The 55,238-nt window shown below is 70.8% G+C and carries 52 protein-coding genes, 1 pseudogene and 1 riboswitch; of the genes and pseudogenes, 26 read left to right on the top strand and 27 right to left on the bottom strand.

Features of this window, described 5'->3' with window-relative positions; translation table 11 throughout:
- Nucleotides 1-219: SAV_6107 family HEPN domain-containing protein (locus tag AC1DU4_RS13790; RefSeq protein WP_477840681.1), on the bottom strand; the 219-nt coding region annotated here is incomplete at its 3' end.
- Between the two features lie 304 nt (nt 220-523).
- Here AC1DU4_RS13790 and AC1DU4_RS13795 point away from each other — a divergent pair.
- The 3 genes from AC1DU4_RS13795 to AC1DU4_RS13805 all read left to right on the top strand — a co-directional run bounded on the left by AC1DU4_RS13795 (nt 524) and on the right by AC1DU4_RS13805 (nt 3,526).
- The gene (locus tag AC1DU4_RS13795; protein WP_477840682.1) at nt 524-1,120 is read left to right on the top strand and encodes a GNAT family N-acetyltransferase; all 597 of its coding nucleotides are present in this window, start codon (nt 524-526) and stop codon (nt 1,118-1,120) included.
- Nucleotides 1,121-1,139: 19 nt separating this feature from the next.
- Nucleotides 1,140-2,717: a phytoene desaturase family protein gene (locus AC1DU4_RS13800; protein ID WP_477840684.1), complete on the top strand. Its 1,578-nt coding sequence runs from the start codon at nt 1,140-1,142 to the stop codon at nt 2,715-2,717.
- A gap of 140 nt (nt 2,718-2,857) precedes the next feature.
- Nucleotides 2,858-3,526, top strand: a complete 669-nt coding sequence (locus AC1DU4_RS13805) for an LppM family (lipo)protein (protein WP_083577480.1) — start codon at nt 2,858-2,860, stop codon at nt 3,524-3,526.
- Nucleotides 3,527-3,591: 65 nt separating this feature from the next.
- Here AC1DU4_RS13805 and metF read toward each other — a convergent pair whose 3' ends face one another.
- On the bottom strand, nt 3,592-4,545 hold the full coding sequence (gene metF / locus AC1DU4_RS13810) for a methylenetetrahydrofolate reductase [NAD(P)H] (RefSeq protein ID WP_477840686.1): 954 nt from the start codon (nt 4,543-4,545) through the stop codon (nt 3,592-3,594).
- A 181-nt stretch (nt 4,546-4,726) separates the two neighbouring features.
- On the opposite strand from metF, the gene AC1DU4_RS13815 reads away from it, so the two are divergent.
- The 4 genes from AC1DU4_RS13815 to AC1DU4_RS13830 all read left to right on the top strand — a co-directional run bounded on the left by AC1DU4_RS13815 (nt 4,727) and on the right by AC1DU4_RS13830 (nt 10,059).
- Nucleotides 4,727-5,845, top strand: a complete 1,119-nt coding sequence (locus tag AC1DU4_RS13815; RefSeq protein ID WP_477840765.1) for a polyprenyl synthetase family protein — start codon at nt 4,727-4,729, stop codon at nt 5,843-5,845.
- On the top strand, nt 5,845-7,410 hold the full coding sequence (crtI, locus tag AC1DU4_RS13820) for a phytoene desaturase family protein (RefSeq protein WP_477840687.1): 1,566 nt from the start codon (nt 5,845-5,847) through the stop codon (nt 7,408-7,410). Before AC1DU4_RS13815 ends, crtI begins: the two co-directional genes overlap by 1 nt.
- Nucleotides 7,411-7,492: 82 nt before the next feature.
- Nucleotides 7,493-9,094 carry an alpha-(1->6)-mannopyranosyltransferase A gene (locus AC1DU4_RS13825; RefSeq protein WP_477840689.1) on the top strand — a complete coding sequence of 534 codons (1,602 nt, stop codon included), beginning with the start codon at nt 7,493-7,495 and terminating at the stop codon, nt 9,092-9,094.
- Complete coding sequence (locus AC1DU4_RS13830; protein ID WP_477840691.1) at nt 9,091-10,059, top strand: phytoene/squalene synthase family protein; 969 nt, start codon at nt 9,091-9,093, stop codon at nt 10,057-10,059. The genes AC1DU4_RS13825 and AC1DU4_RS13830 overlap by 4 nt, the downstream gene beginning before the upstream one ends.
- A 41-nt stretch (nt 10,060-10,100) precedes the next feature.
- On the opposite strand, the gene AC1DU4_RS13835 is transcribed toward AC1DU4_RS13830, so the two are convergent.
- Nucleotides 10,101-10,469, bottom strand: a complete 369-nt coding sequence (locus AC1DU4_RS13835; RefSeq protein ID WP_477840693.1) for an Rv2175c family DNA-binding protein — start codon at nt 10,467-10,469, stop codon at nt 10,101-10,103.
- A 151-nt stretch (nt 10,470-10,620) separates the two neighbouring features.
- Between AC1DU4_RS13835 and pknB the strand changes: the two genes are divergently transcribed.
- Both pknB and AC1DU4_RS13845 read left to right on the top strand, forming a co-directional pair.
- Nucleotides 10,621-12,672 carry a Stk1 family PASTA domain-containing Ser/Thr kinase gene (gene pknB, locus AC1DU4_RS13840; protein WP_477840695.1) on the top strand — a complete coding sequence of 684 codons (2,052 nt, stop codon included), beginning with the start codon at nt 10,621-10,623 and terminating at the stop codon, nt 12,670-12,672.
- Nucleotides 12,673-12,797: 125 nt separating this feature from the next.
- Nucleotides 12,798-13,691 (top strand): annotated as a pseudogene (locus AC1DU4_RS13845) (esterase/lipase family protein).
- 132 nt (nt 13,692-13,823) lie between these two features.
- Here AC1DU4_RS13845 and AC1DU4_RS13850 read toward each other — a convergent pair.
- Entirely contained in the window at nt 13,824-14,582 is a 759-nt protein-coding gene (locus AC1DU4_RS13850) for a VOC family protein (RefSeq protein ID WP_477840697.1), read from the bottom strand.
- Nucleotides 14,583-14,928: 346 nt separating this feature from the next.
- Nucleotides 14,929-15,474 (bottom strand): TetR family transcriptional regulator, encoded by a 546-nt coding sequence (locus tag AC1DU4_RS13855; protein ID WP_477840699.1) that lies wholly within the window; start codon nt 15,472-15,474, stop codon nt 14,929-14,931.
- 131 nt (nt 15,475-15,605) lie between these two features.
- On the opposite strand from AC1DU4_RS13855, the gene AC1DU4_RS13860 reads away from it, so the two are divergent.
- Entirely contained in the window at nt 15,606-16,538 is a 933-nt protein-coding gene (locus AC1DU4_RS13860) for an aldo/keto reductase (RefSeq protein ID WP_477840701.1), read from the top strand.
- Between the two features lie 160 nt (nt 16,539-16,698).
- Here AC1DU4_RS13860 and AC1DU4_RS13865 read toward each other — a convergent pair whose 3' ends face one another.
- Nucleotides 16,699-18,084: a class II 3-deoxy-7-phosphoheptulonate synthase gene (locus AC1DU4_RS13865; protein ID WP_477840703.1), complete on the bottom strand. Its 1,386-nt coding sequence runs from the start codon at nt 18,082-18,084 to the stop codon at nt 16,699-16,701.
- A gap of 66 nt (nt 18,085-18,150) precedes the next feature.
- The gene (locus AC1DU4_RS13870) at nt 18,151-18,642 is read right to left on the bottom strand and encodes a polyadenylate-specific 3'-exoribonuclease AS (RefSeq protein WP_477840705.1); all 492 of its coding nucleotides are present in this window, start codon (nt 18,640-18,642) and stop codon (nt 18,151-18,153) included.
- Nucleotides 18,643-18,704: 62 nt separating this feature from the next.
- Between AC1DU4_RS13870 and AC1DU4_RS13875 the strand changes: the two genes are divergently transcribed.
- Nucleotides 18,705-20,096, top strand: a complete 1,392-nt coding sequence (locus tag AC1DU4_RS13875; RefSeq protein WP_477840707.1) for a glycosyltransferase 87 family protein — start codon at nt 18,705-18,707, stop codon at nt 20,094-20,096.
- Nucleotides 20,097-20,132: 36 nt separating this feature from the next.
- Here the strand turns inward: AC1DU4_RS13875 and AC1DU4_RS13880 are convergent, their stop codons facing one another.
- The 6 genes from AC1DU4_RS13880 to AC1DU4_RS13905 all read right to left on the bottom strand — a co-directional run bounded on the left by AC1DU4_RS13880 (nt 20,133) and on the right by AC1DU4_RS13905 (nt 24,654).
- Entirely contained in the window at nt 20,133-20,864 is a 732-nt protein-coding gene (locus tag AC1DU4_RS13880; protein WP_477840709.1) for a lysophospholipid acyltransferase family protein, read from the bottom strand.
- Nucleotides 20,865-20,993: 129 nt separating this feature from the next.
- The gene (locus tag AC1DU4_RS13885; RefSeq protein WP_477840711.1) at nt 20,994-21,959 is read right to left on the bottom strand and encodes an ROK family protein; all 966 of its coding nucleotides are present in this window, start codon (nt 21,957-21,959) and stop codon (nt 20,994-20,996) included.
- 2 nt (nt 21,960-21,961) lie between these two features.
- A complete protein-coding gene (locus AC1DU4_RS13890) occupies nt 21,962-22,417 on the bottom strand; it encodes a hypothetical protein (RefSeq protein WP_477840713.1) in 456 nt (151 codons plus the stop codon).
- Nucleotides 22,414-23,661, bottom strand: a complete 1,248-nt coding sequence (locus tag AC1DU4_RS13895) for an ArsA family ATPase (protein ID WP_477840715.1) — start codon at nt 23,659-23,661, stop codon at nt 22,414-22,416. Before AC1DU4_RS13895 ends, AC1DU4_RS13890 begins: the two co-directional genes overlap by 4 nt.
- Nucleotides 23,662-23,678: 17 nt before the next feature.
- Nucleotides 23,679-24,116, bottom strand: a complete 438-nt coding sequence (locus tag AC1DU4_RS13900) for an SRPBCC family protein (protein ID WP_072846292.1) — start codon at nt 24,114-24,116, stop codon at nt 23,679-23,681.
- A gap of 130 nt (nt 24,117-24,246) precedes the next feature.
- The gene (locus AC1DU4_RS13905; RefSeq protein WP_477840718.1) at nt 24,247-24,654 is read right to left on the bottom strand and encodes a polyketide cyclase / dehydrase and lipid transport; all 408 of its coding nucleotides are present in this window, start codon (nt 24,652-24,654) and stop codon (nt 24,247-24,249) included.
- Nucleotides 24,655-24,781: 127 nt separating this feature from the next.
- Between AC1DU4_RS13905 and AC1DU4_RS13910 the strand changes: the two genes are divergently transcribed.
- Complete coding sequence (locus AC1DU4_RS13910) at nt 24,782-26,590, top strand: AMP-dependent synthetase/ligase (RefSeq protein WP_477840720.1); 1,809 nt, start codon at nt 24,782-24,784, stop codon at nt 26,588-26,590.
- Nucleotides 26,591-26,656: 66 nt separating this feature from the next.
- On the opposite strand, the gene AC1DU4_RS13915 is transcribed toward AC1DU4_RS13910, so the two are convergent.
- The 4 genes from AC1DU4_RS13915 to AC1DU4_RS13930 all read right to left on the bottom strand — a co-directional run bounded on the left by AC1DU4_RS13915 (nt 26,657) and on the right by AC1DU4_RS13930 (nt 31,231).
- On the bottom strand, nt 26,657-27,784 hold the full coding sequence (locus tag AC1DU4_RS13915; RefSeq protein ID WP_477840722.1) for a glycosyltransferase family 4 protein: 1,128 nt from the start codon (nt 27,782-27,784) through the stop codon (nt 26,657-26,659).
- Nucleotides 27,785-27,800: 16 nt separating this feature from the next.
- Nucleotides 27,801-29,279: a hypothetical protein gene (locus AC1DU4_RS13920; RefSeq protein ID WP_477840724.1), complete on the bottom strand. Its 1,479-nt coding sequence runs from the start codon at nt 29,277-29,279 to the stop codon at nt 27,801-27,803.
- Nucleotides 29,280-29,287: 8 nt separating this feature from the next.
- Nucleotides 29,288-30,298 (bottom strand): C40 family peptidase, encoded by a 1,011-nt coding sequence (locus AC1DU4_RS13925; protein ID WP_477840726.1) that lies wholly within the window; start codon nt 30,296-30,298, stop codon nt 29,288-29,290.
- Between the two features lie 366 nt (nt 30,299-30,664).
- Entirely contained in the window at nt 30,665-31,231 is a 567-nt protein-coding gene (locus tag AC1DU4_RS13930; RefSeq protein ID WP_477840728.1) for an NlpC/P60 family protein, read from the bottom strand.
- 16 nt (nt 31,232-31,247) lie between these two features.
- Nucleotides 31,248-31,413: riboswitch (cyclic di-AMP (ydaO/yuaA leader) on the bottom strand.
- 536 nt (nt 31,414-31,949) lie between these two features.
- Here AC1DU4_RS13930 and AC1DU4_RS13935 point away from each other — a divergent pair.
- Together AC1DU4_RS13935 and AC1DU4_RS13940 are read left to right on the top strand one after the other, a co-directional pair.
- Nucleotides 31,950-33,662, top strand: a complete 1,713-nt coding sequence (locus AC1DU4_RS13935) for a DEDD exonuclease domain-containing protein (protein WP_477840730.1) — start codon at nt 31,950-31,952, stop codon at nt 33,660-33,662.
- A 102-nt stretch (nt 33,663-33,764) separates the two neighbouring features.
- Nucleotides 33,765-34,040 carry an Lrp/AsnC family transcriptional regulator gene (locus AC1DU4_RS13940; RefSeq protein ID WP_072847395.1) on the top strand — a complete coding sequence of 92 codons (276 nt, stop codon included), beginning with the start codon at nt 33,765-33,767 and terminating at the stop codon, nt 34,038-34,040.
- 91 nt (nt 34,041-34,131) lie between these two features.
- Here AC1DU4_RS13940 and trpD read toward each other — a convergent pair whose 3' ends face one another.
- Both trpD and AC1DU4_RS13950 read right to left on the bottom strand, forming a co-directional pair.
- Nucleotides 34,132-35,166 (bottom strand): anthranilate phosphoribosyltransferase, encoded by a 1,035-nt coding sequence (gene trpD / locus AC1DU4_RS13945; protein WP_072847394.1) that lies wholly within the window; start codon nt 35,164-35,166, stop codon nt 34,132-34,134.
- A 42-nt stretch (nt 35,167-35,208) separates the two neighbouring features.
- Nucleotides 35,209-35,670, bottom strand: coding sequence for a hypothetical protein (locus AC1DU4_RS13950; protein ID WP_477840732.1), 462 nt, complete (start codon nt 35,668-35,670; stop codon nt 35,209-35,211).
- 126 nt (nt 35,671-35,796) lie between these two features.
- On the opposite strand from AC1DU4_RS13950, the gene ctaE reads away from it, so the two are divergent.
- From ctaE to qcrB, 4 genes are all read left to right on the top strand, one after another.
- Nucleotides 35,797-36,408, top strand: a complete 612-nt coding sequence (gene ctaE, locus AC1DU4_RS13955; protein WP_072847392.1) for an aa3-type cytochrome oxidase subunit III — start codon at nt 35,797-35,799, stop codon at nt 36,406-36,408.
- A gap of 63 nt (nt 36,409-36,471) precedes the next feature.
- Nucleotides 36,472-37,323 (top strand): cytochrome bc1 complex diheme cytochrome c subunit, encoded by an 852-nt coding sequence (qcrC, locus tag AC1DU4_RS13960; RefSeq protein WP_477840735.1) that lies wholly within the window; start codon nt 36,472-36,474, stop codon nt 37,321-37,323.
- Nucleotides 37,320-38,456 carry a cytochrome bc1 complex Rieske iron-sulfur subunit gene (qcrA, locus tag AC1DU4_RS13965; protein ID WP_477840737.1) on the top strand — a complete coding sequence of 379 codons (1,137 nt, stop codon included), beginning with the start codon at nt 37,320-37,322 and terminating at the stop codon, nt 38,454-38,456. The genes qcrC and qcrA overlap by 4 nt, the downstream gene beginning before the upstream one ends.
- Complete coding sequence (gene qcrB / locus AC1DU4_RS13970) at nt 38,453-40,114, top strand: cytochrome bc1 complex cytochrome b subunit (protein ID WP_477840739.1); 1,662 nt, start codon at nt 38,453-38,455, stop codon at nt 40,112-40,114. The genes qcrA and qcrB overlap by 4 nt, the downstream gene beginning before the upstream one ends.
- A 157-nt stretch (nt 40,115-40,271) precedes the next feature.
- Here qcrB and AC1DU4_RS13975 read toward each other — a convergent pair whose 3' ends face one another.
- The gene (locus AC1DU4_RS13975) at nt 40,272-40,538 is read right to left on the bottom strand and encodes a hypothetical protein (RefSeq protein ID WP_477840740.1); all 267 of its coding nucleotides are present in this window, start codon (nt 40,536-40,538) and stop codon (nt 40,272-40,274) included.
- 54 nt (nt 40,539-40,592) lie between these two features.
- Here AC1DU4_RS13975 and AC1DU4_RS13980 point away from each other — a divergent pair, with 54 nt between their 5' ends.
- Nucleotides 40,593-41,339, top strand: a complete 747-nt coding sequence (locus AC1DU4_RS13980; protein ID WP_477840742.1) for a MerR family transcriptional regulator — start codon at nt 40,593-40,595, stop codon at nt 41,337-41,339.
- Between the two features lie 129 nt (nt 41,340-41,468).
- Here the strand turns inward: AC1DU4_RS13980 and AC1DU4_RS13985 are convergent, their stop codons facing one another.
- Entirely contained in the window at nt 41,469-41,885 is a 417-nt protein-coding gene (locus tag AC1DU4_RS13985; protein WP_072847389.1) for a cytochrome c oxidase subunit 4, read from the bottom strand.
- Between the two features lie 46 nt (nt 41,886-41,931).
- Entirely contained in the window at nt 41,932-43,002 is a 1,071-nt protein-coding gene (ctaC, locus tag AC1DU4_RS13990) for an aa3-type cytochrome oxidase subunit II (protein ID WP_477840744.1), read from the bottom strand.
- A gap of 204 nt (nt 43,003-43,206) precedes the next feature.
- On the opposite strand from ctaC, the gene asnB reads away from it, so the two are divergent.
- Nucleotides 43,207-45,132, top strand: a complete 1,926-nt coding sequence (gene asnB, locus AC1DU4_RS13995) for an asparagine synthase (glutamine-hydrolyzing) (RefSeq protein ID WP_477840746.1) — start codon at nt 43,207-43,209, stop codon at nt 45,130-45,132.
- Nucleotides 45,133-45,201: 69 nt separating this feature from the next.
- Here asnB and AC1DU4_RS14000 read toward each other — a convergent pair whose 3' ends face one another.
- Together AC1DU4_RS14000 and AC1DU4_RS14005 are read right to left on the bottom strand one after the other, a co-directional pair.
- Entirely contained in the window at nt 45,202-46,167 is a 966-nt protein-coding gene (locus AC1DU4_RS14000; RefSeq protein WP_477840748.1) for a carbohydrate kinase family protein, read from the bottom strand.
- Nucleotides 46,168-46,386: 219 nt separating this feature from the next.
- The gene (locus AC1DU4_RS14005; protein ID WP_072847385.1) at nt 46,387-46,737 is read right to left on the bottom strand and encodes an iron-sulfur cluster assembly accessory protein; all 351 of its coding nucleotides are present in this window, start codon (nt 46,735-46,737) and stop codon (nt 46,387-46,389) included.
- A 197-nt stretch (nt 46,738-46,934) separates the two neighbouring features.
- Between AC1DU4_RS14005 and AC1DU4_RS14010 the strand changes: the two genes are divergently transcribed.
- The 4 genes from AC1DU4_RS14010 (at nt 46,935) to AC1DU4_RS14025 (ending at nt 50,243) form a co-directional block, all read left to right on the top strand.
- Nucleotides 46,935-47,591, top strand: coding sequence for a DUF3043 domain-containing protein (locus tag AC1DU4_RS14010; RefSeq protein ID WP_072847384.1), 657 nt, complete (start codon nt 46,935-46,937; stop codon nt 47,589-47,591).
- Between the two features lie 54 nt (nt 47,592-47,645).
- Nucleotides 47,646-48,230: a bifunctional adenosylcobinamide kinase/adenosylcobinamide-phosphate guanylyltransferase gene (locus AC1DU4_RS14015; protein WP_477840751.1), complete on the top strand. Its 585-nt coding sequence runs from the start codon at nt 47,646-47,648 to the stop codon at nt 48,228-48,230.
- A gap of 73 nt (nt 48,231-48,303) precedes the next feature.
- Nucleotides 48,304-49,470: a nicotinate-nucleotide--dimethylbenzimidazole phosphoribosyltransferase gene (gene cobT, locus AC1DU4_RS14020; protein ID WP_477840753.1), complete on the top strand. Its 1,167-nt coding sequence runs from the start codon at nt 48,304-48,306 to the stop codon at nt 49,468-49,470.
- 2 nt (nt 49,471-49,472) lie between these two features.
- The gene (locus tag AC1DU4_RS14025; RefSeq protein ID WP_477840755.1) at nt 49,473-50,243 is read left to right on the top strand and encodes an adenosylcobinamide-GDP ribazoletransferase; all 771 of its coding nucleotides are present in this window, start codon (nt 49,473-49,475) and stop codon (nt 50,241-50,243) included.
- Between the two features lie 111 nt (nt 50,244-50,354).
- Here AC1DU4_RS14025 and AC1DU4_RS14030 read toward each other — a convergent pair whose 3' ends face one another.
- Both AC1DU4_RS14030 and gcvT read right to left on the bottom strand, forming a co-directional pair.
- Nucleotides 50,355-51,458: a branched-chain amino acid aminotransferase gene (locus AC1DU4_RS14030; protein WP_477840757.1), complete on the bottom strand. Its 1,104-nt coding sequence runs from the start codon at nt 51,456-51,458 to the stop codon at nt 50,355-50,357.
- A 64-nt stretch (nt 51,459-51,522) separates the two neighbouring features.
- Nucleotides 51,523-52,623, bottom strand: coding sequence for a glycine cleavage system aminomethyltransferase GcvT (gene gcvT / locus AC1DU4_RS14035; RefSeq protein WP_477840759.1), 1,101 nt, complete (start codon nt 52,621-52,623; stop codon nt 51,523-51,525).
- Nucleotides 52,624-52,732: 109 nt separating this feature from the next.
- Between gcvT and AC1DU4_RS14040 the strand changes: the two genes are divergently transcribed.
- On the top strand, nt 52,733-54,253 hold the full coding sequence (locus AC1DU4_RS14040) for a leucyl aminopeptidase (protein ID WP_477840761.1): 1,521 nt from the start codon (nt 52,733-52,735) through the stop codon (nt 54,251-54,253).
- A gap of 62 nt (nt 54,254-54,315) precedes the next feature.
- Here AC1DU4_RS14040 and AC1DU4_RS14045 read toward each other — a convergent pair whose 3' ends face one another.
- Nucleotides 54,316-54,654 (bottom strand): oxidoreductase, encoded by a 339-nt coding sequence (locus AC1DU4_RS14045; protein WP_072847378.1) that lies wholly within the window; start codon nt 54,652-54,654, stop codon nt 54,316-54,318.
- A 279-nt stretch (nt 54,655-54,933) separates the two neighbouring features.
- On the opposite strand from AC1DU4_RS14045, the gene AC1DU4_RS14050 reads away from it, so the two are divergent.
- Nucleotides 54,934-55,238 (top strand): biotin/lipoyl-containing protein (locus AC1DU4_RS14050; RefSeq protein WP_477840763.1); only part of this gene is annotated, 305 nt, incomplete at its 3' end.

Genomic DNA, 55,238 nt, shown 5'->3' on the forward strand with positions numbered 1-55,238 from the left:
ACGCGAGCCCGGTCGGCGCCGAACCGCGTCGTCCCGCCGGCCACCGAGCGCCGCCGCCGCGCCCCGCAGCGCGGCCAGGTACGCCGTGCGGAACCGGTCCGCGGCGTCGCGGGCGCCCGCCGCCTCGGCCAGCAGGCCGTCCGCCCGGTCCAGCAGGGTGCGCGCCTGCGGCGAGAGCGACGGCGGGCGCAGGCTCGCCGCGCCGCCCCTCGCCGGCACACCACCCGCACCGGCGCCAGTCGAGCCGGAAACCTCGGGAACGGGGACACTCGAACCAGGGAAACTTGGACCTGGCACACCGCCGGCACGGGCCGCCTCACGTCGACCGTCCATCTGCCGCACACCTCCCGCGTCACTGCGCCGCACCGGAGGGGTTCGGCACCGCCGTCACCACCGGATATGGCCTCGGGGCCGGGATCCGGCGAAGCCCGCTTCCCTCGTGCTTCGCCGGATCGTCGGCATCGAACACTCGTTCGACGTATTCAATATAGCTGCACCCACCGACATGTCGTCAAGAGAGAGGGTGAGTCCGGTCGGCACCAACACCACCCCCCACATCGTCGAGCTGTCCGCACCGCAGCTGCGCAGCCGTCTCGACGAGGCCCTCGCCGTCTACATCAAGGCGATGGGCTACCCGGACGGCACCGAACGGCACCGAGCGCCGATGTGGACCGAACACACCGCGCGCCCCGGCTGGCGTGGCGTCGCCGCACTGCTCCCCGAGGAGACCTCCCCCGACCGCGACGTCCTGGTCGGCATCTCCTACGGCTACCGCGGCGGACCGCACCAGTGGTGGCACCAACAGGTACGCCAGGGACTGCGCCGGTCCGGGGCCACCGAGGAACAGGTGCACGCGATCCTCGACGACTACTTCGAACTCACCGAGCTGCACGTCTCGCCACTGGCCCAGGGCCACCGCACCGGCGAGGCGCTGCTGCGCCGGCTGCTCGACGGCCGCCCCGAGTCCACCGTCCTGCTGTCCACCCCCGAAGTGCACGGGGAGGACAACCGCGCCTGGCGGCTCTACCGCCGACTCGGATTCACCGACGTGGTGCGGCATTTCACCTTCGCCGGCGACAGCAGGCCGTTCGCGGTGCTGGGCCGCCGGCTTCCGCTGTGACCGGCGATAGCCTGTCCACATGATCGACGCGGTGGTAGTGGGTTCCGGACACAATGCGCTCGTCTCGGCGTGCTACCTGGCCCGGGCCGGGTGGTCCGTCGAGGTACTCGAGCGCGACACCGTGCTCGGCGGCGCGGTCTCCACGGTCGAGCGGTTCCCCGGCCACCAGGTGGACCGCGGGTCGTCCGCGCACATCATGATCCGGCACACCGGCATCATCGAGGAGCTCGAGCTCGCCGACCACGGGCTGCGGTACCTCGACTGCGACCCCTGGGCCTTCGCCCCCGCTCCCCCGGCCTCCGGGCTGCCCGGCATCGTCTTCCACCGCGACCTCGACGCCACCTGCGCGTCGATCGCCGCCGCCTGCGGGGCCACCGACGCCCGGGCGTACCGGCGCTTCGTCGAGACCTGGGGTCCGCGGACGGCCAGCGTCATGCGTGCCTTCTCTGCCCCGCCGACCGGTGGCCGGTTGGCCCGCTCGTTCTGGGGGCTCGACACCGGCGACGGCGCCGCGGCACTCTCCCGGGAGTTCCTGCAGTCCGGGGACGCGCTCCTGGACCACTACTTCGACGACGAGCGACTCAAGGCCGCCCTCGCCTGGTTCGGCGCCCAGTCCGGGCCGCCGATGTCCGAGCCCGGCACCGCGCCGATGGTCGGCTTCGCGGCCCTGATGCACACCCTGCCGCCGGGCCGGGCGGTCGGCGGCAGCGGCGCACTCACCCGCGCCCTCGCCTCCCGGCTGACCGCCGACGGCGGCACCGTCCGCCTCGGCGACGCGGTGACCGAGCTGCGTCGCGGCCCCGACGGCTGGACCACCCGCACCGAACAGGGCCGGGAGGTGCGTTCGCGGGTGGTCGTCGCCGGCTGCCACATCCTGGCGACGCTGGACCTGCTCGAGCGCGGCGGCCACGACCCCGCGCAGCTGGCGGACTGGCGGCGCCGGATCCGGGTGGGGCCCGGCATCGGCATGGTGCTGCGGCTCGGCACCGACGCGCTGCCGCAGTACCCCAGCGCGCCCGACGACGCCGCCGTCACCTCCGGCCTGCAACTGCTGGTCTCCGACCGCGCACAGCTGCGACTGGCCCACGGCGCGGCGCTGGCCGGCGAGCTGCCGCCCACCCCCGCGGTGCTGGCGATGAGCTTCAGCGGGATCGACCCGAGCCTGTCGCCTGCCGGCGAGCACCAGGTGACGCTGTGGTCGCAGTGGCACCCGTACGCGCTGAGCGGGGGCCGCGCCTGGTCCGACCTGGCGGAGTCGGAGGGCGACCGGATCGTCGCCGAGATCGACCGCCTGGCCCCGGGGTTCACCGGCTCGGTGCGACACCGGTTGGTCCAGACGCCCGCGGACCTCGAGTCCGAGATGGGACTGATCGGCGGGAACGTGATGCATGTGGAGATGTCGCTGGACCAGATGTTCATGTGGCGGCCACTCCCCGAGCTCTCCGGCCAGCGGGTGCCCGACGCAACCGGGCTGTACCTGACCGGGGCCTCGACTCACCCCGGCGGCGGCGTGTCCGGGTCGAGTGGGCGCAGCGCCGCCCGGATCGCACTCTCCGACGCCCGATTCGGGCGGTTGCGCAGGCTCGCACGCCGGTGAGCACACCACTCGCGCGGCGCGGCGCGGACCTACCGCCTGACACCCAAGGTGCGGGCTGGCACCATGTCGATGTGCCGCTGCCCTCTGCTGTGTCGTTGCCCCTCGCTCCCGCCCGTGCCGGACGTCCGTCCCGCGCACGCCTGTTCGCCGTGTCCGCACTCCTACTGATCTGCGTCCCGCTTCTCAGCGGTTGCCTGCGGGTTCAGGTTTCGATGGGAGTCTCCCCCGACGACCGGGTGTCCGGGCAGATCGTCGTGGCGACGGTCCCCGCCGACAGCAAGGACGTCGGACCGCAACTCACCCCGTCGGACTCGTTGGAGAGCAAGGTCCGGGTGCAGGAGTACCGCCAGGACGGCTTCGTCGGCAGCCAGGCGTTCTTCAGCAACCTCACCTTCGGCGAGGTCCAGCAGCTGGGCTCGATGTCCAGCCGGACCGGCAATGCGCTCCAGCTGAACTTCCAGCGAGCGGGTGATGTCGTGACGCTCGACGGCAAGGCCGACCTCAAGGCCGTGCCCGACGGCAGCGACATCCAGTTCAGCATCGCGTTCCCGGCTCGGGTGGCGACCACCAACGGAACCCGCGACGGCGATTCGATCGTCACCTGGAAGCTGACGCCCGGCGAGGTCAACACCATGCGGGCCGAGGTTCGGTACGCCGACCCGAGCACCCGCGGATTCGCCGGCTGGGCCGGCATCGTCGCCGGCGTCACGCTCGGCGTGGCGCTGATCATCGGCGCGATGGGCTACCTGGCGCGCGACCGCTCGCCGCGCTTCTCGGACGACCGGGCCGAGGACAAGACCAGCGCCTGACCCGTCCCCCGGCCGGTTGCCCCGGCCGGGGATCGTGCCTGTCAGCGGTTCAGCAGTTCAGCGGTTCAGCGAGCGCCGGCGGATGCCACCGGGGACTCGGCAGACGCCGATGCCAGCCCGAGTCGGGTGAGCACCTCGCGGGTGGCCCGCGCGAAGTTCAGCGTGATGAAGTGCAGGCACGGCGCACCCTCCGCGATCAGCCGCTCGCCGAGCTCCGTGGCCACCGAGATGCCGATCTCCCGCACCGCGGCCCGGTCCTCCTCCGGCCCGTTGCCCGCCGCCCGGTCCAGCCGCTCCTCGAGGGAACGCGGCAGCCGGGACCCGGAGAGTTCCACCATCCGCTTGACCGACCGCAGCGAGGTGATCGGCATGATCTCCGGGATGATCGGCTTCGCGCCCTGCTCGGGGTCCAGGCGCGCGACCCGGTCCCGCAGCCGCAGGTAGTCGTCGACGTCGAAGAACATCTGGGTGATCGAGTACTCGGCCCCGGCCCGCAGCTTCGAGACCAGGTACCGGGTGTCGTGGTCGAGGTCCGGCGCCCGGTGGTGCCCCTCCGGGAACGACGCCACGCCGACGTGGAAGTCGCCGAGGTCGCGGACCAGCCGGACCAGTTCCTCCGCGTACTCGACGCCGTCGGGATGCTTGTGCCACTCGCCGAGCGGATCGCCCGGCGGGTCGCCGCGCAGCACCAGGATGTTGCTGATCCCGCGGTCCGCGTACGCGCCGACCATGGCCCGCAACTCGTCGACGCTGTGGCCCACCGCGGTCAGGTGCGCGACCGGCAACAGGGTGGTCTGCTCGGCCAGGTCGCCGGTGATCCGCACCGTCCGGTCCCGCGTCGACCCGCCCGCGCCGTAGGTCATCGACACGAATGCCGGCCCCAGCCCCTCGAACGTGCGGACGGCACGCCACAGGCGCGCCTCGGCATCGGCATCGCGCGGCGGCGAGAACTCCACAGAGAACGGGATCCGGCCCGACGAGGAGCCGATCCGGTCCACGATCGACGGTGTCCGCGTCACCCAACCGTCGCTGGACCGCCCCCTGACTGCATCAAATGTCACCGCCCAAGCATAGTGGCGGCAGTTCGAGACAATGCGCGGCGACCACTAAGGTGGGCGTCACGAGCACGTTCGGTGGGCGTATCCCCCCGGCAGCTACCGCCCCGGGGCGCCGCCCCGGACCTCTACTCAGGAGCGCACCCTGTCCGCCGGAGCCGCCTCTCCCCAGGCCCACATCCCTGACCTCGCCCGCCCCGACTCCATCCCCGCCGCCGTCGAGGCCGCGCTGAGCGAGTTCTTCGTGTCCCGTCGGCCCCTCACCGACGCCGTCGGCGGCACCTTCACCTCCGCGGTGGCCGCGCTGGAGGCGTTCGTGCTGCGCGGCGGCAAGCGGGTGCGGCCCGCCTTCGCGTGGACCGGCTGGCTCGGCGCGGGCGGCGACCCCGCAGGCCCGGACGCGGCGGCCGTGCTGCGCGCGTGCTCGGCACTCGAACTGGTGCAGGCCTGCGCCCTGGTGCACGACGACATCATCGACTCCTCGCGCACCCGGCGCGGCCATCCGACGCTGCACGTGGAGTTCGCGGCCCAGCACCGCGCCGGCGACTGGTCCGGCGAGCCGGCGAAGTTCGGCGAGTCGGTCGCGATCCTGCTCGGCGACCTCGCGCTGTCCTGGGCCGACGACATGATCCGCGAGTCCGGGGTGGACGCCGCCGGCCAGGTCCGGCTCGGCCCCGTCTGGTCCGCCATGCGCACCGAGGTGCTCGGCGGCCAGTACCTGGACGTGAGCACCGAGGTCACCGCCGACGAGTCGGTGGCCGCGGCCCTGCGGATCAACCGCTACAAGACCGCCGCGTACACGATCGAACGACCGCTGCACCTCGGCGCGGCGCTGGCCGGGGCCGACGCCGACCTGGTCGACGCCTACCGGGAGTTCGGCACCGACATCGGCATCGCGTTCCAGCTGCGCGACGACCTGCTCGGCGTGTTCGGCGACCCGGCCGTCACCGGCAAGCCGTCCGGCGACGACCTGCGCGAGGGCAAGCGGACCGTGCTGTTCGCGGAGGCGCTCCTGCGCGCCGACGCCACCGACCCCGCGGCCGCCGAACTGCTGCGCCGCAGCATCGGCGCCGATCTCGGAGAGGACCAGGTGGAGCGGCTGCGCGGCCTGATCACCGACCTCGGCGCCGTCGACGAGGTGGAGCGCCGCATCGCCGAGCTCACCGCCAGCGGGCTGCGGGCCCTCGACGACAGCTCCGCCGTCCCGGCCGCCAAGGCCGGCCTGCGGGAGATGGCACTCGCGGCGACTCGCCGGAGCGCGTAGTGGCGCGCCGCGTCCCCGGCCCCACCGACCGGGTCGTGGTGGTCGGCGGTGGGCTCGCAGGGCTGTCCGCCGGGCTGCACCTGCTCGGCGCCGGCCGCGAGGTGACGCTGCTCGAACGCGACCCCACCGTCGGCGGCCGGGTCGGCACCTACGCCGGACCGGGATACGAGATCGACAGCGGGGCAACGGTTCTCACCATGCCGGAACTGGTCACCGAGGCGCTGGCCGCGGTCGGGCAGGACACCGACACGGTCAGCCCGCCGCTGCGGATGCGCCGGCTCGAACCCGCCTACCACGCCCGCTTCGCGGACGGGACGACGCTGGCCGTGCACTCCGACCCCGCCGCGATGGCCGCCGAGGTGACTCGCGCCTTCGGCCCGGACGAGGCGCAGCGCTACCGACGGCTGCGCGGCTGGCTGGAACGGGTGTTCCGGGCCGAGTTCGACACCTTCATCGACGCCAACTTCGACTCCCCGCTCGACCTCGCCGGCTCGCGGACCGCACTCACCGACCTGACCACGCTGGTGCGCCTCGGCGCCTTCGGCCGGCTCGGGCCACGGGTGGCACGGATGGTCCACGACCCCCGGCTGCAGCGGATCTTCACCTTCCAGTCGCTCTACGCCGGCACCAGCCCGGCCAAGGCGCTCGGCATCTACGGCGCCATCGCACACATGGACACCTCGATGGGCGTCTACTTCCCCGACGGCGGGATGCGCGCGATCGCCGAGTCGATGGCCGACGCGTTCACCGCCGCCGGCGGCCGGCTGCACCTCGGCGCCGAGGTGACCCGGATCGAGTACGCGGGCGGACGGGCCCGTCGCGTGCTGACCTCGGACGGCGCCGGGCACGACGCCGACGCGGTGGTGCTCACCGCCGACCTCGGCGGCGCCGGGGCACTGCTGCCGCCGCGCTCCCGCAGGCGTCGGCCGGTGCGGCACTCCCCCTCGGCGGTCGTCGCGCACGGCACGGTCCCGGTCGAGGTGTCGCGGCACTGGGCCGGCTCCGGGCACCACACCATCGACTTCGGGGACGCCTGGGAGCGCACCTTCACCGAGATCACCGCGCGCCGCGGTCGCGGCCGGCTGATGAGCGACCCCTCGCTGCTGCTGACCCGGCCCGCCTGCACCGACCCGGGCCTGCGACTGACCCGCGACGGACAGGACCACGAGCCGCTGTCCGTGCTGGCGCCGTGCCCGAACCTGGACAGCGCACCGCTGGACTGGGCCGCGCTCGGGCGGCCGTACGTGCGCGAACTGCTCGGGGTGCTCGAACGACGCGGCTACGTCGGCATCGCCGAGCACTTCCGGGTGGACATCGTCGACACCCCGCAGACCTGGGCGGACCGCGGGATGTCGGCCGGTTCTCCGTTCGCCGCCGCACACACCTTCGCCCAGACCGGGCCGTTCCGGCGCGGCAACCTCGACACCGGCGCGTCGAACGTGGTGCTGGCCGGATGCGGGACCACGCCCGGCGTCGGCGTGCCGACGGTGCTGGTCTCGGGCAAGCTCGCGGCACAGCGCATCACCGGCCCATTCCCGGGCCGGGCGGCTGAGCAACTAGACTAGGCCACCGTCCATGCCTTCCGCCGAGCGAGTCCCGTCGGCCGGGAGTCAGTCAGCGCGCAACCTTGGGGGAAGATCCGCACCGATGACGCTTCGCACTCCCACTGCCGACGGGACCGTGGTCGACAGCCCGGACGCGGCCTCACCCCCGGGGCGCCTCCGCGAAGCTGCGTTGTTCGTCCGCAGCGAGGCCGGACATGCGGCCCTCCTCGGTCTCGTGGGCGCCGTGATGATCACCTTCGGCGGTTTCGGCTCCGGCAGCATCCGGCGCCGCGACCCGCTGCTCGAGGCCCTGCACCTGTCCTGGCTGCGGTTCGGCCACGGGCTGGTGCTCTCCACGGCGATCGTGTGGATCGGCGTGCTGTTGATGATCGCCGCGTGGGTGCGGCTCGGTCGCAGCACCCTCGGCGGCCGGGTGAGCGTGCGCGACCTGCTGGTGATCGTGCCGATCTGGACCGCGCCGATGCTGCTGGCCGTCCCGATGTTCAGCCGCGACGCCTACTCCTACCTGGCGCAGGGCGCGCTGCTGCGCGACGGTTTCGACCCCTACTCGGTGGGACCGGTGGCCAATCCCGGGGTGCTGCTCGACAACGTCAGCAACGTCTGGACCACCACCACCGCGCCCTACGGACCGATCGCGCTGCTGCTCGGCCAGGGCATCACCTCGATCACCGGCGACAACGTCGTCGCGGGCACCATGCTGCTGCGGCTGACGATGCTGCCCGGCCTGGCGCTGTCGATGTGGGCGCTGCCGCGGCTGGCCCGCCAGCTCGGCGGCAACCCGGCCATCGCGCTGTGGCTGGCCGTGCTCAATCCGCTGGTGCTGATCCACCTGATCGGCGGGGTGCACAACGAGATGCTGATGGTCGGCCTGATGACCGCGGGCATCACCCTGGTCCTCGACAAGCGCCACGTGGCCGGCATCGCGGTGGTCGCGGTCGGCGTCGCCGTCAAGGCGATGGCCGGCATCGCGTTGCCGTTCCTGGTGTGGATCTGGATGATCCACGAACGCGACCGCGCCAAGGCCGAGGGCCGCGAGCCCGCCGGGCCGGTCGCGCTGTTCGCCCGGACCGCGGGCGCCGGGTTTGCCGTGTTCGCGGGCGTCTTCGCGGCGGCCTCGCTGATCGCAGGCGTCGGGATCGGCTGGCTCACGGCGTTGTCCGGCTCGGCGAAGATCATCAACTGGCTCTCGCTGCCGACGATCATGGCGCACGTGGTCACCGTGGGCACGTCGTGGTTCACCGGGCTGACCCTGGCCCCGGTGCTCGAGGTGACCCGCACGCTGTGCGCCGTCGCGCTGGCCGGGATCCTGGTCTACGTCTGGTGGCGTTTCCGCACCACCCCGCGGCAGGCCGTGCTCGGCATCCTGGTGGCCCTGGTCGCCATCGTGGTGCTCTCCCCCGCCGCGCTGCCCTGGTACTACTCGTGGCCCCTCGCCGTGGCCGCCGGCTTCGCCATGTCCACCACCACCCTGATGGTGCTGGTCGGCCTGTCGACGTGGCTCATGCTGGTGTTCCAACCGGACGGCTCGATCGGCCTGTACACGCTGCCGCACGTGCTGCTGGCGACCTTCGCGGCGGTGGTCGCGGCCAAGTCGCTGGTGACCGTCGACCCGTTGCGGCTCCGGTCGGTGCGCCAGCACGCCGAGGCCACCCCGGACACTCCCGCGGTGACCGCGACGCCGTGAACCCCGGCCCCCTCGACGCCGCCTACCTGCACTGCCGGGAGTTGGCGGCCGAACACGGCAAGAGCTACTTCCTGGMGACCCGGCTGCTGCCCGCCCGCGACCGACCGGCGGTGCACGCGCTGTACGGGTTCGCCCGGACCGTCGACGACGTGGTGGACGTCGACGCGGTGTCCGGCCGGCCGGTCGCGGACTGCCTGGCCGAACTCGACCGCATCGAGGCGGAACTGCGCTGTGCTCTCGACAGGAGTGCTCTCGACGGCGCTGCCGGGGACGGTGCCACGCCCGCGCGGGTCCGGCCCGTGGTCGTGGCGGTCGCCGACACGATCACCCGGTACGAGATCTCGCTCGACCACTTCACCGCCTTCCTCGACGCCATGCGAATGGACCTGCCCGGCGCCCCCGGCTACCGCGCCGAGTACGCCACGATGGCGCAGCTACGCGAGTACATGCACGGTTCCGCCGCCGCGATCGGGTTGCAGATGCTGCCGGTGCTCGGCACCGTCACCCCGCGCGCGGAGGCCGAACCCCCGGCCGCGGCGCTCGGCGAGGCGTTCCAGCTCACCAACTTCATCCGCGACGTCGGTGAGGACCTGGCGCGCGGGCGGGTGTACCTGCCCGCGGAGGACCTGGCGGCGTTCGGGGTCGACGCGGACCTGCTGCGGCACTCTCGCGACACCGGCCGCTCCGACCCCCGGATCGAACGCGCGCTCGCGCACTTCGTGTGCGTGAACCGGGCCCTCTACCGTCGCGCCCGCCCGGGACTGGCCATGCTCGAACCGCGGGCCCGGCCCGGGATGGTCGCGGCCTTCGAGTTGTACTCGGCGATCCTCGGCGAGATCGAGACGAGCGGCTTCCGGGTCCTCGACCGGCGGGCCGTGGTGCCCCGCCGGCGACGACTCGCGCTGGTCGCGCCGCGACTGCTCGACAGTGCCGTGGCCGCCGTGCGCGGGCGGGCCGGGGACTAGTCGGTCGCCGGGACGTACTCGGCCCAGACGCTAGCGCGGGACTAGAACCCCATCGCCTGGGCGCGCCGGACGATCTCGCGGGCGTGGTCGGTGTGCAGCACCGACACCGGGGTCCCCGACAGGGAGTCGTCCTCGGTGAACAGCCAGCGCAGGATCTCCTCGTCGCTGAAGTTGCCGTCGCGCAGCACCACCAGCAGGCCGGGCAGGAAGCGGACCACCTCGCCGGTCTCGGTGAAGAACTCCGCCGGCACCGCGATCACGCCGTTCCGGCGGACCGCGACCAGCTCGCCGTCACGGAGCATCTGGTGCACGCGGGTCACCGCGACGCGGAGGATCTTCGACACGTCGGGAAGCTGCAGTACGTCGACTGACGGGTCGAGGACGTCGTCGCAATAAGGAATGGCACTCACACCGGTAACGGTATCGGGTCGGGCCCGGCACTCGGGAGGCGGTAGGTGCAGGCCGGGGACAACTCCACCGCGGAGCACGGCGCAGACACCCGTGGGCGGCGCTGGCTACGATCGATGCGGACGTTGTCAACGTGAAATGGGGTACTCGCGGGTGGGGCCAGGAGATCAGCGACTGATCGGCATGCTGTTGGACCGGCGCTATCGGGTGGACGCCCCGATCGCGCGCGGCGGCATGTCGATGGTCTACCGCGGTATCGACACCCGCCTGGACCGGCCGGTGGCGATCAAGGTGATGGATCCCAAGTTCGCCAACGACCCGCAGTTCGTGGCCCGTTTCGAGTTCGAGGCGCGGGCCGTCGCGCGGCTGAGCCATCCCGGCCTGGTCGCGGTGTACGACCAGGGCGTCGACGGCGAGCACGCCTTCCTGGTGATGGAGTTGGTGGCCGGCGGCACGCTGCGCGAACTGCTCCGCGAGCGTGGCCCGATGCCCCCGCACGCCGCCGCGGCCGTCACCGGACCCGTGCTCGACGGCCTGGCCGTGGCGCACCGGGCGGGGCTGGTGCACCGCGACATCAAACCGGAGAACATCCTCATCTCCGATTCGGGCGAGGTGAAGATCGCCGACTTCGGCCTGGTCCGCGCCGTCGCCGGGTCCAACGCCACGTCCAGCAGCGTGATCCTCGGCACCGCCGCCTACCTCTCCCCCGAGCAGGTGACCAGCGGAAACTCCGACGCCCGCAGCGACGTGTACGCCACCGGCGTGCTGCTGTTCGAGATGCTCACCGGGCAGACGCCGTTCACCGGGGACACCTCGCTCTCGATCGCGTACCAGCGGATCAACGCCGACGTGCCTGCGCCCGGGACCGTGGTGCCCGGCGTGCCCGAGGAGTTCGACCGGCTGGTGCTCGACGCCACGGCCCGTGACCCGGACGAGCGTTTCACCAACGCCGCGGAGATGTCGGCGGCGCTGCGCTCGGTGTGCGGCCAGCTGCAGCTGCCGGCGTACCGGGTGCCCGCACCCCGGCGCTCCGCGCAGCATCTCAGCGCCGCCATGCAGGTGGCGGGCGCGGTCGCGCCCCGTCTCGACGCGGCGGCACCCACCGAGGTCAACGGGTCTGCCGCGGCGACGACCGCCGTCCCGGCACAGCGCGGCGCCGCCAACACCGGACTGCAGCACACCAAGGTGGTCACCACCGCGACACCACGCGACGACGGCTACCACGACGCGGTGAGCGAGCAGGGCTCCCAGCCGCCCACCACCGCGACCCGGCAGCAGCGCCGCGACTCGGCCCAGTACGAGTTCCCGGACTTCGCCGCGGAACGCCGCAAGTCCCGCCGCACCATGCTGGTCTGGCTGACGGTGATCCTGGCCCTCGCCGTGGCGGTCGGCGTCGGCGGCTGGTGGATGGGATCGGGGCGCTACGTGGCGGTGCCCGCGGTCGACGGACTCAACCGTGCCGCGGCCACCTCCACGATCCAGGCCGCCGGGCTCGAGACCGACATCCGCGGGACGTACGACAACGCGGCGCCGGTCGACGCCCTGCTGGGCACCGACCCGGCCGCCGGGTCACGCGTCGCCCGGGGCGGCACCGTCGCGCTGAAGGTCTCGCTGGGCCGGCCGACGGTCCCCGACCTGATCGGCGGCGACAGGTCGCGGATCGAGCAGGCCCTGCGCGAGCGCACGTTCGTCCCCGCCGAGGGCGGCGAGGCGTTCAGCACCAAGGTTCCGTCCGGCGGGGTCGCGGACCTCGACCCGCGCCCGGGCACCGCCCTGGACGTCGGCTCGCAGGTGCGACTCGTCCGCAGCAAGGGCTCGCCGCCGGTGCATCTGCCCGACCTCCGCGGCAAGTCCGCGGACGAGGCCCGGGCCGCGTTGGACGGCCTCGGCATCACCGTGACGGACACCCGCGAGGTGTTCGACGCGGGGGTCGACGCCGGTGACGTCGTCGGCACCGACCCCGCTTCGGGGACCGAAGTCGGCGCCGGCTCAGCCGTGACGCTGACCGTCTCCACGGCGGTCAAGGTGCCCTCGATGCTGGGCCGGACGGTCGGCTCGGCCCGCGACGAGCTGACCCAGCTCGGACTGAAGGTCAAGATCCGGCAGGTCACCGAGACCGATCGGTCCCTGGTCATCTCGCAAAAGCCCGGACCCGGCGAACGCGTCAAGCCCGGCACCACCGTGAACCTGGTCGCACTCCCGTAGTTCCGCGCACCCGCCACCGCAACAGTTGCTAGGTTCAGCGCCCCAGTACAACAGTCGGAGGCACAGTGTTGCGAGCGTCCTGGTTGCGAGCGTCCTTGTTCCGGGCCTCGAGCTCCGCGGTATTCCTGCTCACGCTGATCGCGTTGGTGTTGTCGGCCGGGACCGTCGTGGCGAACGCCGAACCGCTCCCCGAGAAGTACGACGACCTCGTGGGCGTCCCCCAGGAGCTGTCGAGCCCGGGCGGTTCGCTGCCCGGGTCCAACGACTTCGGCTGCAGGCCCACCGCGGAGCATCCGAGGCCGGTGGTGCTGGTGCACGGTACGACGGGCGGAGCGCAGATCACCTGGGGCGCATTCGTTCCGATGCTCAAGAACGCCGGGTACTGCGTGTTTGCCCTGACCTACGGCGCCATCCCCGGACCGTGGCCCATCTCGGCGGTCGGTGGGATGCGGCCGATCGAGGGCAGCGCGCAGGAGATCGGTGCCTTCGTCGATCGGGTGCTCGCCGCTACGGGCGCGTCGACGGTGGACATCGTGGGGCATTCACAGGGCACGATCGCGACGGGCTACTACGCGAAGGTGCTCGGTGGCCACTCGAAGATCACCAACGACGTGTCACTGGCCCCCCTCTGGCTGGGCACCAAAGCACTTGGCGCAGACAAACTTCCGGGACTGTTCGACCGGTTCGGGTTGCCGGACACCGCCTTCCCGATCTGCTAGGCCTGCGGCCAGTTTGCCGCCGGATCCAAGCTGGTGGACAAGGTCAACGCCGGCGGAACCCCCTACGTCGAGGGCATCAGGTACACCAACATCGGCACGCGGCACGACGAGCAGGTGGTGCCCTTCACTCAGGGCATGCTGCCCGGCCTACCCGGCGACGACGTCACCAACATCGTCGTCCAGGACGGCTGCGAGAAGGACGACTCGGACCACACCGCCCTCACCGATTCCAAGCGCGCGGGGTACCTGGTGCTCAACGCCCTCGACCCGGCGCATCCGCGCGAGGTGCCGTGCGCATGATCGCGCGACCGGTCACGGGCTGACGCCGCACCCGACCGCACCGCCCAGGCCGGAGTCGCGCCCGGCCTGGGCTTCGTCCGCGCAGCACTGTCGTCGGTTCAGCGCTGCCGTCGGTTCAGCACTGTCGTCGGCTCAGGCCAGCGGGGTGAACACCGCGAAGGCGCCGCCCTGCGGATCGGTGAGAACTGCGAACCGCCCGGTGCCCGGAATGTCGGTGCCGGGGACATGCACCGCGCCGCCCAACTCGGCGGCCTGCGCGACCGTGGCGTCCACGTCGTCGACACCGAAGTAGAGCGCCCAGTGCGGCGGGATCCCCGCCGGGAAGTCGGCGCCCATCTCCATCATGCCGCCGAAGTCCTGACCGGCGATCCCCCACTGGGTGTAGCCGTCACCGGCGTTCACCGACCAGCCGAAGACCGTGGTGTAGAACGCCTGCGCGGCAGCGGGTTCGGGAGTTCGCAGCTCCACCCAGCACAGCGCACCGGTCTCGTTGAGCCGGGTGGCGCCGTAGAACTCCCGTGCCTGCCAGACCGAGAACACCGCTCCGGTCGGGTCCGCCAGCACCGCGAACCGCCCCTGGTCGAAGATGTCCATGGGCTCCATCAGCACCGCCCCGCCGGCCTCCCTCGCCGACTTGGCCGTCGCGTCCGCATCGGCAACCGCGACCGACATCGTCCACGCCACCGGCTGCCCCTCCTGGTACTGGGGACTCGCAGCCGCCACCGGGTCCTCACCCAGTTTCATCATCGTGTAGCCGCCGGCCTCCGGCCGCGGATCGGTCTCCGCTCGCCAGCCGAGCAGCGCCCCGTAGAAGGACCCGGCGGCCGGGACGTCGGTGGTGGCGAGTTCGGCCCAACACGGCGCGCCGAGTTCCGCTTCAGTGATCTTCATGGCGATCTCCTCACTCCGATGGTCATGTCCGCGACTTCTCTCGCGACGGTGTGAACGTAACGCGGGTCACCGACATTCGGAGCGGGGCCGGGCCGTGACACCGGGGCGAAGAACGCCAGCTCGCTCGAATCGAAAGGTACGAACGCGCCGAAGGTGTACGAAACGCGGAATCGGTACGGATTCCGCGAGTTGTACCGACATGGCGAGGCGTACCTTTTGGGATGCCTCGCCTCCACCCGACCGTGCAGAGCCGACTCCGATCGAGTCGGCAGCAGGCCGTGACAGAGTGAACCACTGCGACCGTGTCGGAGACACTCACCGCAGGCAGCAGGCAGGGCTATGTCTCTTACTCGGCGGCGAGTGTGTCGAAGGATCGGCGCAGGAGTTCGACCGCGTCCGCGCTCTCGGAATCAGCCCACGTGGTCAGAGCGATGTCGAAGCAGGCGAGTGCGGCCTGCACGAGTGTCTGCGCTCGTAGCTCCGAATAGTCACCGGCCAGACGTGCCTGCACAACGGGAACAAGCATGTTCGCCCAGCCCAGATGCTTCTCGAGATTTCGGGCACGGAGAGACGCGGTGCTGGTGAGCACGCGCATGGTCCGCTTGCTGCGTTGCTCGTCCTCGTCGCCGCGCGGTTGAGACAGCAGGGATTCGAAGGAGATCCGCAACGAGACCAGAGCAGGTTCATCGGACGGCCGCGAGGCGAGGGCGTCACGGACGAACTCGCCCCAGCGGGTCAGGTCCCCGATGACCGCGTCTTCCTTGGCCGGGAAGTAGCGATGGAAGCTTCGGGCAGAGATACCGACCGCGGCGGCGATCTGCTCGACGGTGACCGAGTCGAAGCCGCGCTCGGCGAACAGGTCAACCGCGACCTCGGAAATGCGCGTGCGCACGGCCTCTCGGGTGATGTCGCGCAAGCCCGAGGTGGGTGTCGAGGAACTTTCCACGAGGGCAGCATACATGGACAAAGTTGTCAGTCTCTGACAGATTAGGCCGAGGCTGACAATCCATAGAAAGGGAATCCATGGAAAAGCGCACGCTCGGCAGGCAAGGTCTGGCCGTCTCCGCCCTCGGCTACGGCGCGATGGGCACAGCCATCGGCTACGGCCCGGCCGACGACAACGAGTCGATCGCCGCCATCCGCAGGGCACACGATCTCGGAGTGACGATGTTCGACACCGCCGAGATGTACGGCTGGGGAGAGGGCGAGAAGCTGCTCGGCCGAGCATTGGCACCGGTGCGCGACGACGTCGTCATCGCCACGAAGTTCGGCTTCACACCCACGTTCGGGTTCGACTCGCGACCCGGCCACATCCGCGAGGTCGTCGACGCCAGCCTGCGCAATCTCGGCGTCGACACGATCGACGTGCTCTACCAGCACCGTCCAGACCCGAACGTGCCCATCGAGGACGTGGTCGGCACGATGAAGGAATTCGTCGAGGCCGGCAAGGTCAAGTATCTGGGGCTGTCCGAAGCCGACGAGGCCACCATCCGCGCCGCCCATGCAGTGCATCCGATCTCGGTACTGCAGACCGAGTACTCGATCTTCGCGCGCGAGGTCGAGTCCCTCTTCCCCGTCCTGGAGGAACTCGGCGTCGGCTTTGTCGCCTACTCGCCGCTGGCCCGCGGCTTCCTCAGCGGTGCGGTCGCCTCGCGCGAGCACTACGACGCCAACGACTTCCGTCAGCACATCCCGTGGTGGGCCCCGGAGAACTTCGCCGCCAACCTCTCGATCGTCGACGAACTCACCGCACTCGCCCGCCGCAAGGACGCCACCCTGGCCCAGCTCTCGTTGGCATGGCTCCTGGCTCGCCAGGACTACATCGTCCCGATCCCGGGCTCCCGCAACCCGGCTCGGGTCGAGCAGAACATCGCCGCCGCCCTGGTCCTGACCGACGACGATCTGGCCGCGGTCGACCGCGTCGCACCCGAAGGCGCGATCGGCGGCCGTATGTAGCGAAACCGGCCTACACGACCGCACGCCCATGGCCCGGCCTCACCGATCTGCGAGAGGCTGGGCCGTCGCCGCCGAGCAGCCGCGCACCGGCTCTGGAAACGCCTTCGGCCGCGAGCATCACGATGCTCGCGGCCGAAGGGTGGACATCAGGTCCGAGGCGTCAGCCTCGCAGCATCTCGGCGACCAGGAAGGCCAGTTCGAGGGACTGCTGGGTGTTCAGCCGCGGGTCGCACGCGGTCTCGTAACGACCGGACAGGTCCAGGTCGGAGATGTCCTGCGCGCCGCCGAGGCACTCGGTGACGTTCTCGCCGGTCAGCTCGACGTGGATGCCGCCCGGATGGGTGCCCATGCCGTTGTGGACCTCGAAGAAGCCCTGCACCTCGTCGACGATGCGGTCGAAGTGACGGGTCTTGTACCCCGTCGACGCCTCGTGGGTGTTGCCGTGCATCGGGTCGCACTGCCAGATCACCTGGTGACCGGTGGCCTGCACCTTCTCGATGATCGGGGGCAGCAGGTCGCGGACCTTGCCGTTGCCCATCCGCGAGATCAGCGTCAGCCGACCGGGCTTGTTCGTCGGGTCGAGACGCTCGACGTACTCGACCGCCATCTCGGGCGTCGTGGTCGGCCCGATCTTGAGGCCGATCGGGTTCGACACCAGCTCGGCGAACGCAATGTGGGCACCGTCGAGCTGACGGGTGCGGTCACCGATCCACAGGAAGTGCGCCGACAGGTCGTACAGCTTCGGGTGGTCGTCGTCGTTGTCCAGCCGCAGCATCGCGCGCTCGTAGTCGAGCACGAGCGCCTCGTGACTGGCGAAGATCTGGGCCTGGTGCAGGGTCGGGTCGGTGACCCCGCAGGCGTTCATGAACTGCAGGCCGCGGTCGATCTCGGTGGCCAGCGACTCGTAGCGGGCACCGGCCGGCGACGACGCGACGAACTCGCGGTTCCAGTCGTGCACCTTGTGCAGGTCGGCCATGCCGGCCCCGGTGAGCGCACGCACCAGGTTCATCGCGGCGCTGGCGTTGGCGTAGGCACGCACCAACCGCGACGGGTCGTGCGCGCGCACGGCCTCGTCGGCGACGAGCGAGTTGACCATGTCGCCGCGGTAGGACTTGAGCCCCAGCGAGTCGACGTCCGACGAACGCGGCTTGGCGTACTGGCCGGCGATCCGGGCGACCTTCACCACCGGCAGGCTCGCGCCGTAGGTCAGCACCACGGCCATCTGCAGCAGGGTGCGGATGTTGCCCTTGATGTGCGGCTCGGTGTTGTCCGCGAACGTCTCCGCGCAGTCACCGCCCTGCAGCAGGAAGGCCTCGCCGCGCGCGACGCCGGCGAGCTGGGCCTGCAGGGCCTCCACCTCGCTGGCGACGGTGATGGGCGGCACGCTCTCGAGCACGGTGCGCATCGCGGCCGCCTGGTCCTGCGGCCACGACGGCTGCTGGGCGGCGGGCTTGCTCAGCGCCTCGTCGAGCTGCTGGCGCATCGCTGCGGGCAGCGGCGGGAGTTGGGGCAAGCGGTCGATCGGCACGTCGACAGTCCAGTTCACTCATACAGGATATTCATTCCCCGGTTCCGCCGTCACGAAGGGGCCGTTTCCCGTGCCGGTGGCGGGTCAGCGCAGCGTCAGCGACGCCCGGATCGCCTCGTACTTCACCAGGTTGTGCCGCGCGTCGGCGAGCGCGTCGTGCGCGTCACTCGGTGCGGACGGCAGCGCCGGCGACCCGGCTTCCTCCCAGTACTGCTTGAGCTCACGGGTGAACCGCGGCATCGGCTGGGGCAGCGCGGTCATGTCACCCCACAGCTGGCACAGCGCCACGTGGTCGTAGGCGGCGACCCAGGCCCACAGCTCGGGCGTGATGCCCGGCCTCGGGATCAGGAACTTGAGCAGGTCGTTGCGGATCTGTTCGCGCGAGCGCCACAGCGGCGACGACGGCTGCGGCAGCTTCGGCAGCACGTTCGCGCGGACCCACTTTCCCGCACGGGAACGGTCGAACTCGGTGGACACCGCGTAGAACTCTCGTCCGTCCTCGGCAGCCACACCGATCGAGACCAGGTCGATTGTGCGACCATCCTCGATGAACTCGCAGTCGTAGAAATAGCGCACACGAGCAGCCTATGCGCCATGCACACTGGGAGTACGACCGCCCCCGAACCGAAGGATGACTGGTGCCGACCGCCCCTGACACTGGGACCGCAGCCGCCCGCACCGCCGAATCCCCCGCCCGGGACCACGGCGGCACCGATGCTTCCCCCGACACCCGGCCGACCTGGTCGACCTGGCCGAGGTCGCTGACCGCCCGCCTGGCCGTGCTGGCGGCGGTGACCGTCGGAGTGGCCTACAACCTCGTCGGCTTCCCCTGGCTGCGTCAGGTCGGCAGCTACTACCGGATCGACCTGGACGTCTACCGGATCGGCGGCACCGCGCTGGCGCACGGCGTGCCGCTGTACGGCCACCTCCCGGCCACCGCCCTCGGCAAGCCACTGCCGTTCACCTACCCGCCGCTCGCCGCGATCCTGTTCAGCCCGATGTCGGCGCTGACCCTCGACCACGCCAGCCTCGCGTTGACGGCGACGTCCCTGGTCTTCCTCGTCGGGTCGATCCTGTTGACCCTGCGATCCCTCGGGCTGGTCGACCGCACCACCGTGACGTGGACGGCCGGCGCCCTGTTCGCCGGTGCGCTGCTGCTCGAGCCGGTGTACTCCACGCTCGACTACGGCCAGGTCAACATCGTGCTGATGGCCCTGGTCGTGGCGGACTGCCTGCTGCCGAAGACACCGTGGCCCCGCGGACTGGTAGTCGGTCTGGTCGCGGCGGTGAAGTTGACGCCCGCGGTGTTCGTACTGTTCTTCCTGCTGCGCAAGGACTTCCGCGCCACGCTCATGACCGGCGTCGGCTTCGTCGCGGGCGTCGCGATCGGGTTCGCGGTGTCCTTCTCCGACGCGAAGACCTACTGGACCGAGACGCTGGTGGACTCCGGCCGGATCGGGCTGCCCGCCTACCCGGCGAACCAGTCGATCACCGGCATGCTGGCTCGGCTCGGCCTCGACCCGGCCCTGCGTTCCCCGCTGTGGGTACTGGGCTGCCTGCTGGCCCTGGCGATCACCGTCGTCGCCGTGCGCCGGTCCTTCGCGGCCGGACGACCCGCGCTCGCACTCACCACGACCGCGATGTTCGGGCTGCTGGCTTCGCCGGTCTCGTGGTCGCACCACTGGGTGTGGGTGGTCCCGATGCTCGCGGTGTGCGGGCACCTGGCCCTCGCCCGGCGCGACGCCGGGCGGTCGGCGGACAACGAGCTTCGGCACCGGGCACTGTGGGCGACCTGGACGCTCGCGGGCATCGCCCTGTTCGTGATCGCACCGCACTGGCGGCTGGCGCCCGGCCGGACCAGCGGACTCGGCTGGCCGCTGTGGGACCAGTTCCTGGCGTCGTCGTACGTGTGGTGGGGCCTGGCCACCCTGGTGCTGGTCGCGGTCGTGCCCCTGGCACCGGCCCACGCCGCCGACCCGCTGCCGGCGGAGTCCGCGGACGAGGACCCCGAACTGGTCCGCGTCAGCTGACGGTCCGCGCCGGGCGGCTCGCCGGGCCGGACTCGCTCAGCTCGCCTCGACGTCCGGGATGCGTGCGGCGTCCGGTCGGGGCGCCGGCTCGACGGGAACCTTGTTCCGGAGCGTGGCCGCGTACACGTCGACGTACTCCTGACCCGAGAGCTTCATCAGCGTGTACATCACCTCGTCGGTGACCGCCCGCTCGACAAACCGGTTTCCGCCCATGCCGTTGAACCGGGAGAAGTCGAGCGGCGGGCCGACCCGGATCACGATCTTTCCGGGCCGCGGCAGCCGCGAACCGATCGGGTTGAGCTTGTCGGTGCCGATCATCGCCACCGGGATGACCGGGACGCCCGCCTGCAGCGCCATCCGGGCCATGCCCGTCTTGCCCTTGTACAGCCGTCCGTCCGGGGACCGCGTGCCCTCCGGGTAGATGCCGAGCAGCTTGCCGTCGGCGAGCACCTGGAGACCCGCCTTCAGCGCGTCGCTGGCGGCGTCGGCGCCGGTCCGGTCGATCGGCACCTGCCCCAGCGCTGAGAAGAACCACTTCTGGAATCTGCCCTTGAGTCCGGGGCCGGTGAAGTACTCACTCTTGGCCAGGAAGGTGATGCGCCGCGGCGACCGCATCGGCAGGTAGAACGAGTCGACCACGGCCTGGTGGTTGCTGGCCAGAATCGCGGGCCCGTCAGTCGGAAGGTGCTCTGCCCCTTCGATTGTGGGGCGCCCGAGCACGTAGAGAATCGGTCCGAGAAGAACGTATTTGAACAGCCAGTACCACATGGCACCTTCCCGAAGTCAACCGTGCTCACACTGTGTTTTCGCTGCTGCTGACTGTACCGAGCAGCCGTGAAGGCCGCCACAGCGGGCGGCGGCGGCCGGCGGGATCACACACCCACTCCCGCCCGGCGTTCAGAGCATGCAGCGGGCGAGTTCGGCGGCGCCGACCATCGCGGCGGCCTCACCGAGCTGGGTGGCCCTGATCCGGGCCAGCGGACGGTGGCCGGCCCCGGTGACCAGGCCCGCGTACCGCTCACGGGCGTCGTCCAGGAACAGCGCCGACGAGCTCGCCACGCCGCCTGCGATCACCACCAGATCGGGGTCGAAGATGTCGCTGACCATCGCGAGACCGACGCCGAGCCAGTGCGAGAGATCGGCAATCGCCCGCAGCGCGACCCCGTCGCCGTCCTGCGCAGCGCCCGCCACCCTGCGCCCGGTCAGCGAGCCGGGGTCGCGGGCCACCTCCCGCGCCAGCACCGTCGAGTCCGCCGGGTTGGCAGCCAGCATCTCGATGGCGGTGTCCACCAGAGCCGTTCCACTGCAATATCTTTCCCAGCATCCACGCTTGCCGCACGAGCACGGGCGACCGTCCGGCACCACCTGCAGGTGACCGAGTTCCGGTGCCACGCCGTGACTGCCGCGGTACAGGGCGCCGTCGATCAGCAGCGCCGCCCCGATCCCCGTGCCGATGGCCACGGTCACCACGTTGCGCCCGCCGGACGCGGCGCCGAACCGGTACTCGGCCCACGCCGCGGCGTTGCCGTCGTGTTCGAGGACCACCGGCAACCCGAGCCGGTCCCCCAGGTCCCGGGCCACCGGTGCATCGACCCACGGCAGGTGCGGCGCGAACCGAACCGTGGTGCGTTCGAGGTCGATGAACCCGGCCACCGCGAGCCCCACCGCGCCGATCCGGTGCCGGCCGGCCAGTTCCCGAACGGCGCGGTCCAGCCCATCCTCGAGTGCCCGGGCCGACTGCGGGGTCGGCGCCTGCACCGAGTCGAGTACCTCGCCGTCCGCCGCGACGACCGAGGCGCGAATGCTGGTGCCGCCGACGTCGATACCGACCGTCAGGGCCGGACCCTCCTCGAGTGCGCCCATGCTCAGCGATTGTCCTCGACATGAACCACGATCGGGACGAATCCGCGCGGTCGAGGTGGCGGCGGGTCGCCGTCGCCAACCCCGCCGACCCCGCCGACCCCGCCGTCGTCACCGTCCGGCCCCGGCCGCTGCCCGTGCTGTTCGAGCAGCGCCCGGATCAACGCGAGCAGGGCGACGGCCTGCGAGGCGAGCAGGGTGAGCAGGTCGTGCTGTTCGCCGCGAGCCAACGCCGCCAGGGCGCACACCGGGCACCACTTGCAGCCGGACGGCGCAGGGGACGACCCGGAAACGGCGGCACCGGCCCCCGCGGGGTCCCCCGGCCCGGCCGCGCCGGGGGTCTCGCCCGCCGCCTCTGCCGCACGTTCGAGGAGCGGTTCGAGCATCGGCTCGAGGCGGTCCAGCGCGGCGAGCGTCAGCGCGCGCAGTTCCGCCATCAGTTCGGTGTGGTCCCCGCTCACTGCGGCCACACCTGCGGGTCCGGCTGGAAGCGGACCACCAGGTCGTCGCCCTCGAAGTCGGCCCCGACAGTCACGCAGCGGCGCAGCAGCGACGCCAGCCGCACCCGGCGGCGCAGCCCCGCGGCACCGACCACCAGGTCGTCCTCGACCCTGCCGAGGGTCACGGTGGACGGGTCGGCCAACGGCAGTGGCAGGCGCAACGCGTACACCGACTCCATCCCCGATCCCGACTCGAGTACCACCGTGTTCTCCCGCCCCGCCGCCGGCGTGTCTCCGGGCCGCGGGGCCGCGACGGCAGGGAACAGCGCGTCGGCCAGCGTCGCGAGAGGCTCCAACCCTACCGGCTCGCTCGCGCACTCGTCCGCGGTGCGCACGGTCACCGCCGCGAGGCTCGCGCGCAGCTCCCCGACCATCGCGTCCTGGGCGGCGCGGCGACCGCGGGACCCGCGCGGCACCGCCGCATCGGCGACTGCCTCCGGTGCCTGATCGTCCTGCGGCGCAAGGCCGTTCACCACCACGTCGTCGAGCCGGAGGCCGAGCAGCGCGAGGGCGGTGACGGTGCGGCGCGCCTCGGCCAGCGGCACCGTCCCTGCCCCGGCGACCAGCCGGACGCCGGTGCGGGCGCCGTCAGCCAGGAGCTCACGAATCGGCACCGTCGACGCGACCAGACGGTCCACCAGCAGGACCGCGATCAGCTGCCACTGCGGCGCCGACGGACCCACCAGGGCGCGGCTGTGCAGGGGCCAGATCCGCTCGACGTAGTCGGCCACCGTCTCGGGCACCTGGAGCAGTCGCAGCGCGTCCGCGGTCGCCGGGCAGTCCACCAGCACCACGTCCCAGTCGCCGGAGTCGGCCAACCGGGTCACCTCGGCGAGCGCCAGCAGTTCCTGGGCGCCGGGCAGTCCGGTCAGTTCCTGCGGGTCGGGCAGCGAGAGCGGCGCACCGTGCTCGTGCTCGTGCTCGTGGTCGCCGGGCACCAACGCCGCGAGCACCGCGAGCCGCCGCTCCAGCAGCGCGAGTGTGTCGAGTTCGAGGACGTCGATCCGGTCCGCCACGGAGGTCACCGAGTCCGCGTCGCCCGGGCGTCGCCCGACACCGAACACGTCGGCCAGCGAGTGCGCCTGGTCCAGGGACACGGCGAGGACTCGAATCCCCCTGCGCGCCAGAGCTACCGCGGTCGCCGCGGCGATCGTCGTCTTGCCGACGCCACCCTTGCCGACGATGAACTGCACCTGGGAGCGCACATCGGCGTCGTTCGCGGTCAGCCCTCGACCCGCTTCTTCAATTCCTTGAGCGCGGTGTCGGTGATCGCCTTCTCCGCCTTGCGCTTGAACAGGCCGATCATCGGGATGTTCAGGTCCACGGTGAGCTCGTAGGTGACGGTCGTGGACCCGTCCGGCTCGCCGACCAGGGTGTAGGAACCGGACTGCGCCTTCTGGATCTCGCCGGAGACCAACTCCCAGCGCACCGACCGGCCGTCCGCGGCCCAGTCGAACTCGAGGACGTATGTGTCCTTGACCATACCGGCGTCCAGGACGAACCGGACCTGCTCGGCCCGACCGTTCGCCCCGACGGAGAGCACCTCGACCGACTTCGCCGCGGCCACCCACTGCGGATACGCGTCGTAGTCCGCGATCACGTCCATCACCCGCTCCGGTGCGGCGGCGATGCTGATCGACCTGTTGGTCTTGTCGGCCATGCTGGCGACGCTTCCTTTCCCCCGACTGCGCTGGTCCCTCGACCGCGTCGGTCCCTCGACCGCCCCGTCCTCCGACGGAGCGGCGGCACGCTCTCCCGGTGCCGGGAGCGCCCTGCTGCCAGCAGCGATGTTAGTCGCGTGCGGCCGCGTACGCGGCGGGCGACTCCCCGGCCGGCCGGCCGGCCTCGAGCTCACGCTTGGCCTCGAACGCCATGTTCTTGCCCGCCACCCGGCGCTCCCGGTTCGCCGCCGCGAGGTCGAGCTTCGCCAGGGCCGCGGGTCCGTAACCGGTCGGCTCGGCGTGCAGGAAGTAGTGCACGATGGTGCCGTCGAGCACCGGTTCGAGCCAGACCTCCATGGTGCCGGTCAGCGGGCCGTTCACCGTCCAGCGAATTCCCTTCTCGGCACGGTCTTCCCCGACGCCGAGCCGGAGATCCGGCCACCAGCGGCGCCACTTGGACGGCGCGCCGAGGCACCCGGCGACGAGGGCGGGTTCCGCCGCGATGAAAGTCTGGTCCGCGACCTGAATGCTGCTCACCCGGCTAGCTTCACACATGCGCGGGACCGGGTGTGGTCCAGGGCGCAACAGCAGGCGTTAAAGTGGGTGCAAAGTTCAAAGCTACTCGTCAGTACCCACTCGTCAGCCCGCTGCGTCGGAGGTCTTCGTGCGTGAGTTCAGCGTTCCCTCAACTTTCATCGTTCCCGAGGACGCGTCCGCGGTGGACGGGGTGTTCAAACACGCCGCCGAGCGTCCCGACCTGGTGATCTTCAAGCGGCAGACCGGCGGCGCCTGGGCCGACGTGACCGCGGCCGAGTTCGCCTCCCAGGTCACCGCCGTCGCCAAGGGACTGATCGCGCTCGGCGTGCAGCCCGGCGACCGGGTCGGCCTGATGTCCGCCACCCGGTACGAGTGGCCGCTGGTCGACTTCGCGATCTGGGCCGCGGGCGGCGTCACCGTGCCGATCTACGAGACCTCGGCCGCCGAGCAGGTGCGCTGGATCCTCGAGGACTCCGCCGCCGTCCTGCTCGTCGTCGAGAACGCCGAGCACGAGCGGACCGTCGAGACCGTCGCCGCGGAGGCGCCGAGCCTGCGCCGGACGTTGCGCATCGAGGGCGCCGACGCCACCGCCGGTGCCGTCGAGGAACTCGTCGCCCTGGGCGCGGACGTCGCCGACGAGGAGGTGCGCTCGCGCACCGACGGGCTCCGGTCCGCCGACCCGGCCACCCTGATCTACACCTCCGGCACCACGGGCCGCCCCAAGGGCTGTCAGCTCACCCACGGCAACCTGATCGCCGAGTCCCGGGGCATCACCACCTCCGGGTTCGGCAGCCTGCTGCAGCCGGGCCGCCGCTCGCTGATGTTCCTGCCGATGGCGCACGTGCTGGCCCGCGCGGTCAGCCTCGGCGCGTTCGACGCCGGCGCCACGCTCGGCCACACCGCCGACATCCCGAACCTGGTGGCGAACTTCGGCGAGTTCAAGCCGGACTTCATCCTCTCGGTGCCCCGGGTGTTCGAGAAGGTGTACAACTCGGCACGCCAGAAGGCGCACGGCGAGGGCAAGGGCAAGATCTTCGACAAGGCCGCCGACATCGCCGTGCAGTGGAGCGAGGCCCAGGACACCGGTGGCGCGGGCCTGATCCTCAAGGCCCAGCACGCCCTGTTCGACAAGCTGGTGTACTCCAAGCTGCGCGCCGCCCTCGGCGGCCAGTGCCAGCTCGCGATCTCCGGCGGCGCACCGCTCGGCGCCCGCCTCGGCCACTTCTTCCGCGGCATCGGCGTGACCATCTACGAGGGCTACGGGCTCACCGAGACCACCGCCGCGATCGCCGTGAACACCCCCGGTAACCAGAAGATCGGCACCGTGGGCAAGCCGTTGGCCGGCAACGCGGTTCGGATCGCCGAGGACGGCGAGATCCTGCTCTCCGGTCCGGTGGTCTTCACCGGCTACTGGCGCAACGAGGCGGCCACCGCCGACGCCATCGAGGACGGCTGGTTCCACACCGGCGACCTCGGGTCCGTCGACTCCGAGGGCTACATCACCATCACCGGCCGCAAGAAGGAGATCATCGTCACCGCGGGCGGCAAGAACGTCGCGCCCGCGCAACTCGAGGACATGCTCCGCGCGCACCCGCTGATCAGCCAGGCCATCGTGGTCGGCGACCAGAAGCCGTTCATCGGCGCCCTGATCACCGTCGACCCGGACGCGTGGCCGGGCTGGAAGCAGCGCAACGGCAAGCCCGCCGCGGCCACGGTGGCGGAACTGCTCACCGACGCGGACCTGGTCGCCGACGTCGACGCGGCGATCGCCGAGGCCAACACCCTGGTCTCGCACGCCGAGGCGATCAAGAAGTACAAGATCCTGTCGGTCGACTTCAGCGAGGACACCGGCGAGCTCACGCCGACGCTCAAGCTCAAGCGCAACGTCATCCACCAGAGCTTCGCCGCCGACATCGACGCCATCTACTCGAAGTAGGGCGGCCGCGCCGCCGGTGAGTCCGTCCGGTTCCCCTTGGGGGAAGGACTCACCGGCGCGAAGCGGTCAGTGCAGCAGGCCGGCCAGCTTGGCGGCCAGGGTGTCCCATCGCCACTGCTCGGACACCCAACGCCGACCGGCMGCGCCCATCTCCGCGGCGCGGTCGGGGTCCGAGAGAACCGACGCCACGGACTCGGCGATCGCCCGTACCGAGGTTCCGTCGACGACGTGCCCGGTCTCGTTCTCCCGCACCGTCTCCGGCGCTCCGCCGGACCGCCCGGCGATCACCGGCACGCCGGTGGCCGACGCCTCCAGGAAGACGATCCCGAGGCCCTCCACGTCCAGCCCCGCGCCCCGGGTCCGGCACGGCATGGCGAACACGTCCGCGATGGTGTGGTGCGCAGCGAGTTCCGCGGCCGGCACGGTCCCGGTGAACACCACGTGCTCCTCGACGCCCTGCTCGCGCGCCAGCGCCCGCAGCGCGCCCTCGTAGGGGCCACCGCCGACGATCACCAGCACCGCCCCGTCGACGGACCGCCGGATCGTCGGCAGCGCCTTGATCAACATGTCCTGCCCCTTGCGCGGCACCAGCCGGGACAGGCACAGGACCGTGGGCCGCTCGCCCAGGCCGTACCGGGCACGCAGCTCCGCCCGAGCGGCCGGGTCCGGGCGGAACACCTCGGTGTCGACCCCCGGCGGCAGGTGTTCGAGAGCCGCGTCGGCGCCGAACGCCGCCGCGAAGCGACGGCGGGTGTACTTGCTGACGTAGGTGACGGTGTCGGTGGTGCCGCCGATCCGGCGCAGCGCCTGCCGGGCGCCGGGCAGCATCGACCAACCCACCTCGTGGCCGTGGGTGCTCGCGACGATCCGCTCCGCACCCGCGCGGCGCAGGCCCGGCGCGAGCAACGCCAGCGGCGCGGCGGCGCCGAACCAGACGCTGTCGCACCCGTGCGACCGGACCAGCTTCGCCGCGCGGCGGGCCACCAGCGGAGTGGGCAGCATCAGCGTCGTGGGGTGACGTACCACCTCGAACGGCTGGCGCGCGTCGAACTTCGTGTGGCTGTCGCCGCGCCACCGCGGCGCGTAGACGACCAGCTCGTCCGGGGGCAGTGCCGTCGCGAAAGACTGCAGGTAGGACTGAATTCCCCCCGGTCGAGGCGGAAAATCGTTCGTCACCAACAGGGTTCGCCGCATGTGTCCACCGTAGGGGTCAGGAGAGCTGCTCGGTCATCCAGGTGCCCCACCCGGACACCAGTTCCGCGCTCGACAGTCCGAGAACGCCCTGCAGGCGGCCGTCCAGCGTGATCCCGTCGACCGGACCGGTGGCCAGCGCGTGGTACAGGTCCCCCAGCGCGGATTCGCCGAACCGGTCGGCGATGTAGGCGTTCACCGACCATGCCAGCTCGTACGCCACCACCGCACGGTCCCCACCCGCCGCGAAGTCGGCGTCCGAGGGCAGCCGGGCGGGCGGCCCGTGCGCGGCCACGGCGGCCGCCACCGTCGGCGCCGCCGCCGCCACACCGATTCCGGAACCGCGGTGACCCGCGTAGTCCGCGAAGCCCTCGAGCATCCACAGCGGCGAACCGTCCGTGGTCGCCGCCCGGGCCGCGATGTGGGTCAGCTCGTGGCGGAGCACCGAACGCCGAGTGTCCTCGGTGAGCCGGCCCGCCGACGCCGGGCTGAACACGATCCGCTGCCCGGTCACCGTGTCCGACCCGGGCACGACTGCGTCGGACACCGCGACCGCCGCAATGTTCGCGCCGCTGTGGTCCGCGCCGGCCTGGGCCGTGAACTCCTCCTGGTCGGACGCGACGATCACCACCGCCCGACGGGCCCAGCCGGTCCCCCACAGCTCGGTCACGGCGGGCACCGCGGTCCGCATCTCCTCGGCCACGGCGTCGACCCAGGCCTCCTGGTCCGGATGTCCCAGCACCACCGAGACGTTCGACGCGGTGGTCACCTCGCGGGCGATCACCGGCCCGAAGTCCCAAGGCCCGCGCCAGGTTTCACGACCGTACTCGGGCAGGTCCCAGTCCGAGACCAGCTTCCAGTCGTCACCGCGGCGTGCCACCACCAGCGAGACCGGCTTGCGCGTCGACGCGGCGTCCGCCCCCTCGACGGCGTAGCGCAGGTACACCGGCGGCGCCCACACGTCCGTGGCGCCCAGGTGCTCGGCGAGGTCGGTCGGGACCGGGTGCTCCGGTTCGTGACCGATCTCGTAGCCCCAGTCCGCCAACGGCACCCCCGCCAGGTTGTTCATCCGGCGCACCTCGGCGTCGACGAACCCGGGCACCGCGCCCTCGTCGAAGAGCGCAACCAGAGAGCCACGGTCCCCGTCACGCACCGCCCCGGCCCACCGGTCGAGCAACCCCTGCACGCCCGCCCTGCGGGCCTGCTCGAACGCGCTGAGCGGGGCGGCCGCCACAGGCGCGGTGGGCGGCGGCGCATCGCCGGAACCGGCGGACAGCGCGACTGCGCCCGCGGCACCGAGCGCGCACAGCAACCCGGCCAGCGCCAGCGCCTCCCAGCGCCGGATCCGCCGCCTGGTCCGGCGCTGCGGTCGGTCACCACCGGCGGCCGGCCGGTCCGATTTCGGGGTGACCGTGCTCAGCAGGTCCGTCTTCAGCAGGTCCGTGTTCGGTATGTCTGCGTTCGGCGGACCCGCGTTCGGCGACCCGGCCCCCGGCATGTCGGCGTTCAGTAGCGTCGGGCGCCGTAGAACGGGTACGCGTCCATCGGCGCGACCTTGACCGGCACCCCGTACGTGGACGCGTGCACGATGTTCCCGTTCCCGATGTACATCCCCACATGCGAGGCGTCCGAGTAGTAGAGCACCAGGTCGCCGGGCTGCAGGTCGGCCTTCTGCACCGGCGCCCCGCCCGCGGCCTGCGCCTGGCTCGACCGCGGCAGGGTCTTGCCGATCTGCTTGTACGCCCAGACCATCAGCCCCGAGCAGTCGTAGCCGTCCGGTCCGGTGGCACCCCAGACGTACGGCTTGCCCACCTGGGTCAGGCCGGCCTCGACCGCGCCGGCGTTCGACCCGGCCGGCAGGTTCGCGAGAATGGCGCCGAGGTCGACGCCTGGCGGGAAGGGGGTGCCCGCGAGGGTGTCCCGCTCCGAGGCCGTCAGCGCACCGAACGCCCGTGTCACCTCGGCGATCTGGGTCTGCAGGTCGCTCTGCTTGCGCTGCAGGTCGTCGCTGATCGACTTGGCCTCTTCGGTGGCGGTGCGGGCCGCGGCGGCGGACTCCTGCGACGCCGCGGCGGCCGCGGCGGCCCGGTCGCCGGCCTCCTTGAACTCCTTGACCTGGACTGCGGTGTCCGCCGAGATGACGCTCAACGTGGACATCTGGTCGAGCAACTGCTGAGGAGAGTCCGACACCATCACCGCGAAGAGCCGGTTGACGCGCCCGCCCTGGTAGTTGACGGCGGTCAGCCGGTCGACAGCGGGCTGGAACTGCGCGACCTTCGCCTGGGCCTGCTCGAGCAGGGTGCGGTCGCCTGCGTTGCGCGCCTCGGCGTCGTGTTGCACGGAGAGCTTGGACTCGAGGTCGATCTGCGCGTTGTGCATCGCCTCGGTGGTCTGCTCGGACTCACGGGAGAGTTCGGCGAGCCGCTCGAGCGCCGCGGTCGGGTTGTCGAGCGCGGGGTCCGCGGACGCGGTACCCGCGGTTCCGGCCGACACCGCGACCAGTGTGAGGGTGAGCATTCCTGTTGCGAGCGCTCCACACCTGGACCGCATCGATCTCCGAGACGCCACGAACCGTGGTACTCCGTTCTTCCGCTCCTGCGCCATTGGATACCCGGTGCGGGGCGCGCCGATGGGCGCCGGCCCCGCCGTGGCGGAGACCTCCGCTGCCGCACCGGACGGCGCAGCGAGGTTTCGGAAGGTCTCGGCCAGGTTACGGAATGGCCAACTGGCTGTCCACCCGCTCGGCGAGTCCCGAATCGCTCGACATTCCGCCCCGCCCTGGCGAGTGTCTGCGGGGGTCCGGGAAGACGCCACAGGCCCCCGTCCACATGGGATCGGGGGCCTGCGTCAGCGCCGCGGGGGCGCCGGGTGAATCGGGTGCGCTCAGTAGCGGCGCGCGCCGTCCATCGGCATGGAGGCGATGGGCGCACGCTTGACCGGAGTGCCCGAGGTGGCGGCGTGGATGACCTCGCCGTTGCCCGCGTAGATGCCGGAGTGCGAGCCACCGTAGAAGGAGACGACGTCACCGACCTGCAGGGCGGAGGTCGGCACGGCGATGCCCGCGGCGGCCTGGTCGTAGCTGGTACGCGGCAGCGCGACGCCGGCCTGCTTGAACGCCCACTGCACGAGGCCGGAGCAGTCGAACGCGTCCGGGCCCGAGGCGCCCCACACGTACGGGGAGCCGATCTTGCTGGCAGCGGCGTCGACGGCCTTCTGACCTGCGGTCACGACCGGAGCCGGCGCGGGGACGCCGGGGAGCACGGGCATGGCCGGGAGGCCGGGGATCTGGATGGTCTGCGCGGGGACACCCGGGATGTCGAAGGTGCCGACGCCGGGGACCGTGACGGGCTCGGCGAATGCCGGAGCCGCAGAGACGGTGACTGCGCCGAGCGCGAGCGCACTGGCAATGACTACCCGGCGCATCGAGCGCTTGGAACTGTGTGTTGCCACGAAAGGATGTGCTCCGTTTCTTCCACTCAACCGCCGACCGAGTTAGCTGACGGGTTCGGGCTGGGAAGATCAGCCCTACCCGTCGGCACGCGGTGCGCGCTCCGACGGGATTCACCCCAAAGGAAAACTTGGGTTCCCGGCACGATCACCCTTGCGGGAAATCGATTAGGCGGTCCTAGCGATGCCGCGCCGGTGTGGCGAAGCAAGAACCCGCTAGGTCTCAGGAAGATTACGAAAGCGCATCCCCCGTGTCGACCCGACTCCCCCGGAAAGTCGGACAAATGCACCAAAACCACACCTGGACGCCCGTCAAGCCACCCCTTTGTCACGACAAGATAACGACCGAGTGGTCTGGTGCAGGTCCCCCGACACGACTAGACGGAGCCTGGGCACCAACCCGGCGTCCGCCAGGACCTCCATTGCAACTCGTTCGTCCTGCTCAATACTGATTCGGACCGGATGCCCCGCTTGCGCGGACGCGGCCGCTCCGCGGACCCCGGGCAACCCGAGCAGGACCGGCACCAGACAGTCCGCACACGCCGCGCCCCGCACCTCGCACTCACCGCAGTCGACAATCACTGTGACCCTCGTCTCTTTCGTCCGCCGCCGGGCGTTTCCGCGGCCCGTCCACGGAAAGTAGCCCCGGGGTCCGACAGGTTTCCTCGCGCACACGTTCGACTTGACGGTGCTGTCGGTGGCCGGCCCTAGCCTCAGCGCTGTGAGTCCCCGCATTTCGGCCGCACAGCAGTCGACGCCGCAGCAGTTGTCCTTCGACGAGCTGGACACCCCGCTGCGCGAGACCACCTTCGTCGTCGTCGACCTCGAGACCACCGGCAGCAGCTCCGGCGACGACGCCATCACGGAGATCGGCGCGGTGAAGATCCGGGGCGGCGAGGTGATCGGCGAGCTGGCGACGCTGGTCGACCCCGGCCGCAGCATCCCGCCCTACATCGTCGAGCTCACGGGGATCACGTCGGCAATGCTGATCGACGCACCCCGGATCGAGCGCGTCCTGCCGAGCTTCCTCGAATTCGCGCGCGGCGCGGTCCTGGTCGCCCACAACGCCCCGTTCGACGTCGGCTTCCTGAAGGCGGCCGCGGCCCGCTGCGAGCTACCGTGGCCGCCGTTCCAGGTGCTCTGCACCGTGAAGCTGGCCCGCCGGGCGCTCTCCCGGGAGGAGGCCCCCTCGGTGAAGCTCTCCGCGCTGGCCGGCCTGTTCCGGGTCGGCACCCAACCCACCCACCGCGCCCTCGACGACGCCCGCGCCACCGTCGACGTCCTGCACGGGCTGATCGAGCGCGTCGGCGGCCTGGGCGTGCACAGCTATGCCGAACTCGTCGACTACCTACCCAACGTCTCCGCCGCACAGCGCGGCAAGCGCGGCCTGGCCGCCGACCTCCCCCGCACACCCGGCGTCTACCTCTTCCGCGGTCCGTCGGAGGAAGTCCTCTACGTCGGCACCGCCGTGAACCTGCAGCGCCGGGTTCGGGGCTACTTCACCGGCTCCGAGACCCGCGCCCGGATGAAGGAGATGGTCGCGCTCGCCACCCGGGTCGACCATGTGGAATGCGCGCACGGGCTCGAGGCGTCCGTCCGGGAGTTGAGACTGCTCGCCGCGCACGCGCCTCCGTACAACCGCCGATCCAAGTTCCCGAGGCGTGCCTGGTGGATCACGATGACCGACGAACCGTTTCCCCGGTTGTCGGTCACCCGCCGCTCCACGGCGGAGGCACTCGGACCGTTCTCCTCGCGCACCGACGCCGGCGAGATCGCCGCCACGATCGCCGACGCATGTCGAATTCGCACCTGCACCAAGAAGATTCGTCAGGAACTGCCGCACGGGCCGGACTGCCCCGACAGCGTGGTCGGCGGCTGCCCGGCCGGCAGCGAGCCCCGGACCGCCGAGCACTACCGGCCCGCGCCGCTGAGCGCGCTCGCCATGTTCCGCGGCATGGACGACGCCCCACTGGCACGACTGCGCTCCCGCGTCGAGGAACTGGCGGCCGCCGAACTCTTCGAGAACGCTGCCCGGCTGCGCGACCGCACCGCGGCCCTCGCCACCGCGCTGCACCGCACGCAACGACTCGCCGCGCTGGCCGCCGTGGACGAACTGGTCGCCGCCCGGCCCCGCGACGAGGGCGGCTGGGAATTCGCGGTGGTCCGGGCGGGCCGCCTGGCGTCCGCGGGCGTCGCCGCGCGCGGGGTTGCGCCGATGCCCGTGGTCGAGGCACTCGTGCTCGCCGCGGAGACGGTGATCGACGAGCCGTCGCCGCTGCGTGGCGCGATGGCGGGCGAGGTCGGGTTGGTCGCGAGTTGGCTCGCGCTACCGGGAGTACGGGTGGTGCGGGCCAGCCAGGGCTACGCCGAACCCGCGCGAGGAGGCGGCGGGTGGCAGGAGTGGTGCGCGCTCGCCCACCGCGCGAGCGCCTAGTCTGAGCACGCGAGAGCGGAGTCCCCAGAAGCCCGGAGCCCCGGAGCGACCCGCGAGGGCTCTTCCCACAGTTTTATTTCCCACAGTTGTATAAGGAGCGAGATGATCAACGCCATCGTCCTCATTCATGCCGAGGCGAACCGGATCCCCGAGACCGCCCAGGCCGTGGCCGACATCGCCGGCGTCTCCGAGGTCTACTCGTGCGCGGGCGACGTCGACCTGATCGCCATCGTGAAGGTTCGCGACCACGCGCAGATCGCCGAGGTCGTCACCGGCGCGATCAACAAGGTCGAGGGTGTCGTGCAGACCACCACCCACATCGCGTTCCGGTCCTATGCCAGCGCCGATGTCGAGGCCGCCTTCTCCATCGGGGAGTAGCGCCCACCGGATCGACCGCATCCGGATCAGTGACATCCGGATCGACACGGGCATCCCGGGAGGCGCGGCGCCGCGCCTCCCGGGAGCAGCCTCAGCCCGCCAGCGCGGTGCTGACGGCGACCCAGCGGTCGAGCAGACCCGCGGCCGCACCGCTGTCGATCGCCGCGGTCGCGCGCGCCATCCCGGCCAGCAGGGCATCGTCGAGGTCGCCGTCGAGCCCGTCGTAGGCCGCGATCGCCCCGGCCGCATTGAGGACCACCGCGTCGTGCACGGCGCCCCGCTCGCCGCCGAGCACCGCCCGCGCGATTGCCGCGTTGGCCTCCGCGTCACCGCCGCGCAACGCATCCAGCGGCACCCTCGCGATCCCGAGCGCCGTCGGGTCGATCCGCTCCTGGCGAACCGTGCCGCCGGTGACGACGTAGGCGGTGCTGGTGGTCGAGGTGGTGATCTCGTCGAGTCCGTCGTCGCCGCGCACCACGAGCGCCGAGGCACCCCGGCCGGCGAGCACCCCCGCGACCACGGGCTGCAGGTCCGCGAACGCACAACCGATCAACCCGGCCCGCGGCCGCGCCGGGTTGGTCAGCGGCCCCAGCACGTTGAACACCGTCGGGATGCCGATTTCCTTGCGCGGGCCCGCGGTGAACCGGAACGCGGGGTGGAACGTCGGGGCGAAGCAGAAACCGATCCCCACCTGGCGGACACATTCCGCGACGGCGTCCGGGCTGAGGGTGATCTTCACCCCGAGTGCCTCGAGCACGTCCGCGCCACCGCTCTTGGACGACGCGGCGCGGTTACCGTGCTTGACCACCCGTACCCCGGCCGCCGCGACGACCACGGACGCCATGGTCGAGATGTTCACAGTCTGCTGGCGGTCGCCGCCGGTCCCGACCACGTCGACCGCGTCACCGTCGAGGTCGAGCGTCCGCGCGTGCGCGAGCATCGCGTCCGCGATCCCCGTCACCTCCGCGGGCTTCGGGCCCTTCATCTTCAATGCGACGCCGAACGCGGCAATCTGTGCCGAGGTCGCGTTGTCCGACATGATCTCGTCCATCGCCCACGACGCGGTGCCGGGATCCAGATCGTGCCCGTCCGTCAGCGCACCGAGCACCTCTGGCCAACTCCCCATCGCAACCGCCTCTTCCCTGGCCGACCGACAATGCTCCGCAGCTTAGTCAGTACCGGCAACCGGATTATGCGGCGGCTGCAACGCATCCCACCCGAGGACATGGCCGCCCGCACGCTGCGCCAGACCCGCCATCCGCGACTGCTCCTGGGAACAGTGCAGTGCGTCGAGCAGCTGGACCCGCGCGAGGACCAGCCCGACCAGTTCCGGGCCCTCGTCCGACGCCGCACCCGGAGCTGGTTCCTGAGCCGGCGTGTAACCGTCCTGGGCCGCGATCTCGGCGACCCGGGCCAGTTCGCCCCTCGGCACCCGCAGATGGTGCCGCAGGACCGCCTCCGAGGACTCGACCCAGCGGGGCTCCGACACCGCCGCCCGCTCCAGAACCCGGCTGCACGCCTCGGCGTCGTCGAAGCTCTCCACGACGACAACCAGATCAGTCCGATCCGGGTCGAGCGGGACCACCCGTCGACGTCCGAACAGACCCCTCAACCACCGCTGTAGTTCCATGACCTCAGCCTCGCACAGCCATCTACCTGCACAATCGTCGCGGCGTGCATACTTGGTCAGGGCTCCGACGCGCCCATCTTGGACCCGGGTACCCGTCTCTTACGACAAGGCGTCATACTTCTGTCTGTGACGAGCGCAGTAGGGACCCAAGGATCCGCAATCACCCAGCGCGTGCACTCGCTGAACCGGCCGAACATGGTCAGCGTCGGCACCATTGTCTGGCTGTCCAGCGAGCTCATGTTCTTCGCTGGTTTGTTCGCGATGTATTTTGTCGCGCGCGCGCAGGCGAACGGCAATTGGCCGCCGGAGCCCACCGAGTTGAATCTCATGCTCGCGGTCCCCGTGACCGCGGTGCTGGTGGCCTCCTCTTTCACCTGCCAGATGGGCGTTTTCGCCGCTGAGCGAGGTGACGTATTCGGCCTCCGCAGGTGGTACACCCTCACTCTGGTGATGGGCACCCTGTTCGTGATCGGCCAGGCATACGAGTACTACCACCTGGTGCACACCGGCACGACGTTCTCGAGCAGCTCCTACGGCTCGGTCTTCTACATGACGACCGGCTTCCACGGACTGCACGTGATCGGCGGCCTGGTTGCCTTCGTGATCCTGCTCGTACGTACCAAGCTCAGTAAGTTCACCCCCCAGCAGGCGACTGCGGCCATTGTTGTCTCGTACTACTGGCACTTCGTCGACATCGTGTGGATCGGCCTGTTCGCCACCATCTATTTCATCCGTTAGAAGCTGAACGCAGTACTCAGCCCAGTCCGTTCAGTCCGTTCCCGCGAGACCAAAGGGATACAGATGAGTTCATCCCCCCCTTCAGCAGCCGCCGACAGCGCGACTGCCTCCAAAGCCCGTCGTCAGCGCAAGTTCCGTAGGCGCGTCACCGGCGCCATGGTCCTGATGATGGGCCTCGTCGGCGCCGGCTTCCTCGCCGCAGCCCTGACCCCTACCCCGCAGGTAGCGACCGCGTCTGACGACTCGGCAGCGCTCATCCGCGAGGGCAAGCAGCTCTACGACACGTCCTGCATCACGTGCCACGGCGCGAACCTGCAGGGTGTCGAGGACCGTGGCCCGAGCCTCATCGGTGTCGGCGAGGCCGCCGTCTACTTCCAGGTCTCGTCGGGTCGCATGCCGGCCGCACGCAACGAGGCGCAGGCCCTGCGCAAGCCCGCGAAGTTCGACGCGAACCAGACCGACGCCATCGGCGCGTTCGTCCAGGCGAACGGCGGCGGCCCGACCGTCGTCCGCGACGCCAACGGCGAGGTCGCCTCGACGTCGCTGCGCGGCGACGACGTCGCACGCGGCAGCGAGCTGTTCCGGCTGAACTGCGCGTCGTGCCACAACTTCACCGGCAAGGGCGGCGCGCTGTCCTCCGGCAAGTTCGCACCGCCGCTCGAGCCGGCCAGCGAGCAGCAGATCTACCAGGCAATGGTCACCGGTCCGCAGAACATGCCCAAGTTCTCCGACCGCCAGCTGAGCCCGGACGAGAAGCACGACATCATCGCGTACGTCAAGTCCTCGAACGAGACCAAGAACCCCGGCGGCTACGGCCTCGGCGGCTTCGGCACCGGTCCCGAGGGCCTGGCCATGTGGGTCATCGGAATCGCTGCCGTCGTCGGCGCAGCGCTGTGGATCGGAGCAAGGTCATGAGCGACGCCGGTCACGGCGATACGCCACGTAAGCCCACCGAGGCCGAGCTCGACGCGATGAGTCGCGACGAACTCGTCGAACTCGGTACCAACCTCGACGGTGTCGACCTCGCGTTCCGGCGCGAGCGCTGGCCCGTCGAGGGAACCAAGGCGGAGAAGCGCGCCGAGCGCGACGTCGCCCTCTGGTTCGGCATCGCCGGCGTGGCAGCCATTGCATTCATCGCGATCTACCTCTTCTGGCCCTGGGAGTACAAGGGCATCGGCGAGGACGGCTACAACGCGTACAACCTCTACACCCCGCTGCTGGGCCTGACCATGGGCACCGCAATCCTCGCGGTCGGTGTCGGCGCGGTGAAGTTCACCAAGAAGTTCATCCCCGAAGAGGTCGCGATCCAGGACCGCCACGACGGCGGTTCCTCGGCGGTCGACCAGAAGACCATCGTCGCGCAGCTCGGCGACTCGCTGGAGACTTCGACGCTGGGTCGGCGCAAGCTGATCACCCGGAGCCTCGGGTTCGGCGCCGGCGCGCTCGGCATCATGGCGATCATGCCGCTCGGCGGCCTGATCAAGAACCCGTGGGCCAAGGGCGACAAGTCCGACCTGTGGACCTCGGGCTGGACCCCGGCCTTCCCCGGCGAGACCATCTACCTCCGTCGCTACACCGGCCGTCGCGACGACATCGTCCTGGTTCGCCCGGAGGACCTCGACGCGGGCTCGATGGAGACCGTGTTCCCGTTCCGTGAGTCGGAGCGCGGCAACGAGAAGGCCCTCGGCCACGCCCTCAAGCGCGCCGACAACCCGGTCATGCTGATCCGTCTGCGCACCGAGGACGCCACTCGCGCGGTCAAGCGTCGCGGCCAGGAGAGCTTCAACTACGGCGACTACTTCGCCTACTCGAAGCTCTGCACCCACCTGGGCTGCCCGACCTCGCTGTACGAGCAGCAGACCAACCGGATCCTCTGCCCGTGCCACCAGTCGCAGTTCGACGCTCTCCAGTACGGAAAGCCGATCTTCGGACCGGCCGCTCGTGCACTCCCCCAGTTGCCGATTACAGTCAACGAAGAGGGCTTCTTGGTCGCCAACGGCGACTTCGTCGAAGCTCTCGGCCCCGGATTTTGGGAGCGTCCCTCATGACAACCACCACTGGCGGCCAGTCCAAGGTCGCAGCTCACGCCGCCAAGGCGGGCGAGAACCTCGATTCTCGCTACCACCTTGCCGCCGGCATGCGCAGGCAGATCAACAAGGTCTTCCCGACCCACTGGTCCTTCCTGCTCGGCGAGATCGCGCTGTACAGCTTCGTGATCCTGCTCGTCTCGGGCGTGTACCTGACGCTGTTCTTCGACCCGTCCATGGCCGAGGTCGTCTACAACGGCGCCTACCAGCCGCTCCGCGGCGTCGAGATGTCGCGGGCGTACGCCACTACCCTGGACCTCTCGTTCGAGGTACGCGGCGGCCTGTTCGTCCGTCAGATCCACCACTGGGCCGCCCTGATGTTCGCCGCGTCGATCATCGTGCACCTGCTGCGCATCTTCTTCACCGGCGCGTTCCGTCGCCCGCGTGAGGCGAACTGGGTCATCGGCTGCCTGCTGCTGATCCTGGCGATGTTCGAGGGCTTCTTCGGCTACTCGCTGCCCGACGACCTGCTGTCCGGCACCGGCCTGCGTGCCGCCCTGTCCGGCATCACGCTGAGTGTCCCGGTCGTCGGCACCTGGCTGCAGTGGCTGATCTTCGACGGCGACTTCCCCGGTCAGCTGATCATCCCGCGTCTGTACGTGGCACACGTGCTGCTGCTGCCGGGCATCATCCTGGCCCTGATCGGTGCGCACCTGGCGCTGGTCTGGTACCAGAAGCACACGCAGTTCCCCGGCACCGGCCGCACCGAGCAGAACGTCGTGGGCGTCCGCATCCTCCCCGTGTTCGCGGTCAAGTCCGGTGCGTTCTTCGCCATCACCTTCGGCATCCTCGCGCTGATGGGCGGCCTGCTGCAGATCAACCCGGTCTGGAACCTCGGCCCGTACAACCCGTCGCAGGTCTCCGCCGGCGTCCAGCCCGACATCTACATGATGTGGACGGACGGCATGGCTCGCCTGTGGCCCGCGTGGGAGATCTACCTGTTCGGCACCTACACCATCCCGGCGGTGTTCGCGGTCGCGCTCATCATGGGTCTGGTCTTCACGGTGCTGATCGCCTACCCGTGGATCGAGAAGAAGTTCACCAAGGACGACGCGCACCACAACCTGCTGCAGCGTCCGCGCGACGTTCCGGTGCGTACCGGCCTCGGCGTCATGGCACTGACGTTCTACTTCATCCTGACCGTCATGTGTGTCAACGACATCATCGCGTACAAGTTCGACATCTCCGTGAACGCGACGACGTGGATTGGCCGCATCGGCATCGTCGTGCTGCCGCCGCTGGCGTACTTCTTCACGTACCGGTTCTGCCTGGGTCTGCAGCGCAGCGACCGCCAGGTGCTCGAGCACGGCATCGAGACCGGCGTGATCAAGCGCCTGCCGCACGGTGAGTACGTCGAGATCCACCAGCCGCTCGGCCCGGTCGACGACCACGGCCACCCGATCCCGCTCGAGTACCAGGGCGCGGCGATCCCGAAGAAGATGAACAAGCTGGGTTCGGCCGGCAAGCCGGGCTCCGGCAGCCTGCTCACCGCCGACCCGGTCGAGGAGTCCGAGGCCCTCAAGGCCGCGGAGCACCAGAACGAGCACGAGCAGCTCGCGATCCTCAAGGCCTACCAGGACAACGTCCACGGCCACGACAAGACCGACGGCAAGCACTGATTCCCGTCTGACACGTCAACGGTGAAGGCCCCGAACTCGAWTCGAGTTCGGGGCCTTCGTCGTTTCCGGGGTGCTGCGTGCCGGCCCGGCTGCTGCCTACGCGCGTACCGAGGTTCCCCGGTGGCCGTTCCCCTCCCCCACACTCTCCCGTTCGGACTCAATCGGCACGTAGGAGCTCGCCGAGAAGACTCTCGGCGAGATCGGAGCCTGCGTCGGCCAGGCGCTGGAGACAGCGCGCGTCGCCGGCCTGAGAGGCTCGCTGAGCCAACAGGTCGCCGGCATGCTCACTGCCCTCGTCGTGAAGTTGCTCGAGTTCGGTGAGGTCCTTGCGTGCATCTGCCAAGTCGGCGAGCCGGTCCAGGGCATCCTCGTTGCCCTCATCGGCCAGCGTCCGGAGGGTGTCTCGATCAATCAGTGTCGTCATGAGAGAAGGATGCAACCCTGCCCCTAGGGCAAGGTCAAGTGACAGGATGCGCGGGTGATCACGATCGGCCAGCTCGCCCGTTACGCCGGAGTAACCACCAAGACCATCCGCGTCTACCACGACAAGGGCGTCCTGCCAGAGCCCGAACGCGACAGTTCCGGCTACCGCCGCTACAACGCACGAGACGTTGCCACTGCCATCAGAGCACGGACCTTGTCCCAGGCCGGTGTGCCGCTCGCCGATGTTCGCGAGCTGTTCACCACCAGCGGTGCTGACTTCGCTGCGGCCCTGCACCAGGTGGACCAATCCCTCAGCCAACAGATCCGGGACCTGCGCGACACCCAACGACGGCTCCGTGCCCTCGCCGCCCAGGATCCCCTGAATCTGCCCGGCGAGGTTGTCGCCCACCTCGATCGGTTGCCGAACTGCGGCTTCACCGCTCGATGGGTCGCCATCGAAACCGATCTCTGGATCCTTGTGTTTGCGACCCTCCCCGACGAGGCGCTGGAGCTCTTCCGAGACCAGACCGACGCAGTGGACGACCCACGCCTGCGCGAGCTCTACCTTGCCTACGACGCCGCCCACGACCTGCGCCCCGACGATCCCCGCATTGAGGATCTCGCCGAGAGGATCGCCGAAGTTGCGCGGGAGCGCTACGCGCAGGCGCCGCCGCCCGGCCACGCAACACGCTCGAACGTCCCCGACCTCATTCAATCCACGTTGAACGAAGTGTCGCCGGCATGGCAGCGGCTCGCAGCACTGATCGCGGGAGCGGCTGGGAACCCTCACGGCTCGACGTAGGCCCGCTGTGTTCGCAGACGGCTGCCGAGTTGGCGGATCACGTGGCGTTGGGCGCGGCGACACCAACACGAACTGGGCGCCGGACTCCGGTGCGGAGTTCGGCGCCCAGTGGCGTACGTGTGGGTGTTGCTAGTGCTTCTCGGGACCGACGTGGTACTCGAAGACCAGGCCGCAGACCGCGGTCAGCACCAGGAGCACGCCGAAGGCGATCATCCAGGGCTGGAAGAAGGCCAGGGCGACCGCGATGAACGCGGCGGCCAGGGCGAGCGCGGCCGGCCACCAGCTACCCGGGCTGAAGAAGCCCAGGTCGCCCGCGCCGTCAGCGATCTCGGCCTCGTCGTAGTCCTCGGGGCGGGTGTCGAGACGACGCGCCACGAATCGGAAGTAGGTCCCGACGATCAGGGTCAGCCCGGCAGACAGCGCAATTGCGGTCAGACCGGCCCACTCGATGCCTGTCCTCGATGCGGCGGTGAACACGCCGTACACGATTCCGACGAGGATGAAAAACACCGTCAAAATCTCAAAGAGCTTGGCTTCGATATTCATGTCAGCTCGTCCTTCAGCGGTTGATGGGTGGGTGCCGTCGGCACGACTACTGGTACTCGCCCTCGAGCACGTCGCTGGCCTGGCGGTACGTGCGCTCGGTGTTGAACGGATGCGTCGAGGTGGCGACCGGCGACTCGCCGATCTCCTTGAGTGCCTCGGCGGTGCTCAGCCCGCGTCCACCCTCGTCAGCCGGCTTGCGCAGCTCGATGTACTCGTTGAACTTCTCCGGGCTCACGGCGCGGATCTCGAAGTTCATCATCGCGTGGTACGTGCCGCACATCTCGGCGCAGCGGCCGACGAACGCGCCTTCCTTCTGGATCTCACTGATCTGGAAGACGTTGTCCGAGTGGTTTTCCTTCGGGTTCGGCATGACGTCCCGCTTGAACAGGAACTCCGGGACCCAGAAGGCGTGGATGACGTCGGCGGCGTTGAGGACGAACTCGACGCGCTTGCCGGTCGGCAGCACCAGGACCGGGATCTCGTCGCTGGTGCCGACGGTCTCGATCTTGTCGTAGTGCAGGAACGACAGGTCGTTCTTGCTCTTGCCGTTGATCGGACCGGGAACCAGGTTGCCGTGGACTTCCTGCTCCTCGGCCGGCACCTCGGCAGCGGCCTGCGCCTCGAGGTTGGTGCCCTCGTACTTCGCGGTGCCGTCACCCATGTCGATGGTGCGGTAGCCGAACTTCCAGTTCCACTGGTACGCCGTCACGTCGACCACGACGTTCGGGTTGTCCTTCTTCTCCGTGACGTAGTTCTGCACGACCACGGTGAAGTAGAACAGCACGGCGATGATGACGAACGGCACCGCGGTGTAGAAGAGCTCCAGCGGCACGTTGTATGCCGTCTGCCGCGGGAACTCGGGCGAGTCCTTCTTCTTCCGGTGGAAGATGACCACCCAGAAGGTGAGGCCCCACACAATCACGCCCATGAACAGGGCGGCGACGACCGACCAGGTCCACAGCTCACGCATCCGCTCAGCCTGCGGGGTAATGCCCGACGGCCATCCGAACCGGAGTACCGGATTGTCGATCGAACAACCCGACAGCAGCATGGCGGCTAGGCCTAATGATGCTGCTAGCCCCGCCCGCCGAAGGATCCGACTCTGCGCCACGTTCACGCCTTCCTGATCGCTGCAAAATTGAGATAGGCCCGCCCAGTGGGCAGCCCGAATACTACGCAGCGTAGACCAAAGCTGCCGCCCATCCACCCTCGGGTCTGAACCAGCGATTCGCCGAGTCTGCGGCATACTTTTGAACATTCGTGAATTGGCCCCGTCAACTGCGGGTCCATCCCCTATGCGTGAATTGAGGTACCGGACGCTGTGTGCGGACTGCTCGGGCTATTGACCTCCACCGGCACCACCGACGACGCGGTCGCCCGCGTCGACGCGGCGATGCACTGTCTGCGTCACCGCGGACCGGACGAGCACGGCACTTGGCACGACGCCGACCTCGTCTTCGGTTTCAACCGGCTCTCGATCATCGACATCGAGCACTCGCACCAGCCGCTGCGCTGGGGCCCGCCGGAGAACCCGGACCGCTACGCCCTGACCTTCAACGGCGAGATCTACAACTACCTGGAGATTCGCGCCGAACTCGCGAAGGACCACGGCGCCACCTTCCGGACGGAGGGCGACAGCGAGGCAATCGTCGCCGCGTTCCACCACTGGGGCGCCGACGCGGTCCGCCGGCTGCGGGGCATGTTCGCCTTCGCGATCTGGGACACCGAGACCAAGGACCTGTTCCTGGCCCGGGACCCGTTCGGCATCAAGCCGCTGTTCCTGGCGACGGGCGCCGGTGGCACCGCCTTCGGCAGCGAGAAGAAGAGCCTGCTGGAGCTGACCGAGCTGATCGGCATCGGCACGGACCTCGACCCCCGCGCCATCGAGCACTACACGGTGCTGCAGTACGTGCCCGAGCCGGAGACGCTGCACGCCGACATCCGCCGGCTCGAGTCCGGTTCCTACGCCTGGGTGCGGGCCGGCGAGGCGCCGCGGATCACCCGCTACTTCACCCCGAAGTTCCCGGCGAAGCCGTTCGTCCCGGGTTCCGAGCAGGCCCGCTACCAGGAGATCGCCGAGGCGCTCGAGGACTCCGTCGCCAAGCACATGCGCGCGGACGTGACCGTCGGGTCGTTCCTGTCGGGCGGCATCGACTCCACCGCGATCGCGGCCCTGGCCATCCGGCACAACCCGGACCTGATCACCTTCACCACCGGCTTCGAGCGCGAGGGCTACTCCGAGGTCGACGTCGCCGCCGAGTCGGCCGCCGCGATCGGCGCCAGGCACGTGGTCAAGGTCGTCAGCCCGGCCGAGTTCGCGGCTGCGATCCCGGAGATCATCTGGTACCTCGACGACCCGGTCGCCGACCCGGCGCTGGTGCCGTTGTGGTTCGTGGCGAAGGAGGCCCGCAAGCACGTCAAGGTGGTGCTCTCGGGCGAGGGCGCGGACGAGCTGTTCGGCGGCTACACCATCTACCGCGAGCCGATCTCGCTCAAGCCGTTCGAGTACCTGCCGGCCCCGCTGCGACGGGCCGCCGGCAAGCTCTCCGACCGGATCCCGGAGGGCACCCGCGGCAAGAGCCTGCTGCACCGCGGCTCGATGACGCTCGAGGATCGCTACTACGGCAACGCGCGCAGCTTCAGCGACGCCCAGCTGCGGAGCGTGCTGCGTGACTTCCGGCCGGAGTGGACCCACCAGGACGTGACGGCGCCGATCTACGCGCAGTCGCGGGACTGGGACCCGGTGGCGCGCATGCAGCACCTGGACCTGTTCACCTGGATGCGCGGCGACATCCTGGTCAAGGCCGACAAGATGACGATGGCGAACTCACTCGAGCTGCGGGTGCCGTTCCTCGACACCGAGGTCTTCGACGTGGCCTCGCGGGTGCCGCTGGATCAGAAGATCACCAAGACCACGACGAAGTACGCGCTGCGTCAGGCGTTGKAGGGGATCGTCCCGGCGCACGTGCTGCACCGCGCGAAGCTGGGCTTCCCGGTACCGCTGCGGCACTGGCTCGCCGGCACGGAGCTGTTCGACTGGGCGCACCAGCAGATCGCGGACTCGCAGACCGACCACATCTTCGACAAGGCCGCGGTGGCCGCGATGCTGAACGCGCACCGCGAGGGCGTCTCCGACCACAGCCGTCGGCTCTGGACGGTGCTGTGCTTCATGGTGTGGCACGGCATCTTCGTGGAGAAGCGCATCGTGCCGCAGATCCAGGAGCCGGTCTACCCGGTCAACCTGTAGGCACTGCCGCGCCTGTGCGCCTTTCTGGTAGCGCGGACTACCAAGAAGGCGCACAGGCGGCGGAGCCGCCTACTTCAGCAGGGCACCGATCTCGTCGGCCGCGTCGGTCCCGTACGCGTCGGCCAGCCGCTTGACGGCGTCGTCGCGGTCCAGGCTCCACTCCTGGGTGCCGACGGTCTCGAGCACCAGCACCGCCACCAGCGAGCCGAGCTGCGCGGACCGCTCGAGGCCCAGCCCCGCGGCCTGTCCGGTGAGGAACCCGGCCCGGAACGCGTCACCGACGCCGGTGGGGTCCACCTTCGCCTTCTCCGGCACGACCCCGACGCGCACGAAGTTGCCCTCGCGGTCGACGATCTCGACGCCCTCCGCGCCGAGCGTGGTCACCCGCAGGCCCACCTGCTGCGCGATCTCGGTCTCGGTGAGCTCGCTCTTCTGCAGCAGCAGCGCCCACTCGTACTTGTTCGTGAACAGGTACTTCGCGCCGCCGATCAGCTCGCGGGCCTCGGCCCCGGAGAGCCGCGCGAGCTGCTGGGACGGGTCGGCCGCGAACGGCAGCCCCAGCTCGCGGCACTGCTCGGTGTGCCGGATCATCGCGGCCGGATCGTTGGCGCCCACGAGCACCAGGTCCACACCGGCGGGCAGGTCGGCCAGCGAGATCTCGCGGGCCTCGCTCATCGCACCCGGGTAGAACGACGCGATCTGCGCCATGTCCTCGTCGGTGGTGCACACGAACCGGGCGGTGTGCGCGGTCTCGGAGATCCGGACCGACTCGCAGTCGACGCCGTGTCCCTCGAGCCAGGTCCGGTACTCCGCGAAGTCGGCGCCGACGGCCCCGACCAGCAGCGGCGACCCGCCGAGCACGCCCATGGCGTAGGCGATGTTGCCGCCGACACCGCCGCGCCGGACCACCAGGTCGTCGACGAGGAAGCTCAGCGAGATGTTCTGGAGCTGGTCGGCGAGCAGCTGCTCGGCGAACCGGCCGGGGAACCGCATCAGGTGATCGGTGGCGATGGAACCGGTGACCGCAATTGTCACGCTCGGGGACCTTTCAGTTGGTCGGGACGGCGTCCGCGCCGCCCCACTATTCGGTTGTGCCGCAAAACGGCCACGGTACCGGCACCGCGACGCGGGCCGTGCCGACCGGGCGGCACGGGAGTCGAGGCGTCGACCCCCGGACACGGCAAATGGCGCGGAACCCGGTCCGGGTTCCGCGCCACTGCCGCACGGCTCACACGGCGTACGCCGCGGGATCGATCAGTTGAACGAGTCTCCACAGGCGCAGGAGCCGGTGGCGTTCGGGTTGTCGATCGTGAAGCCCTGCTTCTCGATGCTGTCGACGAAGTCGATGGAGGCGCCCTCGACGTACGGCGCGCTCATCCGGTCCACGGCCAGGCTGACGCCGCCGAAGTCGACGATCAGGTCACCGTCGAGGTTCCGGTCGTCGAAGAAGAGCTGGTAACGCAGCCCCGCACAGCCACCCGGCTGGACGGCGATACGCAGCGCCAGGTCGTCGCGACCCTCCTGGTCGAGCAACGCCTTCGCCTTGGCGGCCGCGGCATCGGTCATGACGACCTTGTGCGCGGTCGTCTCGTTCTGCACAGTCATGGGCTCTCCCTGTTCGCTCGTGCCAAACCCGTGAACGCTTCAACGGTACCCCGCCCTCCGATTATTCCTTCCCCACGTCCCCGGCTGTGGTCTCCGTGAGCGCGTGCGGCCGCCGATCCGGACCCGCCGCCGGGGGGTGCGGCGCCCGGAACGGGAGCGTGTCGTGCCCGCACCGGTCCACGAAGTAGCCTGGTGGTGTGAAACTGCTGCGCCGAGGTAACCCCGACAATTCCGACAACGGAGACCGTGAGGTCGCCGAGTCGAGTGCCGCCGCGCCGGCGCCGTCCACCCCGACCGAGGGCAAGGGCCGGCCCACGCCGACCCGCCGCGAGGCCGAGGGCAAGCGTCGCGGGCCCGTCGCACCGGCGCCGCTGACCGCGAAGGAGGCCCGGGCCCGGCGCAAGCAGACCCAGGGTTCCAAGGAGGAGCGCAAGGCTGCGTCCGTGGAGCGTCGTGCCACCGCGGCCGACCGCCGCGCCCGGATGCTCGCGGGCGAGGACAAGTACCTGCTCCCCCGCGACAAGGGCCCGGTGCGCGCCTTCGCCCGTGACCTGGTCGACTCCCGCCGGCACCTGGTCGGCCTGTTCATGCCGCTGGCGCTGCTGCTGATCATGGCGATGTTCCTCAACCCCGCGGTCCAGTCCCTCGTCACCCTCGGCATGCTGGTGATGATGCTGTTCATGGCCGTCGAGGGGTACATCATGGGCCGCCGCATCAACAACCGCGTCCGCGAGCGGTTCCCCGAGACCACGGACGGCGGCTTCAAGCTCGGCTGGTATGCGTTCGTGCGGGCCTCGCAGATCCGGAAGATGCGGGCGCCGCAGCCGCGGGTCTCCCCCGGCGACGCCGTCTGACCCCCCGGGGCGCCCACCACGGGCGCCCCGCCGGTCCGGCTTCGACCAGTCGATATGCGGGAGAACACCGTTGGTACGGTCTACCGCGTGTCCTCCCCCGCCGTACCCAAGCGCACCCTGGTCCTCGGCGGCGCGCGCTCGGGCAAGTCCGGGCACGCCGAGGCGCTGCTCGCCGGCGCGCCCGGCGACCGCGTCCGGTACGTGGCCACCTCCCGCCTCGACCCCGCCGACGCGGACTGGACCAGCCGCGTCGACGAGCACCGGGTCCGGCGCCCGCAGTCGTGGTCCACCGTCGAGACGGCGTCGGGACCCGGCCTGGCCGAGGTGCTGCGCGCGGACGCCCCCGCGACCCTCGTCGACGACCTCGGCACCTGGCTGACCGCCGAACTCGACGCGGCCGCGGCCTGGGACCTGCCGCGGGGAACGGTGGGCCCGCGGGTGGACGACCTCGTCGACGCGGTGTCCCGTTATCCCGGCCGGCTGGTGCTGGTGAGCCCCGAGGTGGGCCTCGGCGTCATCCCGGAGACCCGCTCCGGCCGACTGTTCCGCGACGAGATCGGCGCGTTGAACGCCCGTCTCGCGCAGGCCTGCGACGAGGTCCTGCTCGTGGTGGCGGGCCTGGCGATGACCCTCAAGTGACACCTCCCGCGCACCCGGCGCGCCCAGCGACGACCCTCTTTCCGATCACCAGCGCTGACGTGAAAGGTCAACCGTGACAACCGAATCGCCCAGCCCCGTCGAGCCCGGCAGCCCCACCGCGGCCGCCTTCGACGCCGTCACCCCGCCGTCCGCGGCCGCGCGCGCCGACGCCGACGCCCGCCAGCTCCAGCTGACCAAGCCGACCGGTTCGCTCGGCCGGCTCGAGTCGCTCGCCGGCTGGGTCGCGGCCTGCCAGGACCAGTGCCCGCCGCACCTGTTCGAACGGCCGCGGGTGGTGGTCTTCGCGGGCGACCACGGCGTCGCCCGACACGGGGTGTCCGCGTACCCGGCCGAGGTGACCGCGCAGATGGTCGCGAACTTCCAGGCCGGCGGCGCCGCGGTGAACGCGCTGGCCGCGATCACCGGCGCCGGGGTGCGGGTGGTCGACATCGCGGTCGACTCCTACACGGACCCGACGGTCGCCACCCACAAGGTGCGGCGCTCGAGCGGTTCCATCGACCGCGAGGACGCGCTCACCGAGGACGAGACGCTGCGCGCGATCGCCGCGGGCCGCGCCATCGCCGACGAGGAGGTGGACTCGGGGGCGGACCTGCTGATCGCCGGCGAGATGGGCATCGGCAACACCACCCCCGCGACCGTGCTGATCGCCTCGCTCACCGACACCGAGCCCGTGGTGGCCGTCGGCCGCGGCACCGGCATCGACGACGCGGGCTGGGCCCGCAAGACGGCCGCGGTGCGTGACGCGATGCGTCGGGCGCGGCCGGTGGTCAAGGACCCGGCGGCGCTGCTGCGGGTCGCGTCGGGCGCCGACCTGGCCGCGATGGCAGGCTTCCTCGCGCAGGCGGCGCTGCGCCGCACGCCGGTGATCCTGGACGGCGTGGTGGTCACCGCGGCCGCGATGGTCGCGGAGGAACTCGCGCCGGGCGCCCGGGACTGGTGGGTCGCCGGGCACCGGTCCACCGAGCCCGCGCACACGCTGGCCCTGACCCACCTACGGCTGGAGCCGCTCGTCGAGCTCGACATGCGCCTCGGCGAGGGGTCCGGGGCGCTGGTCGCGTTGCCGCTGCTGCAGTCCGCGATCGCGACGCTGACGAACATGGCCACCTTCGCGGACGCCGGCGTCAGCTCCGGCGAACCCGAACCCGACGCCGCCGGTCCAGAGGACGAGGCCACCGACCCCGAGGACGGGACCACCGCCCCCGACACCGCCCCGCGCTGACCGTGACCGCCGCACTCGACGGCCTCCGCCTGGCGCTGTCCTGGCTGACCGTGCTGCCCGGCCTGCACGACCCGCGGCGGCCGGCTCCGGACCGCGTCGCGGGCGGCCGGGCGATCGCCGCGACCCCGGTGGTCGGGGCGCTCCTCGGCGCCGTCGCCGCGGGCCTGGTCTGGCTGCTGCTGGCGGCCGACCTCGAGCCCGCGCTGGCCGGACTGCTCGCCGTCGCCGCGCTGGCCCTGGCCACCCGCGGGATGCACGTGGACGGCCTGGCCGACACCGTCGACGGCCTCGGCTGCTACGGCGACCCGGCCCGGGCGCTCGAGGTGATGCGCAGCGGCGGCGTCGGACCGTTCGGGGCGGCCGCGCTGGTGGTCGTCCTTGCCGCACAGGCACTCTCGTTCGGCGCGCTCGCCCATGCCGGGCAGTGGCTCGCGCTCGTCGCCGCGGTCGCGGCGGGCCGGGTGGCCGCCGTGCTGGCCTGCCGGAAGGCACTGTCCGCCGCCGCGCCCACCGGGTTCGGCGCGCTCGTGGCCGGCACCCAGTCGAGGTGGGTGTGCGCGGGCTGGTCGCTCGCACTGCTGGCGGCCGCGTCCGCCGCGGTGCCGGTGCGCTGGTGGCAGGGCCCGGTGGTCGTCGCGGCCGCGCTCGGGCTGACGGTCCTGCTGACCCGGCACTGCGCCCGCAGGTTCGGCGGCCTCACCGGCGACGTGCTGGGGGCCTCGATCGAGGTGACGGTGGCCGTGACCGCGGTGGGGTTCCTGCTCGGCGGCTGACGGACGACGGGCGGTCGACCACTCGCGCCGCCACCCGGGCCCACCCGACGCCGGCACTGAAACGCCGACGGCCCACAACCATTCGGTTGCGGGCCGCGGGTGTCTGACCGATCAGGCGAGCGTGCTCATCCAGCCGTGGGTGTCTGCGAAGGTACCGCGCTGGATGCCGGTGAGGGTGTCGCGCAGCGCCATGGTGACCGCGCCCGGCTCGCCACCGCCGACGGTGAACTCGCCCTCGGCGGACTTGACCCGACCGACCGGGGTGATCACGGCTGCGGTGCCGCACGCGAACACCTCGGTGATCTCGCCGGAGGCCGCCTTCTCGCGCCACTCGTCGGTGCTGATCCGGCGCTCCTCCACCGCGAATCCGGCGTCGGCGGCCAGCGTCAGCAGCGAGTTGCGGGTGATGCCCGGCAGCAGGGAGCCGGACAGTTCCGGGGTGACCAGCCGCGCGTCGGGCCCGGATCCGAAGACGAAGAACAGGTTCATCCCGCCCATCTCCTCGACGTAGCGGCGTTCGATCGCGTCGAGCCACACCACCTGGTCGCAACCCTCGTCGGCGGCCTGCGCCTGGGCGACCAGCGAGGCCGCGTAGTTGCCCGCGAACTTCGCCGCTCCGGTACCGCCCGGGGCCGCCCGCACATACTCGGTGGACAGCCACACGCTGACCGGCTTGACGCCCTGCGGGAAGTAGGCACCTGCCGGCGAGGCGATCAGCAGGTAGCGGTACCGGTTGGCCGGCCGCACCCCGAGTCCCACCTCGGTCGCGATCATGAACGGCCGCAGGTACAGCGCCGCCTCGCCGCCCGCCACCGGGACCCAGTCCTTGTCCACCGCGAGCAGCTCGGTGATCGAGTTGAGGAACAGGTCGTCGGGCAGCTCCGGCATGGCCATCCGCCGCGCCGAGGCGCGCAGACGCTCGGCGTTCGCGGCGACCCGGAAGGAGGCGACGGTGTCGTCCTGCTGCCGGTACGCCTTGAGGCCCTCGAAGATGGCCTGACCGTAGTGCAGGACCATGGCCGCGGGGTCGAGCTGCATCGGCGCGTAGGGCTGGACGGTGGCGTCGTGCCAGCCCAGGCCCTCGGTGTAGTCGATGGTGACCATGTGATCGGTGAAGTACTTCCCGAATCCGGGGTTCGCCAACACCCGGGCGCGCTCGTCCGCGGAGACGGGCGAGGGGTGGACGACGTGCGTGAATTCGAGGACACCAGTCATGCGCCGATCCTAGCGAATGCGCCGTACGCCATTTTCGCGGCGTACGGCGAACACAGGCCTCGGCTCAGCGGGTGTGCAGCGGGACGAACGGCGGGCTGACGATCTCGCAGCGCAGCGCGCGACCGCGGACGTCCACCTCCACCACATCCCCCGCCGCCAGTTCGGCGTCGGAGTTCAGCAGGCCCAACGCAATCCCGACCTTGAGCGTCGGCGAGAAGGTGCCCGAGGTGGTCTCGCCGATCGGCGCCCCGTCGCGGAGCACGGTCTGACCCTGCCGCAGCACGCCACGGTCGAGCGCCCGGATCCCCCACATCTTGCGGGCCGGGCCGGCATCCTTCTCCGCGACCAGCGCGTCCCGGCCCCAGAACTGCGGCTTCTTCCAGCCGATGGCCCAGCCGCACCGCGCCTGCAGCGGCGAGATCTCGGTGGACAGCTCGTGCCCGTGCAGCGGGTAGCCGGCCTCGGTGCGCAGGGTGTCACGGGCGCCGAGCCCGGCCACCTCGCCGCCTGCCTCGCGGACCGCGGCCACCAACGCCCGGAACACCGCCTCGCTGCCGTCCCAGGTGGGCAGCACCTCGTAGCCGTGCTCGCCCGTGTACCCGGTGCGGCACACCCGTACCGGCGCGCCCTCGAAGACCGCGTCCTCGAAGGCCATGTAGTCCATGCCGGACGGAAGGCCTAGCGCGGCAAGGATTTCCGCGGACCGCGGCCCCTGCACGGCCAGGACGCCGTAGTCGCGGTGCTGGTCGGTGACCGTCACCCCGGCCGGGGCCTCCGCGGCCAGCGCCGCCACCACGGCCGCGGTGTTCGCGGCGTTGGGGACGAGGAACACCTCGTCGTCGCTGACGTAGTAGGCGATGAGGTCGTCGACGACGCCGCCCGCCTCGGTGGCGCACAGCGTGTACTGCGCCTGACCCGGCCCGATCTTGCCGAGGTCGTTGGTCAGCTTGGCGTTCACGAAGTCGGCGGCACCGGGGCCCGAGACCAGGGCCTTGCCGAGGTGGCTGACGTCGAACACGCCGACCGCCTCGCGAACCGCGGTGTGCTCGGCAACCGTGCCGGCGTAGGAGACCGGCATATGCCAGCCGCCGAACGGCGCGAAGGTCGCACCGAGTTCGGTGTGCACAGCGTGGAGGGGTCCCTGCAGGAGGTCGGCGTCTGTCATGGGCGTTAACGCTAGCGGACCGCGTCGGGTGTCACGGCCACGGCGAACGCCCCGCCCACCGAACTAAGGTGTCGGGCAGTTGTCCACCCCCTGACGAAGGAGTGCACCCGTGAGTGCCGCCCTGTCCCCCGTAACCCCGCTCGGCCCCGCCCTCGCGCTGGCCGGCAAGATCTCTGCCCGCGCGGAGGTCCTGGTCATCGGGCTCACCGCAGGCCCCGACGGCCCCGAGCCGTCGGTCGGCGAGGCGCTCGACGACGCGACCGTGGAGGCGGTGCTCGCGCACCTGACGGCGGTCGGCGCGACCGGCCGCCCCGAGGAGGTCACCCGGGTCCCGGCGCCCGAGGGCGCCGGCGTCACCAGCATCCTCGCGGTCGGCCTCGGCAAGGCCGACGACGTCGACGCCGAGCAGGTCCGCCGGTCCGCCGGTGCGGCCGCCCGCGCGCTGACCGGGACGGGGACCGCGGCGACCACCCTGTCCGCGCTCGACCTCGGTGCCGCCGCCGAGGGCTTCTACCTGGGCGCCTACGCGTTCACCTCGTACAAGTCGAAGTCCGTGCCCGGCGCCGACGGACAGCCGGTCGCCCGCGTCGAGTTCCTCGTCGAGTCGCCCCGGACCAAGGCCGTCAAGGACGTGCTGGCGCGGGCGCTCGCGATCGGCGAGGCCGTCGCCACCGCCCGCGAGTTCGTGAACACCCCGCCCAGCCACCTGTTCCCGGCCGAGTTCGCGGCCCGCGCGAAGACCCTGGGCACCGAGGCCGGCCTCAAGGTCCAGGTGCTCGACGAGAAGGCGCTCGACAAGGCCGGCTACGGCGGAATCATGGGCGTCGGCAAGGGCTCCTCGCGGCTGCCCCGGCTGGTCCGGATGACCTACACCGGCGCGGCCCGCAAGTCGGCCCCGTCCGTCGCGCTCGTCGGCAAGGGCGTGACCTTCGACACCGGCGGAATCTCCATCAAGCCCGCCGCCGGCATGGAGGCCATGACCTCCGACATGGGCGGCGCTGCCGCCGTGATCGCGACCGTCGTGCTGGCCGCGAAGCTCGGGCTGAAGGTCAACGTGACCGCGACGGTGCCGATGGCGGAGAACATGCCGTCGAGCACCGCGCAGCGGCCCGGCGACGTGCTGACCCAGTACGGCGGCACCACCGTCGAGGTCATCAACACCGACGCCGAGGGCCGGCTGATCCTGGCCGACGCGATCGTGCGGGCCTGCGAGGACAAGCCCGACTACCTGATCGACACGGCGACCCTGACCGGCGCCCAGATGGTGGCGCTGGGCAACCGCACCCCCGGCGTGATGGGCACCGACGAGTTCCGCGACCGGGTCGCCCGCATCTCGCAGGAGATCGGCGAGAACGCGTGGGCGATGCCGATGCCCGCCGAGTTGCGCGCCGACCTGAACTCGAAGGTCGCCGACCTCGCCAACGTCACCAACCACCGGTGGGGCGGGATGTGCGCGGCCGCGATCTTCCTCCGGGAGTTCGTCGCGGACGACGTCCAGTGGGCACACATCGACGTCGCGGGTCCGGCCTACAACTCGGGCGGCCCGTTCGGGTACACCGGCAAGGGCGGCACCGGTGTGCCGGTGCGGACGATGATCGCCGTGCTCGAGGACATCGCCGACAACGGGTAGGCGACTGGCGTCGCCCGTGCGCCTTTCCGGTAGCGGTGCCTACCGGAAAGGCGCACGGGCCGTCAGGCCTGCTGGGCGCGTTTGCGCAGGATCTTCTGCCGGGCGTCGTGGTCTCGCATCCGCTGCGGGTACCCGGTCTTGCGCACGTCGTAGACGGGGATGCCGAGATCCTCGCCGAGCCGGCGGGCGCCGCGTTCGCCACCGACGCGGCGGCGGGTCCATTCCCCGTCGGTGGCCACCAGCACGACGGTGACCGGCGTGACCGTCGTCTGCGGCTCGACGTAGGCCTCGACGCCCACGTGCGTGTGCGCCCAGTTCGCCAGGTACTGCGCGTCGGAATCGGCGTCGGCGCGCGCGGAGACGCCGCGTCGCCGCCTCGAGAACTTGCTGAGCAAACCCACGATTTCCCCCTCCTCACCCGACGTCGATGCCGATTGCGTGGTCCAGTCWCAAGTTTGCCAGCAGTTCCTGTGCGCGAAATGAGGAAGCTGTGGCACGCCCCTCATCGGACGGCCCGAACCGATCAATGGAAGGATGGGCAGACGCCGTCCCGGGTCGAGTTCGTCGGGGTATTTCCCGACCGCAACTGGTTCCGTGACGTCGGCACTACTGCACAATGGATTTCGACCACAAGTCGACAAACTCAACAACCCGAACACAACTGTCGAGGAGTCAAAAGCATGGCCTTCTCCGTCCAGATGCCAGCCCTTGGTGAGAGCGTCACCGAAGGAACTGTCACGAGGTGGCTCAAGCAGGAGGGCGACACGGTGGAGGTCGACGAGCCSYTGSTCGAGGTCTCCACCGACAAGGTCGACACCGAGATCCCGTCGCCGGTCGCGGGCGTCCTGCTCGAGATCAGCGCCCAGGAGGACGACACCGTCGCCGTCGGCGGTCAGCTCGCCGTCATCGGCTCCGGCGCGCCGGCCCCCGCCGCGCCGCCTGCCCCGGCACCCGCTGCCCCGGCTCCTGCGCCCGCCCCGGCCGC

This window comes from Rhodococcus sp. P4_F5 (assembly GCF_056401315.1).

Coding starts and splice junctions, on each gene's coding strand:
- AC1DU4_RS13800 (WP_477840684.1), top strand. CDS start 1,140: ATGATCGACGCGGTGGTAGTGGGTTCCGGACACAATGCGCTCGTCTCG.
- AC1DU4_RS13825 (WP_477840689.1), top strand. CDS start 7,493: ATGACGCTTCGCACTCCCACTGCCGACGGGACCGTGGTCGACAGCCCG.
- AC1DU4_RS13850 (WP_477840697.1), bottom strand. CDS start 14,582: ATGAAGATCACTGAAGCGGAACTCGGCGCGCCGTGTTGGGCCGAACTC.
- AC1DU4_RS13860 (WP_477840701.1), top strand. CDS start 15,606: ATGGAAAAGCGCACGCTCGGCAGGCAAGGTCTGGCCGTCTCCGCCCTC.
- AC1DU4_RS13880 (WP_477840709.1), bottom strand. CDS start 20,864: ATGTGGTACTGGCTGTTCAAATACGTTCTTCTCGGACCGATTCTCTAC.
- AC1DU4_RS13885 (WP_477840711.1), bottom strand. CDS start 21,959: ATGGGCGCACTCGAGGAGGGTCCGGCCCTGACGGTCGGTATCGACGTC.
- AC1DU4_RS13900 (WP_072846292.1), bottom strand. CDS start 24,116: ATGGCCGACAAGACCAACAGGTCGATCAGCATCGCCGCCGCACCGGAG.
- AC1DU4_RS13920 (WP_477840724.1), bottom strand. CDS start 29,279: ATGCCGGGGGCCGGGTCGCCGAACGCGGGTCCGCCGAACGCAGACATA.
- AC1DU4_RS13925 (WP_477840726.1), bottom strand. CDS start 30,298: ATGCTCACCCTCACACTGGTCGCGGTGTCGGCCGGAACCGCGGGTACC.
- AC1DU4_RS13940 (WP_072847395.1), top strand. CDS start 33,765: ATGATCAACGCCATCGTCCTCATTCATGCCGAGGCGAACCGGATCCCC.
- trpD (WP_072847394.1), bottom strand. CDS start 35,166: ATGGGGAGTTGGCCAGAGGTGCTCGGTGCGCTGACGGACGGGCACGAT.
- AC1DU4_RS13950 (WP_477840732.1), bottom strand. CDS start 35,670: ATGGAACTACAGCGGTGGTTGAGGGGTCTGTTCGGACGTCGACGGGTG.
- qcrC (WP_477840735.1), top strand. CDS start 36,472: ATGAGTTCATCCCCCCCTTCAGCAGCCGCCGACAGCGCGACTGCCTCC.
- qcrA (WP_477840737.1), top strand. CDS start 37,320: ATGAGCGACGCCGGTCACGGCGATACGCCACGTAAGCCCACCGAGGCC.
- qcrB (WP_477840739.1), top strand. CDS start 38,453: ATGACAACCACCACTGGCGGCCAGTCCAAGGTCGCAGCTCACGCCGCC.
- AC1DU4_RS13975 (WP_477840740.1), bottom strand. CDS start 40,538: ATGACGACACTGATTGATCGAGACACCCTCCGGACGCTGGCCGATGAG.
- AC1DU4_RS13985 (WP_072847389.1), bottom strand. CDS start 41,885: ATGAATATCGAAGCCAAGCTCTTTGAGATTTTGACGGTGTTTTTCATC.
- AC1DU4_RS14005 (WP_072847385.1), bottom strand. CDS start 46,737: ATGACTGTGCAGAACGAGACGACCGCGCACAAGGTCGTCATGACCGAT.
- AC1DU4_RS14015 (WP_477840751.1), top strand. CDS start 47,646: ATGCGGGAGAACACCGTTGGTACGGTCTACCGCGTGTCCTCCCCCGCC.
- AC1DU4_RS14030 (WP_477840757.1), bottom strand. CDS start 51,458: ATGACTGGTGTCCTCGAATTCACGCACGTCGTCCACCCCTCGCCCGTC.
- gcvT (WP_477840759.1), bottom strand. CDS start 52,623: ATGACAGACGCCGACCTCCTGCAGGGACCCCTCCACGCTGTGCACACC.